The sequence below is a fragment of the Idiomarina baltica OS145 genome (assembly GCF_000152885.1).
Classification (GTDB): Bacteria; Pseudomonadota; Gammaproteobacteria; order Enterobacterales; family Alteromonadaceae; genus Idiomarina; species Idiomarina baltica.
On the sequence record NZ_AAMX01000001.1, the window covers coordinates 173015 to 230685 of the forward strand.

The window sequence follows — 57671 nt, forward strand, 5'->3', positions numbered from 1 at the left end:
ACCGTTTAACCATCCACGAGGGCTATGAGAGCTCACCAAAGTGGTCAAAAGACGGTAAAACCATCGCATTTAGTAGTGACCGATTTGGTAATGACGATGTGTTTGTGATGCCTAGTCAAGGCGGTCGTCCCGATCGTTTGACCTATCATAGTGCGCCTGATCGTGTGCTTGGGTTTGGTCACGACAACCAAGTGCTATTTAATACGCGTCGCTTATACGCTGAAGTTGAGCGTGAGTGGGAAGTTTACGGCGTTGCGCCCAGTGGCGATGCGACCGAAGCCCGCTTTATGGATGCGCTCGGTTTTGACGCGGTGGTATCGCCTGACGGCAAAAAAATTGCTTTTGTTCGAGGCACATGCCGCATTTCACGCGAAGATTATCGCGGCCCGGCAAACCGCAATATCTGGATTTACGATACCGAAACGGGTGAATACGAACAATTGACCGACTTTGATGGCAACGACTTTATGCCACAATGGTCTAGTAACAACGAGCTGTATTTTATTTCATCGCGCGCGGGCAAATACAACGTGTTTAGGCAGAAGCTGGGTTCAAACCGCGCCGAGCAAATTACTGATGAGCGCGAGTTTGGCGTCGAGCACTTCAGCATCGATAAGCAGGCCAATCACCTCGTTTATCAAGCCGCTGATAAAGTACAGTTAATAGCCGGTAGCAAGCGCCAATCACTCGACCTATCGATTCCTACAGACTTTCGTTTTGACCCGGTCACCAACAAGTCAACCACCAACGCTTTGGATGAGTACAGTGTCTCACCCAACGGTAAGTTGATTTCTTATGTTGTGCGCGGCGACGTATTTGTTAAGCGCAACGATAAAGAAGATAAGCGCTCGGTCAGACTTACCTCGGGTGCCGCACGCGATAGAGATGTTGCTTGGCTAGACGACAACACCGTGTTGTTTATTTCTGACCGCGACGGTCAAAATGATATTTTTGCTGTGACATCAGCGGATTCTGAAGAGCCAAACCTATTTAGGTCGTTAAAGCATTCCGTTAAACCGGTAACGCGCACAGATGCCGAAGAACATGAGCCTTTGGTCTCGCCAGATGGTAAAAAAGTGGCTTACCGTGAAGGCCGTGGAAAACTCATTGTCACGGATGTAGCCGATGATCAGTCACTGACCAACCCCGTGGTGCTATTAGACGGCTGGGCAACACCGAGCGGTGTCAGCTGGTCGCCAGACAGCCAGTGGTTAGCCTACGCTAAATCTGACTTATCATTTAACAGCGAAATCTTTATTCATGCGGCGGATAACTCTCAAGAACCCGTTAACGTCAGCATGCATCCAAAAGGCGATTACAGCCCAGCCTGGTCTCCGGATGGCAGCAAGTTAGGCTTTAGTTCCATGCGGAACAATGGCGATTACGACATTTGGTTTGCATGGCTAAAAGAAAGCGATTGGCAACGCTCGCAAGAGGAGTGGAAACGCGACGAGTTTGTTGAGGAAACTGCGGATGCCAAAGAATCTGAAGACGATTCGGACGCTGCGGAAGACGCCGTTGAGCCTATGCAGATTGATTTGGACGGCATCTATAAACGGCTTGTTCAAGTAACACGTTTTGCAGGTAACGAATCCGGTTTAGCGTTCGACAAAGAAGGCGAGCACGTTTATTACACCATCGGTGGTGCCGGTCGCCAGAACTTCGAGATGGACCAAGACCTGTTCAAAATTAAGTGGAATGGCGAAGACAAAGAGCACATTATTAAAGGTGACCAAAGCCCTCGCAGCTTATCGCTAAGTACCGATGGCAAAAGCCTTTTTGCACTTGTCGAACGCGGCACTTTAGTCAAGGTAGATACCAAAAAGGACGAACCAGAAACCTTATCGACGGTATCTCAACAAACCATCGAGCATATGGCCGAACGGGCGCAGATCTTTGATGAGGCGTGGCAAGCGCTGAATGCAGGTTTCTATGACCCTGAATTTCACGGTAACGACTGGCAAGCGCTGAAAGAAAAATATCGTCCACTGGCGTTAAAAGCATCAACGAAAGAAGACTTTCAGTACATCTTTAACTTGATGCTTGGCCAAGTGAACGCAAGTCACATGGGCTTATATCGTGGTGAAAATCCGAAAGACACCCAAGAAACCCGCACCGGTTTGCTCGGTGTTGAAGTCGTGCCCACTGCCGATGGCTTAAAAGTAACGTCTGTCTTGGATAAGAGCCCTGCCGCCCGTGATGAGAGCCGCCTACAAGTCGGCGATGTCATCACACAGGTCAACCAACAGTCGGTTAAAAGCGCGAACTTTTATCAGTTGCTGAACGGCTATGCCAACCAACGCGTGTTGCTCGATATTACGCGAGCCGACCAGCCAACCGAAGTGGTACTTTGGCCAACCACAAGTTTAAGTGACGAGAAGTACGACAACTGGGTCGAAACACGTCGTAAGCTAACCGAAGAGTATTCCAACGGTCGCCTGGGCTATTTGCATATTCGCGGTATGAACTGGACCAGCTTCGAACGTTTTGAGCGTGAACTAATGGCCGCCGGCTACGGCAAAGACGGTATCGTCATTGACGTACGCTACAACGGTGGTGGCTGGACAACCGACTACCTCATGGCCGTATTGAACGTAGAGCAACACGCTTACACGATCCCGCGCGGTGCGACTGACAATTTGGACAAAGACCAGAAGAAATTCAGAGATAAATACCCCTACTCTGAACGTTTACCGTTGTCAGCATGGACCAAACCATCGATTGCCATGAGCAACGAAAACAGCTACTCAAACGCTGAAATTTTCGCTCATGCGTATAAGTCATTAGATATTGGTAAACTCGTTGGCCGCCCGACCTTTGGCGCAGTTATCAGTACCGGCGCTGAGCGCTTGGTCGATGGCTCAATTATCAGAATGCCGTTTAGAGGCTGGTGGGTAAAAGAGTCCGACGCCAACATGGACTTTACCCCAGCACAACCCGATATTGAGGTCTTTAATCCACCGGCGTATAAAGCTAAGAACGTGGATCCGCAATTAGAACGTGCCGTTGAAGAGTTGTTGAAGACGCTTTAAGCCGTTTTAAGGGTGGTTTAATAAAAGGCGGGCTCTGTTAAGGGCTCGCTTTTTTTGTGGAGTCTCAAAAACTTCTAAAGAACTGTAATGCCTGCGGACATTCAACAATATCCGGCGGTTGCAATTCAGGCTCCGGTGGCGTTTGATAGAACAACTTCTGCTGTGCCATCAGCCAGTCAGTTACATCCCAACGCAATGTAAAATAAAGCCAGCGTCGAAACAGACTCACATCGTTTAAAGATCCAATCGTCGGCCCGCTTTTATACAGATATATGTATAAACTTGCTTTATTCACAATTCTGCATAAAAAACTGACATGAAAAAGTCTCTGTCGATATGCTTATCAAACTGTGTGCGGTACTCGAATTGGAGTTTAAGATCGTCAACCTGCCCAAGAATGAAGTGTCCACGCCGACTAATTGACTTGCGAAAAAATCATTGAGATTCTAATGGGACGAAAATCGCATACCCGAACGCTTTATTGCTCTATGAACGGGTTTCCGGTAGGTGAGTTGTACTTAAAAAAAGGCCGTATGGGCTTTAAGTACGCCACAGAGTGGTTAGAAGTAGATGGCGGTCGTGCTATATCCCTAAGCCTACCGATGCAAAAAGCGGAGATAACGGACGACTCTGTGGCGGTAATAATTTTTTGAGCGTTGCCGCTTTGCGCTCTTCAGAATAACGTGGCATACATGAACCTATGCCGCCCACTGCTTATTAACTAATGGCGAAATTGCCAACTGGACAACTAGGCTGACATAGTGGGTGTACGACGACATTACGTTAGGAGGAGTTGGCACGATACTCTTAAATACTCCTTTTCCTAGTTCGCAACTTGGACCATCGATTCCAGCTTGTTTTTTAGAGCATACCTCAAGTGAACTCGAGGCTTTACTAACCAGTCTTAGTTATTCATTTTTCTATCAAATTGTTTTAGTGTTAGGTTCCATAACATAGTCGCTTGGGCTAAGGTTGGTGGTTGGTACGCAGACAAGTAATGGACTAAATAGACTATTTAAACCGAATGTGTTTGATAGAAGGTTAGTATCAAGATATTTTCAGGTAGTAGTAGACTGTGAGAATTCGAAGCCCAAATTTACTCTGTCAAAACAACACAACAACTTAGCGAGTTAAAAATTCGTAAGCCAGGGAAAATTAACGATGGACATAAGCGAACTGTATAAGGCTGAAGCAACCACTCCTTTTAACAATTCAATATCGTACTCTACCAGAGCAGGCTTTAGAATCCCCGAGTATCAACGACAATACGATTGGTCAGAGGAAAACATCGAACGACTTTACACTGATACGTTGAATGGTCTGAATCGAGTGAAATCCTCACATGATTCTTCGATTTATACTTTTCTTGGTTCAATAATAATGGTCGAAGAAAAATCAGTAGATCCTGATTTTGAGGGGGTTTCCCTGTCTATCGTAGATGGGCAACAACGCTTAACAACTTTGTCGCTATTTGCATGTGCTATTTACGAAAAGCTCAAAGCAGAGAAGAGTAAAGAATATAACAGAGGCCTTAGGCCTGAAGTCTCTTCATGGCTAGAAAAAGAGCTAGAATATCTACTAGGCTGTCTATATTACTGCGTTCTTGGTGTTCAACAAATTCCCCCATCATACTCTTACCCATACCCTAGAATAGTAAGAAGCGAAGATATAAGGGGAAAAAATTTACAGACCTCTGACTATAAGTCTCCAATTGCGTGCCTTTTCTTTAAATTTAGTAATTATGTAGAAAGCAGTGATACCGAATATAGTGTATCTAAAATCAAGAAATTGAAGGGTGGAAAAAAGGTTTTCGATAAATATCAGTATATACGCAAACTTTTAAACAATTTAAATAATCCGGAGTGGTACGATGATACCGATTCGGAACTGTTTGACGTACATAATATTGAGCGGAAACAGGTACGAAGCCTTTTCTCCAAACTTGAAAGCTGCATTCCTAACCAAAGCGACCAAAATAAAGCCCTTAGTGAGTTGACGAACTCTGCTGATCATCATGATTTTATAAGGTCCCTACTTTTTGCTCGATACTTTTGTGATTACATAGTTTTTACGAAGGTAGTAACTCAAGATGAAGGTGCAGCGTTTGATATCTTTGACGCTTTAAATACAACAGGTGAGCCACTAACCGCATTGGAGACGCTCAAGCCAAGAGTATTACAGTTTGAAAACCGTCACGGTAAATTTGCAGGATCCGAGTCTGAGCAAGCTTGGATTAAACTTGACGAACTAATAGAACAAAGATTTCTGGATACAAAAATAAAGCAGGCAGAAACCAAGGAGCTAGTAGTTTTATTCGCGCTTTATCAAGAAGGAGAGAAATTAAGTAAAGAACTTGCTGGACAACGTAATTTTTTACGAAATAGCTTTGATGCTGCATCAGATAAAGATCTCGCGTCAGCTCGAGCTTACATGGCATCCTTCGCAAAGCTTGCTGAGTTTAAACGGTATTACTTCGAAAACGACGGTATTGAAGAGCTAAGCCGCTTCCACAGGGGAGACAATTTAGACTTAGCTCAACTTCTTGCCTCTTTTCTCAAAAACATGAAGACGACTATGGCGCTTCCATTGCTTTGTAGGTATTGGAGCAGTGAATTAAAGACTGACGGAGATAAAGAGTTTTTAGACGTTTTTAAAGCCACTGTTGCTTTTCTAGTTTTAAGAAGAGCCTTTACCGGCACAACAGATGGTGTAGATGGTGTTTTTCGAGATTTAATGGCCATTAAATCAGGAAACAATAAATCCCAAAAATTTGGCTTCTGCATTAGTAACACTTCAACCCGATCACTACCTTCGGTCAATGAACTCAAAACAATTTATACTAATCTCCTGACGAAAAAAATAAAGCACCTAAATAAAGAAAACTGGGTAAGCCATGTTTCAGAAAACCCATTATATAAACAGTCTAAACAACTCGTAAGATTCCTTACTTTTGCAGCAGCCGACTTCTCATCACCTTCGAGTGAAGCTGGTTTATTGAGTCGAGAGGGCCTGAAAAAAGACTACAGAAGTTCTTTTTTTAACTATAAGCTTTGGTCTTCAGACCTATATGCTACAGTTGAACATGTAGCGCCAGAATCAGAAAAGGAAGGTGACTGGGATGGGGCAATATACAGAAACCAAATAACGCGCCATACTTTAGGAAACCTGACGCTTTTACCGAGTAAAGAAAACTCGAGCATTGGAAACGCGTCGTGGGAAAAGAAACGATTATTTTACTCATGCTTAACATCAGAAACTCATGAGGAACATCTAAAAAGGCTTGATCTAGCTAGGAAACAAGGAGTAAATCTATCTAAAAGTCTATTAAGACTTTTAGAATCTGGAGAGCTTTCACCATTACTTATCCCAGTACAAGGCGTAGATAAGTGGAATAAGGAACTAATTGAAAAAAGAAGCAGAAATGTAGCTGAACTAGCGTGGGATAAGTTGTGGCCTTGGGTAAACCCCGACGACAGTTGAAACTGTTTGGATAAATAGACATCATTTTCGCGAAAAATGCAGGAGCATTAGAATTGATTTACCTTGATAGCGTGGCCTCTTATCCATCACTGCCTGAGGTTGATGAAATTTTATACTCGACCGCAAAAAATAACTTTGCTAACCCCTCATCGTCCCATTCACTCGGCGAGCAAGGAAAGGAACTAGTAGAAGGAGCACGCGAGGCTGCGGCGGATTCGATAGGGGCGCTTTCTAGTGAAGTCGTTTTCACTAGTGGCGCAACTGAAAGTAATAATTTGATTATAAAAGGCGTCATTTTACCTTTACTGCTAAAGGGTCAAAAGCCTCATTTAATTACGTCGATTCTCGAACATAAATGTGTACTATCAATAAGTCGGTACCTAGAGTCTTTAGGTTGTGAAGTGACCTATCTTCACCCAAATTCGGATGGGGAAATTCAGCCATCTATCGTTAAAAATGCATTCAGGGAAAACACAGCCTTAGTCTCAATTATGCATGTGAATAATGAGTTAGGAACCATAAACCCTATCGCGGAAATTGGTGAAGTTTGCATGTCTGAGAAGATCCCCCTACATACTGATGCCGCGCAAAGCTACCTGAAGCTTGAAACAGATGTTGATGAGCTAAACGTTGACTTTATGTCGTTATCATCCCATAAGGTGGGTGGCCCGAAGGGAGTTGGCATAGCCTACATAAGAGATTTAAAAGACCTTGATATTAGCCCAGTTGTTCATGGTGCTGGACAAGAATTCGGTTTAAGAGGCGGTACATTGCCAACCCCTTTGATCGCCGCATTCGGTGTAGCTATTCAATCATTTTCAAAATACTATACTTTAGAAAAAACTAACAAGTTAAAAAGACAGCTCCTCGAGGGGCTTGAAAAAGCGAACATAAAATACAGAATTAATGGCGGACGCAATGTTATACCGTCTTGTATCAGTCTTACGCTAAGTAGCTCTAATATCCAAGCACTCCTTAGATGCAATCACGCCTCATTAGCCTTATCTCAAGGCTCCGCATGCTCTGCTAGGTCGATCGAACCCTCTCATGTTTTAACAGCTCTTAACTTCGATCGAGAACAGGCATCTAAAACACTAAGAATTAGCTTTAGCCATAAAAATACAGGAGAAGATATAAAAATCTTATTAGACGAAATAATAAAGTTTACAGGTAACTGATTAACCCAATATATTAGCCTAATTGACTCGACTGGTAGGATCACTATTTTATAAACGCTTGACCACATGCGTTAAGCTACACTGCGTTGAGCTAATAGAGTAACCAGTTACCTATACGAGATTAGTTATTTATAGCATGTGATACAAGCTCCGCCGCCCTCAACATCGTCATAAATTTCATCGATATCGCTAGACTCATAAACCCCTTCGATATCACCTAAAAGCGCGTTCCGCCTTTTCTTTTTCTTAAATCGTTCAACTTTTTTCTCATGATTCTCAATAATCTGAGCACGTCTCTCTGGATCTTCCAGAGTCTCTAACGGCTCACCTTTTCCCATCCAGTAAAACCTTTCTCCAGTGACGTTATTACCCTCGCCTTTCTCGAATTCTTTTGCTTGTTCAAATAGATCGGGATGGTTCTCTTTCAAACGAATCCACTCTATCTTTTTTTGGTAGAAACAAAACGAGCAACCTGAACGGGAGCGCCAACTATAGTAATCGGGTAAGTCTAATCCATTTCGTTGGAGAATATTTTCAATATCCGACTTTACTATACCGTCCTCTCTAAACGGCATAACGGTAGTAATCGGTTTATCAATAGTTAAGAGCCCTGTTCTGCTTGGTTCATCAGCTCGAATACCAACATAATTTACAATCCGATACCCTTCTTTGATGAAGTTGTCAGCCCACTGCTCAAAAGGTTTTAATTTAAGCTGAACAGTACACCAGCGATCTCGCTGAGACGGAAGAAAATTCTGATGCTTCTTAAGCAATGATTTAAAGTCTAGCTCCCCTCGTCCATCTATGTCATTTAGTGAACGAGCATTCAGCCTGTGAATAAATCCTAAACGCTCCTCGAGCTTGTCAATGAAATCATTAGTTTCGGGAAGTTCATACCCGGTGTCAGTAAAGAAATAGTCGATGTCTAAGTCAGGGCGAGTTTCTTTCATGTAAAGAGCCAGAGCACTGCTATCTTTTCCCCCTGAGAGCCCAAGAACATGTTTTATTTTTTCACTCATTAGTTCCCTCCAAAGCTTCGACAGGATGCATAAGCTCACTAAGTAACTTAACTAAAACCTCTCTTTTTAGATCGTTAGAAAGTGGTGTAAGTTCCTTGCTCAAAGATTTCAGAAGCCCCTCTATTTCAGGAGCGTTTTCTGTAGTCTTAGATATGTGACCCTCAAGCTCAACCAAAGCACCAGTTTCATCAGTTGTAATTAGTCCAACAGGTTTCGCTGAGGTTTTCGACGTCAGTTTTGTGAAGGTCTCCTCTCGCCTAAACTGACGACACAAGTTATAAATTTCATGCAACCCGTTATTGATATGCTTATCCGTCCAACTCCGCTCAGCCGCTCCGAGTGCTGTTGATACAACCCACTCAAATGAGTTTTTGTTGTTTATATATCCAGTCAAACGACTTGCGAATTCCTTTATAGACGGCCTATGGGCGGCCTTTGCGACCCGCTCACTTCTTTTTGCGAGCGCCTGGTCAAAGCTCCCACTTAGCTCTTGCCTGATAATCTGTTTAAATGCATCAACCAGAAGTGTGTGCTGTGATGTTAATTCGTCTATTGCTGACTTTAAGCGTACAGACAATTCATCAATAGATTCTTCAGATCCCTGGCCCTTATTGGGAATGTTGAAAATTTCAGGAATATCTTCAAGCACAAGCTTGTATGGGTCATTTGCTCTCAGCACACTATTTCGGAGGGCCTTAGCCTCTTTAGATAGTTCGACGCTCTTGTCTTCACAGTCAAAAAGATGGCCTGAGGTTTTCTTCACCCAAGGTGGCAAAGTATGGATTAGCTTCACAATATGCTTTGCTAGTTCTAGAAGGTTCGAGTCTTCCTTTGATTGCAACTCCGCAGCTGTTGCAATGCTGCGAACCACGTTGGTTTGGATCGAATCAATCTCAAAATACCTTACTGCAACCTCGTGAGAATGCTTATGTAACTTCTCAACAATAACTTCATCGAGCTGAGGTATGAATATAAAGCTTTGAGTTGAATCCTTGTCGTAAAAAGCTACCTTTCCCTCTAGAGATTTTAGTAGAGCTAAGGCATAAATACGGCAAAGGCCAGCTGTCAAACCGAAAGGCGGACGCATCCACATTTCATAAAGCTCTGACAAAGTAACCATTTTGTCTGCCGATTTAATAAAGTTAAAGCCACTCTCCCATAGTCTATAAGCATCTTCGAATTCTGCTTTTAATTCAGGACTCCAGTCAGATACAAACGCATACCCACACGGAGTCTTCTGGTGCCAACCTTTGCTTTTCAATACGGATAGATAAATACCTTTTTCCGGCGGGAAAGTGTTCTCATCAAAACCAAGATCAGACTCATGCTCGCTATTCAGCATTGCGAGCATCAACTTGTTCGTAGCTGAATTGGCGTTACCGGATGGCTTTGAACGATTTACCAGTTCGTTAATAACTGTAGGAGAGCGGTTGTACATTGAGTCAGCAGCTAGAGAGGCCAACTGTGACAACGCAGCAATGCCTTTTGACTCGCCCTTATAGAACCATTTCGCACTGGAAAACAACGCTTCAAGCTCGTTGGAAAGACGATGACGAGCATCAGATAAGCGATTGTTTAATTCCTTTTTTGCTACGTGATCGTGCGCTAACCTATCTTCTCGTTTAAATACGTTATTAATAGCAATTGACTCAATCGCTGATGCTTTTAGCTTACTTGTACTCTTCGGAGAACCTAATAGTAAACGAGGGTATTCCTTAGATAACTTTTTCAATTCATTGTGGTTTAGTGACTCGCCGATTAGAACAAAGGTACTAAACGGCTCTCCTGCCTTCGGTTGCTCTTTCGAATCAACCTGGGAAATCGCTTCTGCGTACTCCACAAAGGTAGTCTCTGTCCACCTCATGGCACCAGTTCTGTGGTAGTGTGAGGATGCTAGTATGTGAGTTGCAGAGTTGCATTCATTCGCCCAATTTACCCCGTCCTTAATCGACTCAACTTCGCTAGCAATAAGCTCATTTACATCAACGTCACTTCCTTGGAAAACAAATAGAGCATTATGTTTTTTTCTAAAAATAAGAACCGACGATTTTTCTAGTTCATCTATTACGCCTTCAACCTCTGGCCTTTCAAAGCCGTAACCTTCGTAATATTTAACTAACAGCTCGCGAGTTGCATATAAGTGGAAAGATTGACCAAAAACTGTTAGTAAGGCAACCAGAGAAGTGAGTTTACGGTACAGCTCTCCATCTTTAGCTCCCGCTCTATAAATTGCGTCGTTTGCTTCGAGCCAAGCCTTTCCATCTGGTGAGCTATTAATGAGATGTCCTAAATTAGTCTCTAAATAGTCCCACAGAAGATCCGGCCCATAGAGGTGTAATGAATCCGGCGACCATTCATTTTCCAGAAACCAGCGGAAGCCATACCTTTCACTTGAAGCTAAAAAACCAAAAATACTTCGCTCATTTTGTGAAAATCGCCGCCTAGAAATTGGCCCCAATAGTAGGCTGACTAGTGGGTCGATGGGTAAGGCGTTGAGCAACGGAGTAGTTGCAGATATTGCGGGCGGTAACTCAGTCGAAATCGAGTCAACTAACCCTGTGTATTTATTCAGTAGCCGTTTTTCTACCTCAGGCTCGACCCTGATAGAGTCTGCTATCAGAATAAGAGACTCATCCACGGTTGGGTTATAGCTCAAATCGCGATAGCGACCTTGAACTTTTGCCCATTCTTGCTGAGTAAGTGCAGCTTTGCCTTTTGCATACTGATTAAATGCTTGGTGTAGAAAACCAATGATGATGACTGGCTTTTCGGACTTTTGTGCCAAGTCAGCGAGTTCTTGAAAGAAATACAAATCTCCATCATGACTCGACTGATAATCCAATGCCTTTCCGAGTTCATCGAGTAGAATGACCACTCCATCTAAGTTCTTCAAGGCTTCTTGAATCGAATTATTAATCGCCTTTAAACAATCGGTATCAGACATAGGAGCGTTGAGACGACTAATCTCACAGTCCAACTGATTGCAAACTGATTCTGCTATAGAGTGTGCAGGGTTATTTAAACCGCACACATGTTTTATGACGCCCCAGCCATTTTTGTAAGGAAACGCTCTTTCAATAGTTTCATCTAATGAGTCTGCATTTTTAAATTTATTTAGAGTAGATTGTCGGTGGCTGCTATTACGCCCTAACGCACCCGATATCAGAGCCGCAAGAGTTGACTTACCCGAACCGTAAGGCCCCGTAACAGTGAATGCTCTTTGTGAACTTCCGTGAATCTCGCGCGCTACAGTAGATATTGTTGATTTCAACGTCCCATGAATGATAACTGCGTTTAAAAACTCATCGAAATTATCAGCAACCGCATCGATTCGAACCGAACTCTTGTACTTATCATTAATATAGACACTAGTAGACATAGCCGTCACCGTAAAAATCATCTAAAAATTGGGCAGGGTACTTCTTCAGAAACGGGTCAACCATAATTTGTCTCAGCCCAAGAGAATCGGTCCAAGATACTTTTCCGTTTGAAATGGAAGCTAGATCATCTAGCTTATTCGATAACCCTTGCTCAGATAGGCGAAAAATTCTACCAGGGGAACACGGTTTAGAGAGCAAGGAGTCAAAATCAATGGTGTTAACACCTGACTCAGCCGTCTCATTACCAACAAAACGACAAAGAGCATAGGCGAAAATCTCTGTAGGCAAAGATGGTCGCTCTGTGAACTCGCTAACGCAAAACCCGCCAGAAACCTCCGTAATGAGCCCCAGCTCAGAAAGTGGTGATGCAAAATGGTCTTCATCAACGGCTTTTGATTGCCGTGTTTTTTTACTATAGGTATGCAAAAAGCAATCTACGTCTTTCTTCACAGTAGATTTCTTTCCTGCTTCCATATTTGTCAAACTAATAGTGCTCGACATAATTTCGTCGACCAACTTAGGTTTTTCAAAGCTTTGAAAATTACAATAGTTGAAAAAGTAGCGATATGAAGTTAGTAGATCCGTAGAAGAATTCAAGCGGTAGTGAAGCAACCAAATAGAACCGGTTTTTTCGAGATAAGGATCAGCATTACCATAACTAGCATCTTCCTTAAAAAGAAAGCTACCTAAATCCGTCACTGCTAACTGACTTCGTGAATTAACCAAAGAGGACGAAATGACATCAGTCATCTCAGCCCAATAGCGAATTGCGTTCACCATATTTTTACCGACGCCTAATGAAACAATGGCATCGCGCACAAAATCATCCGATGACTTTGCATTTTTACTATTATTTATCAGTAGGTTAACAGCTTTATATAGCCACCCATACCGTAGAGGAAACGTATCATGACCTGAAAATTTCGGTTTCATTCTCAATACCTTTTTGGAGAGTTTCTCCAAAATAGCATAGGTAGAGAAAGAGTTTAATAGCAAGGACGCCTAATTAAGCTAAAAAAATGATGTCTATATCGAAGAGGGTTAACCCGCTCGACATATAACCTAAAGTTGTAGACAAGAACTGAATATGCTATTTAAACACTTAATTTTCAAGCGGTTATCTATGAATTAGGCCTCTTAGGCTCTTACCGAATTATCTATAACATCTAAAAAGTTCCAAAGAGGCTTTTGGTCTGTGTCACTTAATATTTGTATTAACCGAGGCACTCCTGCATGAGCTCTTTGACATGCGAAATCCCAAACTTTTCGCGGGTTCGCCAGTCCATCGAGAGACTCGCTTTCAGCCAAATAGACGGCCTGTATATACGTAATTCTTTCTGAATTTGACGAGAGAATATGGGCTTGTGTCGCGTTGTAGGTTTTTGAAGGTTTCACCAAGTCTAGACCTTCAACTGTTGCAAGAACAAACGCAAAAAACCAAAAGTCGACTTGACGTTCAAACGGAGCTATTTCGCTCGAGACGTTTTTGCCCCCCGTACTGCAATAGCTTCTAATTCTCTCGGCATAAGCCTCTGGTAGTTCGACATTGTAACTTGCAAACGGATTACTACTCATTTTAAATCTCCAATAATTTTCGTTCACATATATCACAGAACTCTCGGTGGTTGCATTCGCACCTCATTACGCTAATGGAGTCTTCATGCGGCTCATTTGCCAACATAGTTGGGTAGTGCGCGGGGTTTGTTAATGTAAAAACTTTGCCTGCATATCGATCTATTAACTCCTCAACCCCTTTTATTTCATCATGTGTAAGAAATAAAATAGGCTGAGAACCTTCAATAACAATATTAGACAATACAGATTGCTTTACATATCCGGACATCATTCCTAAAGGGGTGTCAATTATATTAGGCGCCTCAACCTGGCTTACTTTTGTCAGAGCTAAAATAAACGATAACGTAATAGCTCTTCTAGAGGCTCCGTTCAAGTCTTGGTCTGGATTGAGAAGATGGTCATTCTTTCCATAAACAACGATATCAAACTCTTCAGTAAGCTCAGCACGATTGATGAGGGCTCGTTCCTCTGAAACAGCACTTCCGATCATGCCAAGAAATATGCGGTTCATTTCAGAGCTTACTTTCTTCAGTTCATCTTTTTTCAAACGCTCAACTATTAATTGAAATACCTCACGAACCTCTTTACTTAAATCCCAGTTAAGAGCTGAATTATTTGTCTTTCCAAGCTTACTTCGCAACTTATTTAGGGAGTGCTCGGCATCTGCTCGTCGTTGTTGGACATCCTCTATTTTAGTTGCTCTGCTTGAGGCATTTGACAAAGCAATTCGCAATTCGCTCTCAATCTTTTCTTTGTGCCGTGTTAAGGCTTCTATCTGAGAATCTTCAAGCGTTTGTATCTCAGCCTCAACATCTCTTAGTTCTGACTCGGTATCCGAAATAGTAATTGAGCAACGGTTAAGTTCATCGAAAAGGTTTGAGTAATTCTCAAGCAACTGTTCGCCGGAATTCTCCGTTTCTATACTTCTAACGGAATAGTAAAGTGACGTAGCAGCCTCTTGAATAGCATCAGATTCTCGACTTTCATCGATTGAACGCTTAATTTCATCCCGTCTCGAAATACCCTTTGACGTAACACCATCTAAATCACTTCCACAAAAACAAGTCGTCCGTTCTAAAAGCTCTTCAAGTATCGGTATATTAACCTTTGGGAGCTGCTTCGACTTGTTTAATCTATTTAACTTATCTTGTGCCTTTTCTATCTGCCCTTTTAGAAGAGAGCGAGCAGCTAATTCGCCATACCCTAATTGCGATAAGCGCTTTAATGCCTGCTTCTCTGCCTTTTTCTGTTCTTCTATCCTACGCTCTGCTTTACTTTTCCTTTCAATCAGTACTGATTTATTTCCCAAGCGTATCAAGTCTTCCCTTTTGGAGTTTATCTGCCTCAATTCGGCTTCGAGTTCTTTTTGTCTTTCGTGAAACTCCGTTAGTTCTTGAGACCACTCCTCAATGTCCTCTTCATACCCGGACATTTTATCATTTAGCTCTTCAATTTCTCGCGCATAGTCCGTATTGTCAATTTCTTGGCTGAATTTATTAACTACCTGCCCTAAGTGCTTGATCGTGGCATCTAAAACATTCAACCCCAATAATGACTCTATAGCAGTGGCTACCCGCTTGCGTTTTTGCCCTTGGCTTGCCGCTGCTTCAATGAAAGACATTGCGCTATCGCCATCGGTGAAATAGACATTTCTCAGACTCTCTGGAAGAGTAGCTTCAATAACATCTTTAACTTCCGAGTCTAGTATCCGCTCTGCCCCGGTCGAGGTAATCTTCCATAGTTGGACAATTTCATGGTCCCGAAATTGTCCCCCCTTAGACTCCGAATATTCTTCGCACGATCTCTCAATTTTGTATCTATTCCTGGAAACAGACGACATTCCACGCCTGTTACTTTCAGCTAGCTCAACTTCGAAGTCTATTTCAACAGCAACTTTAACTTTTTTTGAATGATTCTTTTCGTCGGATGGAAATAAGGAGTAGTGCCCCCTTTGAGGTAAGGCCTTCGAGCCATAAAAGCACCAGAGCAATGCATTTAAGCAAGTAGTTTTACCTGTCTCATTAGCAGCTCTAATCACTGTTAGTTTCTTTTCATGGTCTGTAGAAAAGTCTAAAGATAAACTCTTCAGTAAACGAAAGTTTGATATTTTCGCGGATATTAATTTCATTTCGATTCTTCCTTGAAATCAATTGCTCTACTCATTATCTCTTCTCGCATTTCCGATATTATTTTCGTAGCAGATGTAGATTCGTTTAAACTAGACTCGATTAGATAAATTTTCTCGCAGAGGCTATTAAAAGCCTGTTGTTCACGGCCACAAGCGTTTAGGTCACTAACAGCTGTCTTAATCATCTCGTTTATTTTTTTATGTGATATACTCATAAAGCTCCCAATAACTCTAGAATCTTAGTTACGGCTTTTCCTCCACCATCTTTCGCCGTATAGTTAGAACTTAACTCTGAGAAGTAGCTTACACGCTTTAATTCACCCTTCAACAATGACGATAAATCCCCATCCACATTATCGCTCGATTTTTTAGGTGTGGGTAAAACGATGAAGTCGTGCAAATGCGCTATCGATTTCTGAGTACGTTCTGATTTCCTTAAAATCCTACCTAACCTCTGAATCCATTGCCTGTAAACAGTATTGCTCGCCAATAAAAAAGCGGTCTCTATCTGTGGAACATTAAACCCCTCATCAAGCACTCTTTTGGAAGTTAAAACGTCTAAATCACCAGTAGCAAATAACCTCAGAGTGTCTTTCAAAGTTTGAGAACTAGCTGTCTCCGCTTGAGTAACCTGATGAAACTTCACCCCTGCGTCAAGTAAAATGCTATTCACGGCCTCAAGCTGGTCGGGTTTCTTATCTGTACAGAATATTAACGCTCTTTTTATAGAGTAGTCCTTAGACTTCAATATTCGATGAAGCTCTGAAACTTTAGCGGAGCAGGACTCAATCAATACACGTCGCTTTCTGCATAGTGCTTCCCATCGTTTTCTATGTACGCTTTCACTGGGCTCCTCCTGAGCAAAAGAGAGTTTGTTTATTTCATAAGTCAACGCTTCAAACTCATCTTGCTCTTCAGCATTCAAGAATACTATGTGGGGATAATAATTGTAGGGTACTAAACATTTTCCTATTGCATCTTTTAATGAAAACTCGTAAACCACTTCACCAAAGTAACTAATTAAGAAATCAGTTCCTTCTTCATCAAATTGACGCACGTGAGTTGCAGATAAGCCCATGCGATAGTCAAACTTTTGTGTCAGTCCTCGTTGACTGGCCTCACTACCTAAATTGTGAACCTCATCAGCTATTATCATTAGAGCAGTTTTCCCACTCACACTATCTATGAGTTGATTAAGGTTTCCTTTACCAATTAGATTGTGAGTAACAATTACTACTTCAGTGTCGCTAACATCCAGCCGAAGTCGGCGCAGAGCATTTTTAAAGCCTGACTTAATCTCTGAAAATGAAATTCCTGAGGTATTAAACGGAGTGATGTTAAAATCTCTAATATCTCGTTCCCACTGACTCATTAGTGTTTTAGTTGGGACTGCTACAATAATCATAAGCTTTGAAACTTCAGGACTTTTCTGTAATCGCGAAGCAGCTACGAGAGATGTATAGGTTTTTCCACCACCTGTGGCAATCGAAAGGATACCTTTGCTTGAGTTTTTCTGCCAGGCCCGGATAGCTTCTCCTTGGTGTTGGAAGTCGCCTGAATCAACTTTAACAAAGCTTGGAACTTGCAGCTGGGCGGGAGCCTTTTCGTAAGGTCGAAGTTCTTGTTCTGACATTTCTACAAGTACTGAGTCAATTTCTCTATCAGTAAGAGCTGTAGACTTTTTTCTTACAAATTTGGCAATATCGTTAAATGTATCTTCATTTATTGTCAGTGTTTGAATATCCTGTTCGTCGCCCGACCATATACTTTCAAACTTTAAGCGTAGTTCTTGACAAATTTCCGCTGACTCACTAGACATCCAACTACGGCTCAAAACCAATTGCTCGAAATTATTGAAAAGGCCGCCTTTAGTAGCGTTGCTTGAGCCGTGAATGCATGCATCTTTCCCGTTGACAGAAAATAACCAGCACTTTGTATGAAAAATACCGTTTCGCTTTAATGCAATCTTAATATTGACACGCTGTTGATAAAGTAGATATGCAAGAGCCTCTTGACTTCTACTCTTTAGGTCTTCCGCGTTGACTTCCAGGTCCGGAAATAAAATATTAAAATAGCTCTGTCCTTTTTCATTCGCTTCGATTATTTTAGCGACGTCATCGGCCTCTAAATTGGGGCTTACAACAAACCTTAATTTACTTCTATGTTTGTTTTTCAAATACGTAGATATCGTGACTGCTAGCTCGGATAGAAAGTTACTCGAAAAGTAACCAACCATACAGTCGATGACTGATGATTCAGCTGCTACAGGAAGGAAAAGTTCAGTATCTACTTTAACTTCAGATGGGAAGTAGATTGCTTTTAACTCTGAGATTTCTTCTAATGTGCTATCCATGTCACCCTACACCATATGTCATTGTCAAAATGACTCGTCAAAACACAGTAAGAGATCTGAATATATTACGCAAGGTGATAAATAAATACCTAGGCTCAAAGTTGTTAATGCAGTGCTCGTATTTCCATACATCTACTCTGATGAGTAAGTAGTATCAAGTAGGTGTCTTAACGGTGAGTCTAAGAAGTAAGCTTGTGGTCATGGTCGCTTCCTAGAAGCAATTGCAACAGCAACCTGTGGCACAAAGTTGTCACAGATTTGTCACAGCCCTGATCCACAACAAAATTAACCACAAGAGCTAACGGTCGCGCCGAAAAAGTATCAAAGAGAGAGCTTAAGAATAAATATGAAGAGAAGAAAATCGCTGCAGGCCAGGGAAATGGTCCGCCCGATAGGATTCGAACCTATGACCTCAGCAATTAAAAGAAGGCAATCTGGTCAAAGGAGCGATGGGAACATATTGTCGCGCAAAATGCGCGACCTACGAATGGCGCACCCTATACCTTTGCCTCCGGAGTGCAGACCGACGAAACTGGGCAGTTTGGGGTTAACCGTCCGAAACTGACTTTACTTGGTATATCAATAGTTTACTGAGTTTCGGCGGCAGACCATTTAGCCAGAGGTAAGAACGTAAAAGAACAATACAATGCAAAACTTGCCACAATCCAGCCACCCAAAATGGACCACTAGCCAGAAAGTTTCGAGTTTCGAAGCTGACTACGAACACCCGAACTCAGCTTCGAAATTGAACACGAAGCTCAGAACTGGAAATTTTTCACATTCGAGCTATCCTAAGCCCTTCGGGCTTAGGAGGAAAGCTGCTAGCTCTCGCGATTATTAAAAAATAATATGATTGGCAGCGAATCGCTTTGGTCTGCCATGCGCGGTAAGCTTGAGGCCGCTGTTGCCGACGGCGCTCTTAAGCAAGCCGAGACTTTGCTAATTAGAAGGCTATCTTTACCGCCTTCACAGGCTTTTTAACGACCTCAATTAACTCATATGTATCACCATCTCTATTCTTGTCGACAACTTTCACTTCGTATTCGTTGCCAGAAATAACGACTTTATCCCCATCTTCATAGACCTTACTGCTATCAAAAAGTGGCTCAGGAAGTAGTAGCTTATGTTGCATATCTGTACCTTTGGTTAATGAAAACAAATCAATTATAACTGGTCAGACCAGTTAGTCAACCTCGATATTTCCTTCCAGCGTTATGTTCGATGTATAGAGTTTTTGATTTGTGTTTACGTCAAGCTTTTCAGAGATATCAATGCCAAGAAACTTACGCCTGCTTTCATGAACTTTTATACTTCGGTCCAATGTCTGGAGCCTGAGCTTTCGGTCTTTTTGAGAGAAGTATGGAGCTATCTTCGAATACATATATTAGAGCTCTAGAGGTCTTTGGCCGATAATCTCGTCAGCAAGTTCGTGGCGATGCTCGAATGAAAGGTTCCGGAATAACGGGGTAGAAACCCATCCCGCACTCACTACGTTAAACGTAATTACGTTCGATAAACCACTCATTCTAATGTTCATGTTGTTGGCATTTTTAATCTTTTGCCTTATCAAAGCCTGCAAATCATCGCCTGCTTGAAAAAAGTATCGTTTTTTTCGTCTCAGAAAATCCTTAAAAATATAGAGAAAATATTCGCTTTTTAACTATTTCCAATTTCCGTAACTTCATCTCCGATTTTTTCGCGTTCCATCAGCTAGCATAAGTCATGTGGCTTTCAAGCCGATTTTTCTGAATTGCATTAACGAGGTAATGCTATGGACAACAACAGACGACAAATGATTGACGTACCGCTCACGAGATTAATCATCCATCCGCGTGCACAACCGGCTTACGAGTTTGAACTTGATTTGCAACACCAATGCATGCAACAGACTCAAGATTATCCATCAGACCAAGCCCTTCAGTTGGAATACCCCCAAGTCATGCCAGACAACAGCAGTTATCAAGTAATCGCTGGTTGGTCTCAACTTCTGACTGCACGCTACGATATGAATAAGCTGCTGACAGTCATTTGCGTCCCAGACATCGAATCACCGGTAGTATCGAATACTGCCTGGCGATATGTTTTATCACGGATGCTAAACCAGGTGCATCATCCAACTTACTGCGCACAACTACGTAGAGCTCTGGAAAAAAGCAATCTCTCACATTCAGATATCGAAGAGCTAACAGGCGTATCCGCAAAAACAATTGGAGCTATCGCGCGCAAACTCTCTCGGACCAGTCTCAGCACGTCGAAGCGACAATTACAAAAACTCCAGAGCGAGCGTATCGAAAAAATGGGAGAGCAGTTATGAGTGGCAGAAAACAAAAGTATCAGGGTAAGCACCAGAAAAGGAATCAGAAACGTCCTCAGTCCTCCCCTTACCGGCTAACCAGATCAACGTTGTCCGAATTGTCTTCATTTCTTCTCAGTGACCCCGACGATTTGACGCGAGGCTTGGCATTAGCCAAGTTAGCCACTGGACGCAATATGAGATCGCTTGTCGATGCGAGCTTGGACTTTGAGATTCTTAGCACAGGCGTTGGTAAACTATCCAATAGCTGGCGCTATGGAGTAGCTTCTTCACCAATATTTGATGAAGCATCAAAACTTGTGACCAAAGACGATAATTACATCCTATTGCCGCCATGTGTCGCGAAACCTACCGCCCAAGCCCGCTCACAATCAATACCAATCGATATACTCGAGAGTAGAGTCGCTCGGCTACTCGCTGGGAAACGAGGTCCATCAGGACAGCTGATAACGCCCAATGCACTCCAGCGCGTCATTGATTTCGAATTCACTACGGTAAATATGACACGCTTTGAACGTGACTTTATCGCGGATAGAAAAATGAATGACAACATGCAAAATTTTTATGCAGCATTCTCTGCAAAAACGCTTCATAAACATCACACAGATTTCATGGCTTTATTCTTACCAGAGGATGAAATCGAAGCATATAAACAGACGTCAATTCCTGACGACACACTGTTTGGTTCGAAAAAAGCCTTGTCATCTCACGGGGTTGAATATGTGTTTTCACAGCTTCAATCCGCGCTCAGGAATGCGTTGATTAAAGAGGATCGTATCGCAGCACATAACATTTACACAGCTTATGTTGTTAACTTGCTGCAATTTGCGACGATGCATCGCCCCGCTCCCGATGTATTTAGAACGATAGGTGCCTTTCTTGATGATTTTAATCAAGTGGAAATCGTCGATAAATCCGATAGCTCTGCACGACTAGTCCCTGTGTGCCAACGCGCTCGGCAGGTAATTCTTCATTACATCGATTATTTAAAGTGCTATCAAGAGCGTTTTAGATTTACTAACACCAACAATTATCAGGCGATCGACGACATGCTATCTGGCCGCTCAAACCTCTTTCGCATCCAAACAGCATCGACTTTTTTACCCAACTTCGATCACTTACGTGGCTATCTTTCTGATGCGGTTTTCAGATCGATAAACTGGCATCGCCATACAATGGCAAGCCTACTCATCCAGTCAGACGTCGACCGGGATGTCCTTGCGGCCTTTATGGGTCACCGACAGGCACTGGACTCGCCAACAAAATCGAGCTCAACATTTCGTTACCAGCAATTGCTCGATATTAGTGAACGGGTTGATCACATCATGGAAGCGCTGGCTCTACCGAAAAGCTCATTGATGAGCAAATAGGGAGATAAAAATGGACTTACTTCGAAAAGTTATCACCGAGCATGCGACACCGCAGAAGAGCAAAATTGAAAAAGCGAGTATCAACTGCGCTGACACGTTAATGCATCTGATATGCCGCGAGCCAATTGATACTCTCAACGATGCGCATAAAGAAATGGTATTTTCAACAATCTACGACTCCGTGCATGCTAAAAAGTCATTAAGCAGCAAGTTCAGACGTGCACTCATAGATGCAATTAACCAAAAACTTTATGGCCAACACTACTATTCAACGCCCCGCTTAAACGGCTTTGTTGATCCAAAAATCGTTAAAGCTAAGTCGTTACTCCACGGAGCAATAAATGAGGTTAATCTCCTAGTCTCGGTGCAAAAGTCGTTTAACAATAGTTATCCACTGTTTCTTGTCCTGTTTCACGCCGCGTTCGAAAGTGGTTTATGTTTCGAGGAAGCACTGGATGCACTGCTAACGACAGTTACAACATCAAAAGTCGTGCTCAAAAAAATTGAAGGAAACTGGGTTATTCCTCTTATTTACTCACGTCGAGGTCATGAAACCAACACAAAGGCAAATAGAAGGAAAGTCACTCAACGTAACTTTTATCCCGGCCCACTCACCCTGTTTGCAATATCCGGTTTTATAAAAAGTCGGGCAACCGCCTGCATAAGCGGAGACGCAACAACGCTGCTAAAAAATGAACTGTCTGCAATTGCCTCTCAACAAGCCATCAAAAAGCTTAATAATCGCACGTTCTTGCGTGCGGTTGCGCAGCTCGTCAGCGAGCAGCCCGGCTCAAATATGCCAAGTTTTCTACGGCATTTTGCAGGCGGAGACTTAAGTAGCGCCTCAACGTCCATCGAGTGCCTTCAGTGCATTAAAAGCCAAACTTTTCATAATACCATCGCGTCGCCGACCCAACCCAATCCAGTATCTATACCTAGGCAACCTGCTGGTGTGCTTAAAAAACGTGATCTTCCGGCTTATCATTCAGAGTTCAGCGAAGGTTTGCGAGAGTTATTCAAAGCCAGGAATGATCACCACCGCAGTGCCGCAGAGCGTAAAGCCTTCATTATTCGAAGGATTGATAGCTTCTATGAGTCGCGTAAGCGCACTATCAGCGACTCTGAGTTCATGCTCATTGATTGGCTGCGATATTGTTATCGGGAGGGTAACTTAACCAAGTTTGCAACCGGGGCTCGTTACGTAAGCTCTGTTGCGACCATCTGGCTCGACGTTTGCCAACAAACGAGCGTTTTTGTGCTCGATGAAGATGAAATGACAGAGCTCTACGAGCAGTTAATGAACAAAAAGAGCCTCTCGGACTCACAATACAGCGAATCAATCATCGAGCTAATGCACTTCTTAAATGAAGAGCACGATATTGCGTTGCCCCAACAACTTGAGCCAAGAGATAAACAAAAATCTGTTCATGTCCGCTCAAATATCCCCTCAGAAGTGCACATCAAGCAACTGTTTACTGATATCGGCGAGCTTTACGCTAACCAATCATCTCACCTTCGCGAGTCAGTTATTGCGCTACTCATCCTATGCTCCAGGCTTAACCCTAGACCAAATGAAGTACTCAACCTAGAAATAAAGGATATTGACCTGCTCCTAAAAGGTCATTTGTTCGTAAGAACCAACCGCCACTTTAGAGAAAAAACATACTCCGCCAAACGACTGATTGAGCTTGATACTTTCTTACCACCTGATGAATCCAAGTTTATCCGCTGGTTTATAAATCGCCGAATGGAGCAAGCCGGGCGTTACCTAAGTGCAGATGGAAGAGTGAGATTCACGAACCCACACATGCTCATCTTTTCCAGACTGCCGCATAACAATGTCTTTCTCAACATGCGCGAAATCAGCCAGCATGTAACTCGACTGCTATCATCATATACGGGCGTTCATACCCCAATGTATCAACTGCGCCACTTCGCAATTTCTACCGCGGTATTGGTCTGTTTTGCGTCGGACGATACCGTACGCGCCTTAACGCCATATTCACCAGAGCAAGTAGCCGTTATCAGAGATTACTTTCAACTAAGCGACTCCCTAAACGTGCTCTATAAGATATCAACCTGGGCCGGCCACCTTGAGCCAGGCATGACGTTATCAACCTACACGCACTTCACTGACTTATTGCTTTTCGAGTCCATCATGCGTTCGCACACCACAACCAACATGTCTTCGGTAAGGAACCTTTCACGCATGCAGCCGGCGCGTATGAGCAAGCTTCTACCGGAGGGCGCAAACGCTGAAGCACTCAATAAAACAGAGCTGATGTCACTTGCTGATAGATTACTAAGCAAAGAGCGAGGCGGATGGGTAGTCAAACAGCACAAAGGGATTGAAAAAGGAGATATCGACATGGATAGTTTATTCACTCAAAAAACAGAGTTCGATGCTGAGCAAGTAAGCCTTGTGTTAGAGGCCTCCGACAAAGGTCGCTCTATTGAGCAAATTTGTGACCTTTACAACCTGGAACGCAAAATGGTGGAAGCACTCATAGATGCGGCTCGCGATACTAAAGAGCGCTATAAAACGAAGCATAGAAAGTTCAGACTGTACGCTGCTGAGACATCAAAGCTTCATGTACCGCTACCGAATTCCAATGATGACATCATGGCCGCAAATATAATCATCAATAAACTTATGCCGGCTGCGATGCACTATCTTGACAACCAGGTTAGAAAAGCAAGTCATATACTTTTAAGCGCTTCGACGCATAGCCACCGTTACGTTTCCTTCAATACAAAAGAAATAGACGATGCCATCAATCTCATCACAGCTTTAAAACCAGTCGTCCCCGCTTCACGCTTGTATCTTGAGATTCACGTCGACAACTCGATTTGCGGGACTCCCGTTGAAAAATACCGGGATGATATTTTGAAAGTTGTAACAGCACATTGGAATGATGTTTTGAATGCTGTTGGTCACTTCGAGATAGTACTTAAAGATGGCGGGAAACGTCAAAATTCTATGGGCGTTGCTCGCCTTTACTTCCTAGGCCATGATATCAACGAAAATAACGCTCAATACTTAAAGAGAAATAGCGAACAATATGCCTCGAGCGCACTTCGGTATGCTTTTCACACGCTTGCGATCTATTCGGGGGCTCTGAGAAGGTATTACGACCCGGGATTTACATATGACCCGAATAATATCTATGAGCTCACTTAGACCTTTCTTACAGAGGATAATGGTTGTCTCACACCAAACTACGATCTGCTTCTTACCAAGAGCGGACGTTAACGCCTCAAACACCGGCTTGGTGAAGTTGGCGGCTTTTGTGCGTCTTTTTGCACAAAAGGTGACAGTTTTGCCATGTCCGAGTGCTTTGACTTATTAAGTGACACTGATGTCAGCCTCGATTGTGGACGTTACAAGGACCACTGATGACGGAGGGAGCGGCACGCTAGGTGACTACACCTGGCCCACCAAGATAACGCGCTCATTTTTATCCCAGGCCGCCACCATGTTGCCTTTGTTGCGGCGCTCTCTCAGTGCATCGCTGTAATAGCTATCGGGAAAAACCAGCATGTATTTCTCAGTTTTCGAGCCAATCCATAACTCAGAAGACTCGGAGGCACCACACAAGCCTGAGCACAGATGCAGCTCGGTTTCGCGAGATTCTCTGCTAAAACTGGCGATAATAGATACTTGAATGGTGCTCATTAAATTCACTTAACGCCCGCAGCACGCGCGGCTATGCAGTGAAGGCGAAGTCGCAACGGAAAAGCCGCCGCCGTGCCTGCACTTGTTAGGTTGACTATGACGGATAATATTGGCCATTTGATTTTCTTACATAGTTTGCTGGGTAGTATCGTCCGTCTGATTTCCTGACAAAGGCTGAAGGATAATAATATCCATCAGATTTTCGCACCCAAGATGGAGGGTAATACTCTCCATCTGATTTTCTCATCCAACTAGGGGGGTAGTATTTTCCATTAGACTTTCTAACCCAGTCGCCAGGGTAATAGTTCCCATCCGACTTTCTAACAGAACTGCCTGCTAAAAATGGAAAAATCTCTGCCTGAACCTCTGGGAACGTCGCAGCCAATGATTGTATTTGTTCATTGAAGCCTGTAATCAAATTCATTACACATGCACCTTATTCATTATTAAACCTAACGCCGTCGCTGTGCCTGGCTTGTTTATGCATTTTTGCGTAGCCCTCTGGGCCACACTGTTTTAACTACACCAAAAAACCGACGATCTATCTCTATCGGACCAGAATGAGGAGAGTCCAATATGGCCAAAAAGATTATCTGACACGGGTAATCGTCATGTTGAAATGGCACGCTCTTCTTGCTCAGAAAGAACTCTATATAGTTCCGATCATTCTCCACTTCAAACGGTGAATCGCAACTGGTGGTGAACTCAAAGTCATGCCTACCTATCGGCTCGGCCTCTATGCTCCAGCTTATATCTTTCAAATGACCTATGGGAAAGGGCCAGCTATCCTCGAACAGCACCACCGGATTAAAGTGCAAATTCATCGACTGGCGCCTATTTTCATGGGACGTCACCGTTGCTGTACTCAAATGGACTCTCATTTGCTACTCATATTCGACCGTATAGTGCATAACGCCACACATCAGACGACTGAAAACCGCGCAGCGGTTTTTGGGTCGGCTGAATGTGATTGTTATACCTTTTCATGACTCAGCTTTGACTTGAGGTATTTTTCAATTTCCTCGATCGCCCTAACAAGATCTTGTTTGTATTCATCGGGCTCCTCGCTCAAATTGTCGTACATAATGTCGCGAGCTTTCTTATCTATGTTTCTTATGGCCTCTTTTGACGCTTCATCGGTATCGGGGTTTATGAGTTCAACGTAATGGCGAATTCGCGTAAATAATTCATGCTCGAGACCGAATACCCCTTTAAACAGTTCTTTAAGATCCGTGCCCCAGATGGCTTCCGCTTCAAGTAGGTCAGCATATAGCGTTGTTCTTTCAGCTTGAACTTTGTCCCATCTTGCTTGATAAGCCTTCGAAGTGCCGTAGAAACGTATTTGTTCGCGGGACATTGTTTTAGCTTCTTCCTCTGGCGGAGAAGGCATTTCGTACGCCCACATTGCAGGATGACGAACACCATTAATCGCGTCTCTGTATTTGAATACAGACACCAATATTCGGCGCGAAAGCTCGTATTCAGATTGCCCCTTCAATTGGCGCTGCCAAGTACCTAGGCCTTTCACGGCCACAACCGCGCCAGTAATTGCAGCACCAGAAAGCACAAGCTCCTTTAGCAATGTGACTATTTCAGTGCAGGTCACCTGATTCTCCTTTTAGGTATAACGCCCGCAGCATGCGCGGCTTTGGAATGGAGGCGAAGCCGCAATGGAAAAGACGTCGCCGTGCCTGCGATTGTTAGGGCTACCCACCGCTTTTTGACTTGATTAAGCTGTTCATGGAATTCGCCATACCCAGACCATTCATTAGGTGATAGTAGGACTTTTTTACTCGCTCATAATGCTCTGGAGTAAAGCTCATAGTAGTCGAAGGCAACCCCTTCTCGGCTACATAATTTCGTTGATTTTCATTCCATTCACCATGAACGTATGCATTCCGGATATATTTACAGGCTAAATAATCATCGAAGCATTCCCGATCAGGATTTAACCCGCGAATTTCAAATGCCTTGTAAAGCCGTTCTAATCGCTCTTCATTGGAGCCGTTTTCGAAATATGACGCTATATCAAACATCATGGGTTCTGGGTTAGCCCATTTTTTTATGATCATCTCGATACTGCCAACCATCATGACTATCCACAAACGGCAAAAAGACGAGTACTTGATGCTATCGGGAACGTTGCTTTCAACAGGATGGTCATTTACTAACTTCTCGATCAGTTCCAGATAAATCTGGTCATCGGAGTATGCGTCAATGAACTCGTCTATCATTTGGACTCCTTCGAATATTTTACTGCCCTAACCTTTGTATATTGTGCGTACACATTTAAAAACTCGTCCAATTGATAGTTTTCGACTCTTAACTTACTGATCAAGCAGGAACTCCTGACTTGAAAGGCTCCGAGTTAGCAAAGGCAATGTGAGCATGCTCAGTTACATTCTAATGTGCGCACAATATCTAATTTTAATTTTTCGTTATGTCATTGACAGTAAACGACTTAAATACACAACACAATAACAAAACGTACACTATTGCTGAGATAAGTGTGCCGTGTCTGGTTCGCGCCATCCAGACTCATTAATAACAGCGAGGCGAGTTACTCGTTGAATTAGGCAAAAAATCCGGAGGTCCGCTCCTCGCTCGCTGCGGATCTTTCCTACCCATAAATCGCATATCGTCAAAGGGTGACCTAGTATGCTCAAATAGTTTTTACTTGTTTGAAGGCCCGCTACAGTGCGACAATATGGAACGATTACGGACTACCACTGTATGAATTGAGGGAAAAAAACGGCGTTTTAGAGTCAATTTGATACGATGATTATGTATCATTTTTGCAACCACTGTGATTACAAGTGACTTTTTCTGTGGATGCTGCCCAGGCTTCAGGGTGAGTTTGCACATTCACGCCACACCCAGTAGTTTTACCGTCTTTCGCAAGTTTGTGTACTATCCCTGTAGGCTTATGAATAACTGTTTTACACATTTCAGCTTCAAAGCCGGCACCCTTAAATTTTGCAATCTTATCGATATTAGCGAAAGCCAGACCGATAGATCCAGCGAGAATAGCTAGCCCCATTTCTGCGGCCATGTTCATAAAGCCATATGTAGAGCTAATACCTAAAAGCATTAGGTATGAAAATACTTTAAATATATTTTTGATACTAGACTCCTTCAATGTATAACGCTTTGGAAAAAACACGCTTCCCGGCTTGTCAGGCCTGAGTTTAGTCTACGTACTTGTGGAACTCAATTCGTTCTGGATAGTCTCCGTTTTTGACAATTTGCAGACCTATTCCTTCCTTTAAAACTGGCGTCACGTGAGTTTTAGTCTACGCTTTAATCAGCCAATATCGGCACACACGAAAAGGAACATTCTATGGCTGTTAGACATACCCCCGAATCAGGAGAGAGCGTTGTTCACCAAGGCCAAAAAGGTGGGAAAACTGGATGCGGCGAAGACACTAACGTTAAACCATCGCATTGGACAAACACGACCGCACCGGTAACCTGCAAAAGAAATGGCTGCAAAAATTGAAGTGAATATTAAGGGCTAGTATAAACGCTAGCCCTGTTATTGATAGTTTCGCTTAATGGGATTGATAGAGGTTTCAACTGTCCAGTGTCATACTTTCCGAAAACTCCTGATCTTTATCATCGTGCTTCGACAGATATTGAAAGTGCCAGATAATGTCCGTTGAGATTGTTCGAGATCCCGCATACTTTCGGATGAAGTCCTCAGACTTTAACGGCCATTCATCTATGTTTGGCAAATATCGTCAGCAATAAGTCACGTGACAACTTCGTAGATCAAATCTACGAGCATCACTTTCCCGATGACTTGGACAAATTACGCCGCGAGCAACTTCGCCGAGCGAGCCGATAAATACGCTGGCCCATATGGCGCGCGCCAGTGCGGTGAAGTAGGGAAAGATCTGTTCCGCCACTTCGATGGTGATGAACGAATTCTCTTCACTAGCCGTTCTAGCGACGGCATCGACACTTTCTACTTTGAGTAGTATGCCGCTTATGGCATTGCAGCGCACTTCTGCGTTCGAAGGCACTTTCTTCAAAACCGTGCTGCCGGGGTTGTAAGGGCTTTTTTATGCGCCAATTATTAGCGGCACGGCTTAGAGCTTTCCGTTTCGTTCTCTACCATCAAATACGTTGCCAATGTCTTTTAAGTAGCGATTGACCATTGTCTGATATTGAGTCAACTCCAGATCATTGAAAAACGAATACTCTTCACTGGTAAAGTCAATATAAACGGACTTTAGCGGTTTGACATCTATAGTCACATTCAGCTGGGAAAGCTCCTTCCGTAACCCGCTAACAAAGCCACGGATTGCGCCATTTATAGCCAGAGGCAGCGATGACAATGCGCTGAATTCGTACGATTCTTCATAGAGGAATTGAGTGATATGACACGATTTGTGCGACCTCAGCTTGTCCGCCAGTATTCTGTATATCTCAATGACAGAAGTTATTTGTCTGGAGACCTGTTCATTAATGGTGCGGGATGGAATTGCTTCAATTGCACCAAACTTGAGAGCCCCCGGAAATAAGATGACGTCGTCAAAATAGCCGAACTCCAAAAAGGCTCTCTCAAGTTCATAATTCAGGCGCCAGTCATCTTCAGGATCACAGACACTCAGGTGTGGAGCTTCATTATTTCTTTCTTCAGTCACACTTGCCTCTGCGAAATGTAATTCCCAAACGGCGTCGTCCGAAGGTCGAATTGTTTTCACAAACTGCTTAGCTAACAAAGTGTCACTGTTGATCAGCAAATAGGTAGACATAGTTGTTCACCAACATACTTGTTGTTTTCATTTAAAAAATGGGGTGAGCATCCATAAAACACTTTTACTGTCGAATCGCCTTCCTATGGATACTCCCCCATCTGCTTACTGCTAACCATAAGTTCAAATACGAATTACCTTAACTGGATGCCGCCACCAAAGTTCCGGTAGATATCGACTAAGCGGACAAAGCTCTGTTCTTGCAGTTGAGCCAACTGGTCGCGACTGCGCAGCAGTTCACGTTCGGCATCGAGCAAATCCAGGAACTCGTTGCTACCCGCTTCATATCGCTGACGGGCAATTTCTACGGCCTTTTTACTGGCCTGCCACTGTTGCTCTGTATTAAGTTGCTGCTCGCGGCTCAGGTTGTAACTGTTAAGCGATAACTGCATTTCGTTAATGGCGTCAAATACCTGTTGCTCAAACTGAGCCAGCGCCATTTGCGCACTGGCTTCGGCCTGCCGAATGCGCGCTTTTACCGAACTTAAATCAGCAGCCTGCCAACTTAAACTTGGTGCCACTGACCAGCTTTGAGTTTCACTACCCAGCGTTAATCCAGGCCCGGATAAAAATCCCAGAAAACCGCGTACCGACAAGTTCGGATATAAATCCGCTGTAGCCACGCCGATATTTGCTGTACGGGCCGCTAATAATCGCTCGCTACTTGCCACGTCCGCCCGGTGGCGCAGATAGTTCTCACCCTCGACTACAGCCACCGGCCGCTTCAGCCCAGGCAGTTCCGGTTCAGCACTCAACTCCAACTGACCCGGCTCTAATGCCAGCAATGCCGACAAAGTCGCATCAACGGTTAGCAGTGCCTCTCGGTAAGCAGGCACTGACGCTTTCACCCGGTGCAATTGCACGTCAATTTGCGCTAACTCCAGTTCTGAGGCCATACCGACCTCTAATCTGGCCAGCACTATGGCACGACTTTGCTGCAGGTTATCCAGGTTTTCTTCGGCAACCTTCAGGCGCAACTGTGCTCCACGGTATTCGCCGTAACTGGTTGCCACCTGACTGATCAGCTGCACTTGCGCGTCGCGCCATAAAATGTCGGCTTGCTGCGCCTGCGCCTCTGCGGCCTCACTGGCACGACGTAACTTACCGAACAAATCCAGATCCCAGCTTAAGTTGGCACCGCTGCTGTACCCGCGGGTAATAACGTCATCATCGTCTGCCGACAGAGTATTGTTTTCACTCGCCTGATAACCTGTTTCCAGCGTCCCTTTCGGCCATGAATCGTTGTCGGCATCACGAAATACCGCATAAGCCCGATCGACATTCGCCCTGGCTTGCGCCAGGGTACGGTTCTCCTCCAGAGCACGTTCAACCAACTGGTTAAGCTCGGCGTCATCAAACGCCTGCCACCAGCTCAAAGCCTGCTCGGCCTGCTGATAGGGCTGGCTTAGGTTAATGCTTTCTACCTTCTCCGGCTTTTGGTAATCCGGTCCGGCAGAGCAGGCACTTAGCGACGCCACGAGCAGGGCCAGGGTTGATATCTTCGCTGTATTACGCATGATTAGTTTCCTCCGAAGAGCTTTCTGTCGGCTCTGATAGCGCCTTTTTCTCGCCGCGTTTAGCCAGCATATAGTAGAACAGCGGGGTTAAAATCAGACCGAAAATGGTGACGCCTATCATGCCGGAGAATACGGCCACTCCCATGGCCTGACGCATTTCAGCACCGGCGCCGCTTGAGAACACCATAGGCACTACGCCCATAATAAAAGCAATAGACGTCATCAGTATGGGTCGTAAACGCAGGCGACCCGCTTCCAGAATAGCGTCCATAGTGGTCATGCCGTGATCCTGCAGCTCTTTGGCGAATTCGACTATTAGAATGGCGTTCTTCGTTGCCAGCCCCACCAGCACAATTAAACCTATCTGGGTAAGAATGTTGTTATCGCCACCATAGATAAGTACACCGCTTAGCGCCGATAACAGCGTCATCGGAATAATCAGGATAATAGCCAATGGCAAGGTTAAGCTTTCGTACTGCGCCGCCAGCACCATAAACACCAGCAGGATAACCAGCGGATAAATGAACATGCCCGCATTGCCGGCCAGAATTTGCTGGTAGGTCAGTTCTGTCCACTCGTAGGTCATGCCGTTCGGCAAGGTTTCAGCCAAGATTTTTTCAATGGCGGCCTGCGCTTCCCCAGTGCTGTAACCCGGCGCAGGACCACCGTTAATTTCAGCGGTGGTAAAGCCATTATAGTGCATTACCCTATCCGGCCCTGCCGTGTTGGTAATGTTCATAAAAGACCCCACTGGAACCATTTCGCCACTGCCGTTACGCACTTTCAGCTGACTGATCTGTTCAGGCGTCTGACGAAACTGCTCATCTGCCTGCATATTCACCTGATAGGTACGCCCGAAGCGGTTAAAGTCATTCACATACACTGAGCCCATATAAGCCTGCAAAGTCTGGAATACCTCATCCAGGCTCACATCTTGTTGCTTAGCTTTCGTACGGTCGACATCGATATCAAGCTGCGGCACATTCACCTGATAACTGGAAAATACGCCGGTCAGTTCAGGCGTCGCCCGGGCCTTTTGCATCACCTCCATATTGACCTTATACAGCTCTTCGTAACCATAGTTAGCACGGTCTTGTATTTGCAGACGGAAACCACCAATAGTCCCTAACCCTTGCACTGGCGGGGGCGGGAATATGGCACTGTAAGCTTCATCAATAGCCGCGAACTTCTGGTTCAATGCACCCGCTATTGCATTAGCCGACATTGAAGAATCCGTTCGCTCATCAAAGTCAGTTAGCGACACAAACACAATTCCGGAATTCGGACTGTTAGTTAAACCGTTAATACTCAGACCCGGAAAGGCAATTAAGTTCGCCACACCCGGATGATCCAAGGCAATACTCGACATTTCTTTAATGACCGCAGCGGTGCGATCCAGCGAAGCGGCATCCGGCAATTGTGCAAAAGCCACCAGGTATTGCTTGTCCTGACTGGGCACATAACCAGTAGGAGTCGTCGCAAACTGCAGACCGGTTAACCCTAATAAAGCCACATACAGAACGCCTACAATGACGCCATAGCGGATCACTTTTTTAACCAGCCAGCCGTAACCTTTAGACAAACGGGCAAAAAAGCGGTTAAAGGGTTCAAATAACCAACGGCCTAACAGCTTATCCATACCGCGGGTCAGTATGTCTTTTTTCTCGCCATGACCTTTTAACAGAAGCGCCGCCAATGCAGGGCTCAGCGTTAGTGAATTGATGGCTGAGATAAAGGTAGAAATGGTAATGGTTAACGCAAACTGCTTATAAAACTGACCGGTTAAGCCCGACATAAAGGCGGTTGGAATAAATACCGCTGCCAGCACCAGTGTCGTCGCGACAATAGGACCAGTCACCTCTTTCATGGCTTTTTGTGTAGCAGCAATGGGGGACAAACCTTCGCTAATATTCCGCTCTACGTTTTCCACCACCACAATGGCGTCATCCACGACGATACCAATAGCCAGCACCAGCCCAAACAGCGACAAGGCGTTTAACGAAAAGCCCAGCAAGTGCATGAAGGCAAAGGTTCCAACCAGCGACACCGGTACCGCGACCAAAGGAATAATTGAGGCGCGCCAGGTTTGCAAAAACAGCACCACAACCAGTACCACCAACAATACAGCTTCGAGCAGAGTTTTCACTACCGCATCAATAGAGCCGCGCACAAAAACGGTTGTGTCGTACACAATGTCGTACGTTAAACCGTCAGGAAAACCTTTCGACAATTCCGCCATTTTGGAGCGAACATCGTCAGAAATTTGAATGGCATTGGAGCCAGACGCCTGGAAAATAGGAAGCGCTACCGCGTCTTTATTGTTCAGTAACGAGCGCAGCGCATAAGTTGAAGCGCCAAGCTCAACACGGGCGACATCTTTTAAGCGACTGATCTCGCCGTTCTCGCCCACCTTGATAATAATGTCTTCAAACTCTTCGACGTCTGTCAGACGGCCTTTCACATTGATAAGCAACTGAAAATCAGCGTCACCGCTTGGCTGAGAACCCAAACTGCCAGCTGCCGCCTGTTGGTTTTGCTCACGAATTGCCTCGGTAATTTGCGCCGGGGACAAACCCAGTGCGGACACCTTATTAGGATCCAGCCAGACCCGCATGCTGTATTCGCCAGCGCCAAATAACCTGACCGCCCCAACGCCTTCTATACGCGCCAGTTCGTCTTTGATATTTAAGTTCGCATAATTCGACAGGTACAGCATGTCGTAGCGATCATCCGGTGAGGTTAGATTCACCACCATGATTTCATTTGGAGACGACTTCTCAGTCACTACCCCCAAGCGCTGCACCACCTGTGGCAGGCGCGGTTTGGCTCGCTCTACCCGGCTTTGCACCTGAGTTTGCGCTAAATTGACGTCGGTACCGATAGCAAAGGTAACGGTCAGTGTCATACGACCATCCGAGGTGGCCTGAGAGGACATATACAACATATCCTCCACACCATTAATTTCCTGCTCCAGTGGCGAGGCCACAGTTTCCGCTATGACTTTGGGGTTAGCACCCGGGTAGTTAGCCGTTACTACAACCGTTGGTGGCGCCACCTCCGGGTATTCGGTAATAGGCAGTTGCCATACCGCTATCGCACCGGTAATAAAGAACAACAGCGAGATAACCGCGGCGAAAATCGGCCGTCGGATGAAAAATTGAGAAAACATTCAGTACCCCTTAACCGTGGTTATCTGCTGTAGATGTTTGCGCCGTCAGCTCATTGCTGGCTTCGTCCAGCAGCTGTTGCGCCTTACGTAACCTGACCAATTGCTCACTGCTTGCCATTGGCACCAGTTGAGGATCAACTTGCATATTGGCTCTAACTCGCTGCAAACCGTTCACTACAATTTTGTCCGTTGGCGTTAAACCTTCTGTCACTATGCGCAGGCCATTAACTTTTTCACCCAGCTCAATCGCCCGATACTCCAGCTCATTATTACTATTAACCACCAATACAAACTTGTTATTCAGGTCGGTTCCAACAGCCTTTTCGTCAATCAAAATGCCTTCATAAGAGTCGCTGCCCACCAAACGAATACGGGCAAATAGACCAGGTAACAAGTCGTTGTCATCGTTAGGGAAACTGGCTCGTACACGAATAGTGCCGGTTTGCGCATCAATGCGGTTATCGACAAAATCGACCCGGCCTACGTGCTGATAATTGCTGTCGTTAGCCAGTGCCATATAAACGGGGTTCGAGGTCGAGTCGCGGGTATCAGCTCGTTTCCCTGTTTCAGCCAGACGTGCGTACTTGAGGTAGCTCTGCTCGTCTACATCGAAATACGCATACATTTTCTCGGTTGAAACCAGGCTGGTAATTTGACTTTGTCCCGCGCTCACAAAGTTACCGGCGGTAACCTGAGCATAAGATACCCGGCCGCTAATAGGCGCGGTAATGCGGGTGTAGCTTAAGTCGAGTTCAGCGCGTTCAAGTGCCGCTTCAACCGAAGCTACTGTTGCCGCTGTTTGCTGTTTACGAGCTAAACGACTGTCCAGTAGTTCAGCAGAAATTGCCCGCTGGCTACTGAGTTTTTCAGCCCGCCGGTATTCCTTTTCCGCCTGAACCGCAGCGCTTTGCGCACTTTGCAGCTCAGCTTTTAAGCGAGCAACTTCGGTAGCGAAAGGACGAGGGTCAATTTGCACCAGCAAGTCCCCTTTATCCACTAAAGCACCTTCACTGAAGTGCACCTGCTCAATATAACCAGAAACTCGCGGTATCAACTGAACCGTTTCTGGCGCTTGCAGACGACCGGTAAATTCATCCCATTCGGTGATTCGCTCGTGAACCACCTGCGCCACACTAACTTGCGGTGGAGCTGGCGCCTCAGCTTCGTCTGCCGCTTCCGGATTACTGCACGCGGCTAATACCAGCGCAGCAATACCTCCTAAAAGAACTTTTACAGTGTTTGTCGTACTCATGGCCTTGCTCTCCAAACTATTGCCAGATACTGCGAAATGAGCATCAAATAAAACTAGCTATTTATGTACCGTTCGGTAAGAATATAGAAATCGGAGTTGCTGTCAAATGAATTTTGTACTGATCGGTAAAATTGATGGTTATTTTGAACTAAATACTGAAAAACAACGTAAGAACAACTGAAGCAACCAAAAAAACAGGCCGCCTTTAATACGAGGTAAAGTATAGTTAGTGCAGGTAGAAATTAGCGTGCCGAAAACTGCTGACGACTTGCCTATTTCTATAGAGTGGATACGAACCCCTGTTTTCAATTGATGCCAGCGGTGTTGTGCCGCAGCAGAATCAGACGGAGTATCGCTGGACAGTATTCGCCCGCCTGTTTACTATGTGAGCGTGTCAGCAAGGGCACTAAAGTGTCGATGAGGAGTATAGCTATGACAACGAAAACTCAAACGGTTTGTCGCGGACGACCTTGTGCTTTTAATAAAGAAGAAGCACTGGGCAAAGCGTTAGAACTGTTTTGGCGTAATGGCTACGAAGGCACCTCATTGAGCGACCTTACAAAAGTGATGGGTATTAATAAACCCAGTCTCTACTCGGCCTTTGGTAATAAAGAACAGCTGTTTTTACAGGCTATCGACCTTTACGAAAAGCGCCCTGGCGCCTTCTTTTATTCAGCGATGGATCAGAAAACGGCTTATTTGGTCGTACAGTCAATGCTACGCGGAGCAGCCGACAGCATGGCAAATGGCGAACATCCGCAAGGCTGTGTTGTGGTTCAGGGGGCTCTGTCCTGTAGCGAAGCTTCAGCAACGGTTAAAGAAGCATTAATTAAACGCCGCCTTGAAGAGCAACAAGAACTGCAGAAACGTTTTGAACAGGCGCAACAAGATGGCGACCTGCCACAGCATATTGATGCGGCTAATCTAGCTTCTTATATTGGTACCGTGTTACAAGGTATGTGCGTACAGGCTAATAATGGCGCCTCTACCGCCGAGTTATATGCGGTTGCTGATATGGTTCTGGAAAACTTTCCTAAGGCCTGACTGTTCGGGGTTAAACAAGCGCAACATGTAAGATCCTCCGCAATACTTGCCTAATACTACAACTCTTGAGCCATTCGCTAGTCGAAACGTAATACCCGCATCTATACTGATTAATCTGATTTAAAGGGTGAATCTAGCCACAGCTCGAGGATTACAATTATGTCTGATCAGTACCTTACCCGGCGAATGGCAGACCTGACACAGCGGCTGCTTCCGTTACTTACAAAAGAAAGTCTTACGCAAACAGCCATTGATGACATTTCACTGATGCATCTCAGTAACCCGTCACAGGTTCGCCCAATTATTTATCGCCCCGCGGTTTGCTTTATGCTGCAAGGAGCAAAAGAGCTGCTGGTGGGCAATACCAAAGTCACTTACGAGCAAATGAATTATCTTTTGATTCCGGTCGTGTTTCCGGTTTCTGGTCGAGTATCACAAGCATCCCCGGATAACCCCTACGTCGGTTTAAGTTTTAATTTTGACACTGCCGAATTGCGTGAATTAATTCTGTTATTGGGCGACCGCATTCCTGCAACGGTAAAATCACAAAGTAGCCTGTGTGTTGGAAAGGTCGACAGCGAAATGATGCAGTTACTGGAGCGCGCAACTGAATTGCTGGAAAAACCCGATGACGCGAAAGTACTGTTTCCGTTAATTAGACGCGAATTGATGTATCGTTTGTTACTCGGAGAGCTGGGAGGTCTATTGCGAGATTTTAACCTTATAGACACCCAGGCAAGTCGTATTGCTCAAGCCATCGATATTATCAAACGCCGGCTACACGAGCCGCTGCGCGTTAAAGATTTAGCTAGTGCGGTACATTTAAGTGAATCTGCCTTTTATCAGGCATTTAAAAGTGTAACTGCCATGTCGCCCATTCAATTTCAGAAAAAGCTGCGACTAGATGAGGCACGGAGGATTATGTTGTTTGAAGGAAGCGATGTCAGCACCGCCTGCTATCAGGTGGGTTATGAAAGTCCATCTCAGTTTAGCCGCGAGTATAGCCGTTTGTTTGGACAGTCACCGAAAGCCGATATTAACGACTTTCGTATTAGTTCCGGAAGCGGCTATCCTCAATTAGCCGGTTAGCTCTTTGAGCATCAATAAGACGTATGCTTTTACGGCTTCTTCCTAAGTGTGTTCTTCTAGATGGAGAGCTTCCCAGTCACCTACAAGGTTCTACTCCATGTATGAGCGAACATCCCGGACCATGGTTCAGGCATTCAATATCAGCTACGTCATCAGGTTGAAGAACATAGACAATCAACTACCACGAATATGTTTCCCTTCCAGATGGCTACCTCCCACTCCTGCTTCAAAGGTAGCTATCCTCCCCCTTCTATAATTACCACATTAATGCTGGATCGACACTAAACAAAAGGAGGATAACGGATCTATATATTCGACTTTGCCAACTATCATCGTCTCCTACTGTCTGAATCCCCGGGCGATCCTCAGCTTTCTGGAAGAGTTGGCTATATATAACTCATCCGCCACTGATAGCGGCATTAATATTGAAATACCTATCGAAACCAATATTTTTAATACTCTGTTTCCCCCTAAATGATTACACGCTGCGCTCGAGCAAGGTCTGCAATTAGCTCAGATCTAGTCTGTCGCTCATTTTTCCATGCCGGATGACCCGGAGCGGTGCGCCAAGACTCACGAAGGGGGCTATTGTCAACGGTGTCAAAACCGAACTGATCGTACAACTTTGTCACGAACTCAACGGCTTCGGGAAAGTTACTTGAAGTCGTCAATGCTAAACGCCTTGGGTCATCTTTTGGTTTTGCCCAGCGAATAATTCGGGGAGCCTGAATGTGAGTAAATGCCTGAGCTACTTTTGACGTGGGAAGATGCTCTTGGCGTAGCTCTAAAACAGTCTTTTCACCCGAGTCAATAGCTGGAATGTTACCGTCACGCCAGATCATGTAGTTGTTTGTATCAAGCACAACTTTGCCCGCGAGTTCTTCCACTGGCATATCATTAACAACTTTAAGAGGAACCGCTATGACGACAAAGTCACCCGCTGCTGCGGCGCCAGCAGCAGTTTCAGCACGCGCCGATGGGCCAAGTTCGTCAATGAGCTCTATTAACGTTTCCGGTTCTCTAGAATTTGCGATGACAACATTATAGCCGCTCGCTATCGCGGCTCGCGCAACATGACTACCAACTTCACCAGCGCCTATGATTCCAAGTGTTAACATTAGTGACCCCTTCTTAAAATTTTACTGTTTACCTCAATTGCACGCTGCAGCAAGAAGCTCATCACTTACGGTCCAGAGCTCCTTAGCTTTTTTAGCATCTAGCGCGTATGACCGAACACCATCAACAAAAGGGTTAGGTGTGTCGTCGACGGCTGCAATCGTACAGTCTTCTAAGTAACGTCCACCGATTTCGTCTTTGTCAGCTACTGCCGCACCCCAAACCGATGTAGCAGCGGCCTGTGCGACGTCTTTCAGTTCTGACGGCGGCAAACCGGCCTCTGCGCGAGCGTTCCCGACAAACTCGAAAAGCCCTTGTAAGTCTTCTTGAGAGAAGTGACGTGCAAGATCGGTAAGGCTATTTCCCGGCATAACAGAGGCAGCGCGGATTCCGCGATGACGATGACGCTTATCAAACTCTACCGCAAACAGAGCATTTGCCGTTTTTGACCGCCCATAGGCGACAAAAGGATCGTATTCTTGTTGCTCAAAATTCGGATCACTCAGGTCAACGTCTGCAGCTCGATGAGCCTGGGACGATAGCACCACTAAACGTCCGTTATCTGCTATCAGTTGCTCGATTCGATTTATTAGCGCGAAATGACCTAGGTGATTAGTTCCGAACTGGATCTCGACCCCCTCAACGGTTCTACCGAAAGGTGTTGCCATGACACCAGCATTAGCAATGATTGCGTCAAACAACTGACCATTACCCAATAAGTTGTCCGCGCAAGCATGAACACTTTGTAACGATGCTAGGTCGAGCTGAACCAATTCGAAATTACCATTGCCTTGCGATGCGGCCTCCCGAATTGGTGCGCTGGTCAATTCACCTTTTTGTAACTCCCGGACAGTACCTACCACGCTAGCACCATGAGCGGCCAATGAACGAGCTGTCTCGAGTCCAATCCCCGACGACACACCGGTAATAAGAAACCGTTTCCCTCTGAGATCGACACCGGAAAGTACCTCGTCAGCTGTCGATTTTGCGTTAAATTTCTTAAACATTTACATTTCCTCTCGTTAATTTTCAAAGTAATTAGGTTAATAAACCTACCCCTATTAGATTCCCGCTCCACCGGCCATATTGATAGTTTCGCCGGTGATATAGCTAGCACTAGGGCCAGATAGGAAGCCAACAGCTTCCGCTACTTCCTCAAGAGTCGCAAAACGACGTATGGGGTGAAGATCTAGAAAACTATCAAGATCTGGATTTTCGCCTAGGACTTCTTTGTTCATGTCCGTCGGCAGAGCGCCTGGCTGTAAAACATTCACAGTGATATTGCGAGGACCAAGATCACGTGCGATTCCTTTCGCATACCCAACAAGTGCGGATTTTGTTCCGGCGTAGTCGGCAACACCTCTGAAGGGTACATACTGACCTAGCAGTGAACCGATGAAGATAATTCGCCCACCATCTGTTAGCTTCGATGCCGCTGCGCGAGTAATAGCTATTGCACCCATAACATTTACTTGCCACTGGCTATTATATTTATCTTCATCAAGTTCAGGATCATCTACCATTTGGCCTTGTGCGGTAATTCCAGCATTGTTGACAAGGATGTCGAGTTTACCGAATCCAGCTATTACTGAATCAATTAGAGGTTTAGCGGAACTAAGATCTGCTTGATCACTCTTGATTGAATTGGCTTTTACGCCTTCTTTTCTTATTTCCTCCACTACATATGTCGCTTTGTCATCCGAGGACACATAACTAATTACGACATCAGCGCCCAGTTTAGCTAGCTTTACTGCTATCGCCGCTCCAAGCCCCCTTGAACCGCCAGTAACCAATGCAACTTTACCTTTCAAAATTTTACCCATGCTCTTTCCTTACCGTGTTACATGTTTTAATGAAGCTTAAAATTAAATAACGATCATTACTATAATGGTCATTATTAAAAATACAAAACTACATTTCAAGCTTTTTTTGTAATGACCATTAATAAATTTCAGTTATCCAACTTGCAGGCTTTTCTAAGAGTTTTATAATGGTCGTTATTAATATGAGGAGGGATTTAATGGGACGTCATCGTCAATTCGATGTGGAGCAAGCTCTCGATGCGGCACTTTGCGTGTTTTGGCGCAAGGGTTACGAAGGCGCATCGTACACTGATCTAACACAGGCTACGGGTGTGGAAAGACCTGCGCTCTACTCCGTGTTTGGCAACAAAGAAGCACTGTTCCGTCGAGCACTCGAACGCTATTACGAGCACTACCTGGATTTCTTCCCCGCAGCGTTGGAGCAGCCCACTTCACGTGAAGTGGTCTCACATATTCTTCACAAGGCAGCCGAGTTACACACCCGTTATCCTGATCGTACCGGCTGCCTTGGAATTCAAGGGGCTTTAGCTGGCTCTGACGATGCAGAGCCTATTCGACGCGCTCTAGTCGATGCCCGGGCAGAAGGAGAGGAATCGCTACGTATTCGACTAGAACAAGCCATACGTGATGGCGATTTACCTAAGACAGCGGATTGTTCATCACTCGCCGCCTTCGTCTGCGCTGTGCTCCACGGCATGGCTGTGCAAGCTAAGGCTGGCGTCAGTCGTGATGTTCTGGAGGCTGTTGCTGAACAAGCCTTGGCGACTTGGCCGTCAAAACCTAAACATTCAGCAGCCTAACCGTGACGCAACGATCCCCTACCATGGAATCGTCCCGCCGGTTGTACGAAATAAGCCGGTTTGACTATCGTTGCCTTCAAGCGCGCATTCTACGGCAATCGCTGCACCTTCTTCTGGTGTCCCCGGTGCCTGCTCTCCTCCAAGATCCGTTGCTATCCACCCAGGACTTACAGAGTTTACTCTGAAACCCTCAGCGCGGAGCTCTTTGGCAAGTAAAACGGTAAACATGTTTAAAGCTGCCTTTGACGAGTTGTAAGCCAATGGGTTGGTACCATGAAAAGGCCAGGATGGGTCACCGTGCATAGCCATTGAGCCAAGGCCTGTCGAAACATTAACGATGACCTTACGCTCCCCGGCTCTCAAAAGAGAAAGCATATTTTGTGTCACCATTACGGTGCCAAAATAATTCGTCTCGAATGTTTCCCTCAGAGATTCAAGGCTCACACTGGAGGCCAGATCAAAATCATTAATCATTCCGGCGTTATTGATAAGCCCATCGAGAAGACCACTTTTTGATTTTATATGATCGGCAGCTTCTTTCTGTGAATTTACGTCGGTCAAATCAATGTAAACAAAACGTACGTCAAGGCCAGATGCTTCGAATGCTTCGGCTATATTGCGACCCTCTTCCACGTTACGGGCACCCAGGTAGACTGTATGACCATGCAAGCCCAACTGTTTAACGATCTCTTTGCCGATGCCTTTATTTCCGCCTGTTACAAGAAACACTTTACTCATAATCACCTCTCGTTTAATCCAGTTTGCTATTCGATGATTGTTTTTAGTCAAAGTGTAGAACTAAATTATTATGAGTAATATAGAGATAATATGAATGAACTATACAACAGGAGCCATGAATGTCGCTGCCACCAATGAATGAGTTACTCGCGTTTCAAAAAACCGCGAGCCGCTTGAGTTTTAAAAAAGCATCTGATGAGCTGAACTTAACGCCTTCAACGGTAAGTCACCTTGTTAGGTCATTAGAAGAACGCTTAAAAACACGTTTACTGAATCGGACTACGCGCAGTGTGTCCCTAACAGAACCTGGCCAAAAGCTGTTTGGCCAACTTAATTCAATCCTTAATAATCTTACCCAAGCAGTAGATGAATTAGATACGGATGACAAGCAGCCCAACGGCACCATCCGTATCAGCGTGAACGAAATTGCCGCACCAATTTTGCTTGATAAGTTAGGTAAGGAGTTCCGGGAGACATTTCCCAACGTCCACGTTGAGTTGATTGTCGATAATCGATTAATCGACACTGTCGCCGAGGGCTTTGACGCCGGAATTCGACTAAGAGACACCGTCCCTCAAGATATGGTTGCGGTACCAGTTATTAAAGATTTTCGCTTTGTCGTGGCTGCGGCAACCACTTACATTGAGAAGCATGGTTTGCCTACCCAACCCTCCGATCTTTTAGAACACAACTGTATTGGGTTTCGCTTTCAAAGCGGCAGACTGTATGAGTGGGAATTCAAACGGAAAGATAAACGAATGGTTATTGATGTTAAGGGAACAATGACTACAAATAATCCTGGTTTAATTATGAAGGCGGTTAAAAACGGAGTTGGTATTGGTCATATAGCTGAGCCTCTTATTAAAAAAGAGGTCGAGTCAAAGGAGCTCACAGTCCTCTTAGATGACTGGAACCCCGGATGGCCTGGCCTTTATCTGTATTTTCCAAGAAATCGCCATATGCCTTCAGGTTTGCGAGCCGTTATAGATACTCTTCGGGACAATTAAACTACTAACGTATCGATCCAACTGGGCTGGTCGCGTTCGGAAGACAACTAAGTTTTTTCTAGTAGCCAGCCTTAGGTTCTAGACAGAGTCTCGTAGCAAACCTGATGCTAATAACTGGAAGGCTTCAACGGCTTTAGGCGTCACTTGGCTAGCTGGTTTTGATTTTGAAATAAAAGTTATTGCCCGTATTCCATAATAGTGACAAATGACTGCAAAATCAGCTACCGGTAAATAAGCATGGCGCAAAAGACAACACTATGGACACTCGCGCCATCATCAACTACGTATTACTTACGTCGGTCATTGCAACCGGCACCGGCATTGACGTCGGAAGCAGGTCATCACACAGCCTGACTCTGCCCGAAGCTAATAAGCTGGTGGCCTCGCTCCTGCATTGTGTCGAAATACACCTTATGCGTACAAAACTAGAGTAATATAGGGCTGTGCTGCACTAGTCACATGCAAACGAAATGGCTGCAAGAATTAAAACATGAATTGAGGGCTAGAATCATCCTAGCCCTATCTTTGGTAGATAGCGGTTGATTCGAGTTGTGATTTTTTCAACTGTCTAGTGTCATATTCTCCGAAAACTCCTGATCTTTATCATCGTGCTTCGACAGATATTGAAAGTGCCAGATAATGTCCGTTGAGATCGTTCGAGATCCCGCATACTTTCGGATGAAGTCGTTCATCATGTACCGGTAGCGCGCAAACTCAGAGCTGTATTCAAATGCCTCAAACAGATTCGACACGCGCTCATCATATTCAAGGTTGACTCGTGCTTCCGCCGCACTAAAAGCATAATAATAGGCCAAGTCCTCGGACTTTAAAGGCCACTCATCCACGTTGTTTGGCAGCAATGAATAGGCAAGCCGATATTCAGAGCAAACACAACCAATGGATGCGAAGTACTGCAATAATCCCTGCACCTCTGCGGATGGCCTTAGTAAGTTGTAGCCCTTAAACTTAGGCTTACGGTATAAAAACAGCTCGCCATCGGTATGATGAAGCTGACTTTGTATTTCTATCTCGGCTGCTTCTAACAGTTTCTCAGGCGCTAAGCCAACAAAACTTATGGTTTTAAGTGCCATATGTGCCTCTCTTTAAATTCTGTGGTTTAAACTATTCTTTGGACGCATAGAGCTTTCCGCGAAGCTCCGCGTTCTCAATCATTAGCTTGGCATTTTGCTCCGCCAGCGAGTCCCGCTCGTTCTGTATCTCATCGAGGTCGTCTTCGAGCTTTTCAACGCAGTCAACGGCTGATTGTTCGCTCTCCTGGTAGTGAGTGATAGATGCCGCATGGTTTGCTTCGAGACTCTTGAGGCGACGCTCAAATAGGCTTTGTGCATCACCGTAGGCGGCTACTGCCATATTCTTCATCGCCTGCGACACCTTATCTATGAGCAGCTCCGCCTCGTCCGCATATGCGCTGGGTAATGCGTCAAACGACAGGTCGCTGCGGGCAGACGGATACAACGGCTCATCGCGGTTATTCTGGTAGCTTTCCCAAATCGATTTGATGCGAGCTAAACCGCCCCTATCGCCAAGCTGAACACGAATAGCGCCCGCATTCGGGCGCTTTCCTCGCTTCTCCAGAGCTAAACCGGCATCAATGATTTGCTGTTCGCTGACTTCCGGGTGGCGTGCCATAAATCATTCCTCTTTAAAGAAATTAATTAAATTAAAGAAATTAATGATCGGCCGAAATGGGCACGCCCATTTCGGCATCGGCCAGAAACGCCATGGACTGCTCGCCCTCAATACTGAAGTGCTTTGAGCGCTCTAACACATCAATCAATAGCGGCTTTCTGTCGGTACTTAGTGCGATACCCGGGATGAGTGCAACCCATGCCTCCCGGAGCCGTTCGGCCATCAGCGGCGCTCGTGCATCGAGCTTCTTCAATGCGCCAGCACAGAGCTCCAGGGTCAAATGCGGCGAATCAACACGACATCCCAGCCGGCTCGGCATCTGTTGGTTGGTCAGCGTTTGTGTTTTTCCAATATCATGTAAAAGCGCAGCAACAATGGCGGTGTCCCTCTCAATGCTCTTAAAAGTCTGTACCCCCAGAATATTCCAGGCGACATCAATGGAATGTTCAAGCAGCCCCGCCCCGTAACTGTGGTGACCGTTAAGGGTTGCGGGGCACTCAAGGTAGGCGATAGCCACGTGTTTCTGTAACAGCACGTCACAGAGGAATTCTTTCATGACCTCGGACTGGATACGGCTCTCCATCACAAGCAGCGCTTTAAAAATATCAGTGCGTGGGCACTTAGCAATTGGAAGCGCCGCAAGCGACATACCGATGGTCTCGCAGTCATCGGCGCAGGCCAGTACCTTACAAACCCGTACACTTTGTTCACCAATAAATGACTTCGCGACTTCCACGTGAACCATAGCGTCCACTAAGATAGCTTCATCGCGCAGTTGCTCATATCGGGCATAAACCTCAATAGTGCCGGAGCTGTCAGATAACGTTAATTTGCAACGCTCCTGCGCCGATGTTGTATTCACATACTCCACTTCACACAAGTAGTAACGTCCGGTAAAGCGCATGTAGTCTTTCGCGTCGACGAGCAGCGGCTGAATGGTGTCTTTGATCGTGTTGGTTGTAATGGTGTTCATAATAATTCTCCAGGGTAATTAAATCGGTAGCGCGACGGAGTGAGCTCTTAATCACTCTGCGTCGGGTTTGAAATCGTTGAAGTTGGATTTGAGCAATCGCTCGAACGCGGAGCCGTCCTGGCGGGTCAGGTTCGGTACAAAGCGTGAATAGACCCGGAACAGCATTTCGGTTGTCGAGTGACCCATCTGCCGGGCAATCCACTCAGGGCTCTCCCCCGCTGCCAGCCAGAGCGTGGCAGCCGTATGGCGCGTTTGGTAAGGGCGTCGTTTACGCAACCCCAGATGCCGTAAAAGTGGATACCAGACACGTTTGGTCACGTTGTTATGCGACAACGGCGAGCCGCTGCGGGTACAAAACACGTACTGCTGGTCACCGGTTGCTTCGTACTGATGTTTCAATGCATCGAAGACCAGCTCGCTCATGTCAATTGCGCGAAACGACCCATCGTTTTTGGTGCTTTGGATTTCGCCGTTAACGATGGTGCTGCGTACCATGATTTGCCGGCGGTCAAAATCCACCGCATCCCATTGGAGCCCATCGATTTCCGCTGTCCGCATGCCGGTAAAGAACCGCACGGTGTAGTAGTCCCGAAAATCAGGACGGACCTTTTCGATGATGAGCCGAACCTCATCTATCGTGAATGGCTCTACATCCGTGCGCGGCACCTTAAGCGATTTAATTCCCTGGTAAGGTGAGCTAAAATTGTAGCGGTTGGCTGCTTCATTCAAAATCATGCGCAAAGGCGTCATGATGTGGTTTATCCGCGACGGAGATAGCGACTTGTTGCTTCGGGGCGTAACTTTGGCGAGTGAGGCCCGAAACTCAAGTACTTCCGCTTTGGTGATGCGGCCAACTTCCCTTTCCCCAAAGGCTGGGACTAAATACTTATCCAATGTAATTCGCACCGTATCAGCATGCGATGTTCGCCACTGAATACTCATTTCAGCAAACCACGTGTTCGCAAAGTCACTGAACAGGGGCGTATCAAGATGCTGACTGCGCACCTGCATTTCCCTGAATTGCTGCGCCTTGGCGCTTCCTGGGAAATGCTTACCATAATCAAAGGTGCCTAACGTAATCTCCGCTTCAATCCGGTCGAGCAGCTTCTGCACCCTCTTACGATTTTCTCGCGTGTCTTCAAGAGAAGTTTGTTCGCGACATCTTTTGCCGCGGTAACTGAAGTCAATAACCAAACGGTTATTTTCCTTCCGTGCGTACATTCTAGCCATGAGCAAGACCTCCTCTCGCCATTGGGATAGCCAATGAGTTTGAGGAAGCCCCCATCATGTCCCGCTGAATAGCCTCCCAAATAAAGAGGAGTTTTCGGCCTCCGAAAGGACGAACGTAATGAATGCCCTCCAACAAAACAGAGTCTTTCAACTGCTCTCTGATCGTTCTGGGATCGTATTTAATACGCTCAGATAATTCTTCAGTGGTCAGGTATGTTTCGTTCATGCTATTCTCCTAGTATCTTAAGAGAGCAATAATGATGCTCTAGAGATACATTATACACCTATTGATAACTTGTCAATGCTTTTTGTTTCTCTAGAGAATTAAAATAGGTCGCTAAAATGATAAAATGCAACTTTGCAGAGTTACTAGGCGCGCGAAAACTGAAGGTCGCAGACGTCGTCAGGGATACCGGAATTAACCGCAGTACCTTGACTCGCCTGTATCACGAAACAACGTCACGAATTGACTTCGAGACGCTGGAAACACTTTGTCGATATTTGGAGTGTGATGTTGGTGAGCTACTTGAAGTAGTTGATGATTAAGTTAGGGAAGAAATTAATATCTGTTTGTTCGTTTTGAAAACGGAAGACTGAAATATGAAACTTAGTCAAATATCAAGCTCCAAAGACGCAATGTATCCTGAGGATTGACGCCACGGCAAGACCATATTCGTGAGTCTGATTTACAAAACGATGTCGTAGATGGATTCTAGGAGCTTATTAATAGGCGTGCCAGTGAAACCGTTATAGACCGATATTTAAGCTTGCATTCGGAACCACTTACCGCAGTCTTGAACATCAACAATACTAGCCACCATGCTGCGCGGGTAATACCCGAAAAATCAATTCGTGCAAAGGTATCGAACGCTCAATCAGGCTTAATTCCAGATTTTTAATTGGCGGTAAAAATTCATTCGGAACAACTGGGCATGTCGTTGAATTAAAGGGAGTCGCACGTACTTTTTTTCAGAAACAAATAATAAAATTCAGTTGAGTCATATGCGTTTACTCAAATAACTCACAGGTGCTAACCTACGTCGACATGCTTTTTTGTTCAGATACCTCACAGGTCTTACGTCATGCTTTTAAGTAGTGTCAACGGCAGTTTAAATTTGACCCCCTTTGGGGTTAATTCGGCAATCTAATTTTGACCCCCCTTGGGGTTAAATTTCACCGATTATCGGTGCAATGCCTATCTTCTTTTTGTCTTTCAACCGGTAGCTCTCACCACTGATTTGGATTACATGGCAATGGTGCAGCAGGCGGTCTAACATCGCAGCCGTTAATGTGGTGTCGTTCGCGAAGGCACCCGCCCACTGGCTAAATGGTAAGTTGCTGGTCAGTAATGTGCTGCCACGCTCATAGCGTTTTGCGACCACGTTAAAGAACAGGTTTGCTTCCTCGCGGCCAAACGGCAGGTAGCCGATTTCATCGATGATGAGTAGCTTTGGACTCATTACAACGCGCTGTAGGTAAGTTTTCAGCTTACCTTGGTTGTGTGCTGTCGCCAGTTGCAGCATCAGATCTGCTGCCGTAATAAAGCGCACTTTAGTGCTGGCCATGATGGCTTTGTAACCAAGCGCAATAGCTAGATGCGTTTTACCCACACCACTGGGACCAAGCATCACAACATTCTCGTGTCGTTCGATAAAACTCAGGCCTGACAACTCCGTCAGCTGTGCTTTGGGCACGCCGCTGGCGAAGTTAAAGTCATACTCCTCAAGCGTTTTAATGTTTGGTAAACCGGCGAACTTGAGTAGGGTCGCCTTGGTGCGCTGGGTTTTTGCTTTCAGCTCTTCAGCTAAGAGCTTCTCAATGAAGTCCGCATACGAGCCTTCCTGCGCGAGGTGATGCTCAGCAATGGATGGCCAGGCTTCAGGCAATGCGTATAAGCCAAGTTGCCGACAAGCATCGGCAATGCGTTCAGACTGTAAGTTCATGCGCACCTCGCAACATCTGGTCATAGACACTGAGTGGATGTTGCAAGCTCTCGTATGGTGTTGGCACACGACGCGATGCTTGCGGCTGGTACACGCTGCCGATCTTCATCGGCAACGGCAACAACGCCTCTTGCTCCGTTATTAAGCGCTGGTTTGGTACGTCTCCGGTCGTACCGTGCACTCGAGCATTCGCCACCTGCGTCAGCCAGCGACCGACATAGCCATTCGCAGTCTGCACATCTAAACGTAAGCCTGAGGTTCTTAGCGTTGCCTGCAGAGGCACGACGAAGCTTGATTTAAGGTAACGGTTAAAGCGTTCAACCTTGCCTTTAGTTTTAGCCCGATAGGGGCGACAAACACGAGGATGAAAGCCGAAGTCCTGTGCGGTTGATAAAAGCTTGGGGTTCCAGCGATGCTCACCATCCGCGTAGGCATCGCGCTCAATCATGATGGTCTTAGCATTGTCGAACAGTACTTCGTGTGGCACACCACCAAAGAAGTCAAAGCTGTGCTCAAGGCCGTCAATCCAGGCTTCTGTGCGCTCGTTATCGTAAAACCGCACATAACTTGCACGTGAATAACCCAGCGTCGCCACGAAGGCTTTGAGGGCATAGGTTCCACGGCGAATAATGGTGAAGTCCACCTGCAATTGCTTACCTGGCTCGGTTTCAAATCTTACGAGTGGATCGGCTGCCTGCTTAGGTTTGAACGTGGCGACGTACTCGCTGAGTATTCGGATTTTGCCTTGGTAGCCACGGGCCAAGATCTCTTCATAGAGCACGGCTGCTGGTATCCAATCTGGATGAGCCGCTTTGATGCGCGCCTGAATATAATCTTTGAAGGGGTCAAGCTTGCTCGGACGCACAACGCTGCGTTGATAAACCGGCGTACTCTCGGTTTGCTGCAAATACTTTTTAACAGTGTTCCGGGCCAGGCCTGTTTCGCGCGCTATCCCTTTGATCGATTTACCTTGGTGCTTAAGTACTTTAATGGTCACAACCATCTCCTGAGTTAACATCGAAAGCGGCCTCTTGAGAAAAACCGCTAGTTTACTTCAGGGGGTCAATTTTCAATTGCCGTTAGGGGGTCATTTTTACACTGCCGGTAACAGTAGTAACAGCCTGCCGTAACTCTAATCGTTTTACTTCGAATTAAACGATATACGTCTACTAAGATTAACAACTGCTCCAAAACGAGAAAAGCCACCCGAGGGTGGCTTTTCCGTAGAACTTTTTCGCATGAGACCTCGATTTTTCCGAGGCTACTCCGCCTTTATGTAAAACAGTCTAGACATGTTATTATCCGAAGTCAACAACTTAATAGCAGGGAAAGCAATTGAAGTACATATCATCAAGTCGGTTGTCGATTTATGAGCACCATCTTAAAGTTAAGCACGATGAAGTGCTAGCAGCTTATCATTGGAATAAAGCTCTCTGTGGTGCGCTCTTCCCTGTTATCCAATGCTTAGAAGTTACACTACGAAACGCTATTGACTGCGCAATTCGAGAAAACCCTCCCAAAGCTGCTAAAGGTCAATACAGTACTGGAACAGATTGGATCTTTTCCTTCACTGAGTACATGGGAAATAGAAAGCTTTCTAACCACACCAGATACACAAAAAGCGCGCGTTCCAGACAACCCGTGGACAAACAAGGTTATGTGCTTACTCCCAGTAAGAAACGACTGATTATTAAATATCTGTGGGAAGAAAAGAAAGTCGTAGATGCGAGTAAAAAGCTAAAAAAAGCTGGGAAGGCTGTCACACCAAACAATGTGATCTCTGTCATGGATTTTGGCTTCTGGACGAATTTTCTCTCGCCGGCATATGAAGATAACAGTTCGCACATGCTACTTTGGCCTAACCAACTGAAAACAGTATTCCCTAACGCTCCGGCCGGAATTACTAGAGCTAATATAGAAAAAAAATTTCTATCTATCAGAGAGTTGAGGAATAGACTAACGCATCACGAGGCTATCTGGAAGTTCTTCTATAACTCCCCTGTTAATGGCAAACCTGATTACTCGAAGCCTGTCTACGGTGCGAAAGCCAGTTGCTCACTATTATTAAAGCATTACGAGGATATTCTAGAGGCCATTCGATGGATGAGTAAAGAGAGATTAGCTACATTTCTTGAACACCACGGCGATGCAAGATTCAGAGTCTTATGTAGTCTGGATGGGCTTCATAGTTTCATCTCTCCAGAGAAAATCACTTGTACTCACCCTATTAATAAGGGAGGCTGGGGAGTTAAGAAGCTTCTGACTAAGCTAGAAGACGGCGGCCCAGTGAGGATCACTCATAACGGGAAAACTATTTATACATTAGCACAAGATTTTCACAGAGCATTCTGAAAGAAAGAGGCTTAAAAGTGTATTAGAGGGAATTGATAATATGAGTGAAGATAAAAAACTCGCGAAGGACTGTCTAATATTCAAACAGGGGCAGGATAGTCTGCTTGGTGATAATGAGAGTGTTGAAGATGGTATCGAGAAGATCAGAAGTAAGTTATCAGATCTAACAAATATTAAAAATCTTCACTTTTTACTGGGCGCAGGAGTTAGCTCAGATGCTATCCCAGCTATGGCCGAGCTTATCGAAATAGTGGACAAAAAAGTAAAGGATGAAACAACTGCGACTGACTTAGCATCTCAGACTAACAATCTAAAGCACGATGATGTGAAAGCACTATTCAACTCTGTTCGGGACGGCTCTCCAGACAATTTAGAAGACATACTAGGTACACTCTATTCAAAGCGAGAATATTCAAAAGGTGTTAACGAAAAAGATAGTCTGAACGATTTCCTTATCAACTTGATTGAGTCCCAAATTTACTCATCTATCAATATTGACTGCACAGATGCTAAGGCTGAAGAATCCCTGAATTTGTATAAAAAGCTCTATCAGAAATTAGCATTACGAAATAAGGATCTAGCGAGAGTCAACGTATTCACTACTAACAACGACTTACTTAGCGAAACTGCATTAGGCTATCTGAATATTAACTACAACAACGGCTTCAGTAGTGGCCTGTCTCGTACATTTAATCCAGCGCGTTTTTCCTACACATTCTCACGAAAGGTTGATCCAAGCGTCGAAAAGTATGAGCCTCTGGAAAACATGGTTTATCTTTACAAGCTTCATGGATCGGTTAGTTGGATCGAGTCAGATGACAACTCATTTTTCAACATTAAAGAGGTTGATGTAGTTCCTAATGAGCCACCCAAAGACAAGAACGTACTGATCTATCCCACGCCGCTAAAACAAAATAAGAGCTTAGGCTCCCCGTATGCTGATCTAATTAGGGAGTTTCAAAACAAGCTCTTACTGCAACATGGGGTGTTAATAATTATTGGCTATAGTTTTAGTGATGAACATATAAACAATGCCATTTATTCTGCTCTGGCATCAAATTCAAGCCTTAGCGTTGTTATTTTTGGTAACTATCATCCTTCTGAAAACCTCACAAAACTGACGGACAGACGGATTTATCAGATATCAGGAGAGGTTGATAGTTCTGATGGAACCGGTGCAGCACACTCAAAGGAAAAGGTTCATTATTTCAACTTTATTGTAAATAACTTTATTCCTGATTTAGATCGCAGCAAAGATATCGAAATTCTTGAAGAATTTATCAAATCTTTGAAGTCAATCAAGGGTGCAAAATGAAGATTGGAAAAATTGTTTCGGTAAATTTCAATCAATTCCGAGTAAAGATCTCGTCAGAGATAAGAGGTAACTCCGTTAACCTTGCTGGCACTGTGTATTATTTTGGTAATATCGGAAGCTACTTAAAGACAACCAACTCGGTGGGTGAGCAGTTAATCTGCGAAGTTATGTCAATTTTTGATAGCGATACCAAACTAGATTCAGCCGCTTATGATTTTGATAGTAATCGTGAACTACTCTTGAAGCCTATAGGTACAATCACAAGAGATGACCGGTTTAATCTTGGGGTCGGGATCTTCCCCGGAATATATAGTGAAGTAAACGTCGTTACATTCGAGGATATGGAACTAATCCTTCAAACAGGTAAAGATAAAGAGCTAAGCAAAGCAATTCATCAGAGCTTTTTTCTCGGAGAGAGTAAAAACCTGATTAACTACCCGATAGACATCTCGATCAATTCATTTTTCAATATTCACTCCGCTGTACTCGGTAACTCTGGTAGCGGCAAGTCAAATACAATAGCTCACATAATCCAAGAAATTCATAAGAAGAAAAATAACTCTGCTATTGGTTCGCGAATACTAATTTTTGACGTCAACGGCGAGTATAAAAATGCTTTTACAGGACACGAAATCAGCCCATATATAAAGGTTAGGTTATTAAAGCCAAACATTGAAGCTACTGAAGACGGCGTCGAACCTTTTTACCTTCCTCACTTCTTGATGAATATTGACGAATGGAGTTCGTTCCTAATGGCTACGGATGCCACCCAACGCCCCTTCTGGGACAAGGTACTTCAGGAAAGTTATAAGTTTTATATGATCGCGACCCACGAAGGGGATGATAGGCAAAAGCTCATCAACTACCTCAGATTTAAGATCTGTAATCTAATCCATATACTACAAGCTCAAGGTGACAGTGATACAGCAATTATTACTACCGCACAAGGCATACTTTATGGAATTTTAACACTTATAGAGATGGATGATGATCTCCAACGCGCATGTCAGCAGGAAGGTGTGTTACAGGATTTACATGACTTGAATGCAAGTTGCACCATCGATTGGGGTAGAAACGATGGCAAGTTAATGAGGGCAGTAGAGTTAGTTGAAAACAGAATTAATAAAGATACTCTACGAGAAGTTATGGACTATAGAGCGTCTGGCGAAGAGTATTTCAACTACGAGTTTTTGAAACAGGCAGCGAATCTTACATTATTAGAAGAAGATGCTAGAGGTAATGGCCGAGTAAGGGAATACACGTCTACGATGATGACACGATTGGATTTTTTCTTGGACAACCCTGATTGCGCTTTCATGCGAAAGTCACCCGTAGGAGCAACAAATATTGATCAATACCTTGATTGGTTGTGGCAGTCTGATAAAACAGTACCAGAAAAGACTAACATGGTGATTATCGACACCAGCGAGCTATCAAAGGATGCACTAGAAACATTAACCTCTGTAACCTCAAGGCTTCATTTCACGTCACGGAAAAAACTGAAAGGCTCCGCTAGAAGGGAGAAGCCTATACATCTGGTGCTAGATGAGGCTCATCGCTACATCAAGAAAGATTCTAAGTATCTGCTTCGTGAAAATATATTCGAACAGATTGCGCGAGAGGGTAGAAAATACGCATTGTATTTATTGGTGTCATCACAACGCCCCTCAGAGTTGTCTGAAACTGTTTTATCCCAATGCTCAAACTTCATAATCCACCGCATACAAAACGAGATAGATATGAAGTACGTATACGCCATACTTCCTTACTTTTCAGATGATTTTGCTAACAAGATTAAGCAATCGGTTCCCGGAGAGGCTCTAATATTTGGTAACTGTGTTTCAATGCCACTTCACGTGCGAGTGAAACAAGCCTACCCAGAACCTAATAGTGAGAATTGCAAAGTTCATGAAGAGTGGTTTAAGCCATTTCCATCTCCACCACCACAACTGCAATAGACTGTAGTGATTTGCGCATAGAAAACTCTTTTGTTTTAGTTTAGATGAATTTTCTACTAAAACTGCTCCGATTTTCCGAGAGGGTTACAACTCCAAACAGTAAGCTAAAGGTCATTTTTTGCGTTCACCGATCAAAGGCAGTAAGCGTCACATAAACCACACAACCGGCCAAGATAATTGTCGCTGAGATGATTTCGGTGCCACCCGATCACGCGTTTCGGTTTAATCCGATCATTGATTTCGGTCTATCCGAACAGTCTTTGGCGGGTCAGTTTGATTGACCGTTTTTGTCGGCGTTGATGTGCCAGGGCAGCAGTTGGTCGAGGTCATCACCGTCGTTGAGTAGCGGCAGTTGCTCGAACAACATCATGAGATAGTCGACCGGCATCAGGCCGTTGGCCTTGGCGGTTTCGACCATGCTGTACAGGATAGCGCTGGCCTGCGCGCCGCCTCGTGAGTTTGAGAACAGCCAGGCTTTGCGACCGATAACGAACGGTTTTATTGCGCGCTCGGCACGGTTGTTATCGATATTAACGTGGCCGTCATGCAGGTAAACCTGCAGTTTGTCCCATTGTTTAAGCGTGTAATGGATGGCTTTGCCGAGCAGTGACTGCGGGTTGACCTGCAGCGCCGACTTATCCAACCAGGTTTTTAGCTTGTCCATCACAGGTTGTGCTAAGGCGGTGCGTTTTTCCTGCTTTTGCACCGGGCAGGCGTCTTTGATTTTCTGCTCAACGCCGTACAGTTTCTGGATAAAGCTCAGCGCCTGGTCGGCTTTGCCGCTTTTGCCTTTACCTTGTACGGTTTTGGCTTCAATAAACTTACGACGGGCATGCGCCCAGCAACCGGCCAGCCGGGCGCCGGTTTGCTCATAGCCCTGATAGCCGTCCACCTGCAGTGGACCGCAATAGTCAGCTAAAAACGCAGCGGGGTGGGCGCCACCGCGCCCGTCCTGGTAATCATACAGCACGATATTCGGTGATTTATCCGGCCTCGGCTTATCGGTGCCACAGCCGTAAACCCACATGTAGCATTTGGATTTATCCACATCGAGCACGTTTAAGGTCGTCTCGTCAGCCCAGAGAGCCGGTTGTTTTAGCAGGATGTCGTGCATGCGCTGATAAAGCGGCCGCAGTTTGTCGCTGACGGTCAACATCCAGCGACTCATGGTCTGGCGACTCAGCTCGATGCCGTATTGTTTGAACATCGCTTCCTGACGATACAGCGGCAACCCGAACTGGAACTTGGCGCTGATGATTTGTGCCAGCAAGCTCGGCGTTGCGATGCTCTTGGGCAGTAGGCTCGGTTTAACCAGTGCGATTTTGACAGCGGTTTGTGTGCCGTGCTTTTCGCAGGCGCGGCAGCTGTATTTCGGGCGTACATGGCGCACCACCCGGCTGGTGGCCGGGATAAATTCCAGCTCTTCGCTGGTTTCCTCGCCCATACGGTGCAAGTCATGGCCACAACAGTCACAGACTTTGTCTTCGTCTGCGATATCGTGCAACACCTCTTCGCGCGGCAATGATTCATCAATACGCGGGCGGCGCGGTTTTTTACGGGTGTAGGTAACGGTTTGCTCTGCGGCTACTTCTTCCGCTGTCGGCTCAAGAGCCTCTTCAAGCTCGTTAAACAATTCACCCTGACCGGGCAGCCCTTCGCTACTGGCACCGAAGCGTTTTTGCACCAACAGTTGCCACTGCTCTCTCAGGTAATCGAGTTGATGTTGCAAACGCGACTTCTCAGCCTGCTCTGTTTGCAGCTGAGATTGCATGTCGAGAACCATCTTTTTCAGGCTCTCAACATCATCCGGGAGTGTGTTTGCATCGCTCGTTTTCATGGGGGCTATTATACCCCAAAAATACCGTCGAAGCCGTTGTTTTAGCGGGTTTACTTAGACCAATTCGTGATCGTAAAACGGTTTTTATGCAGGATCTTTATAAGCCGTTTTCGATCAGATGGTGGCACTAAAATGCAATGGCTGATGGCCTTTCATCAGGGTAATATCGAGGCCCTCGAGCAACCACTGCCATTGCTGTGCGCTTAAATTAAGGACATCGCCTTTTACCTTGCGCGGCCATTTAAACTTATTCTTTTCCAACCGCTTATACCAAAGACAAAAACCGGTTTTGTCCCAGTAAAGCGCCCGGACTTTATCGCGCCGGCGGTTGCAGAACACAAACACGGCACCGCTGAACGGCGAGCGGTCCATCTCGGCTTCGACAATAGCACTGAGGCCATTGATGCTCTTGCGAAAATCGACCGGCTGCTTATACAAATAAATCGCCGGCGGCTCGACGAACATCTTCATACGCTGAGGGCTTTGACCAGCTCAGCCACCCAGCGGGGCGATACCGACATCGGCAATACTAACTGCGCATCGCCGACGCGAACCTGCATGGCCGCTGTGGATGCCGGCGACGACTCAGTCGC

46 protein-coding genes (2 of these 46 running past the window's edge) are annotated in these 57671 nt (G+C 45.2%); 15 read left to right on the forward strand and 31 right to left on the reverse strand.

All coding sequences use genetic code 11. The features are described from left to right. Window positions 1–3032, forward strand: the 3' portion of a protein-coding gene (locus tag OS145_RS00835) for a S41 family peptidase (protein WP_006954014.1). The gene continues 175 nt to the left of window position 1, outside the view; the window shows 3032 of its 3207 coding nt (coding positions 176–3207); its start codon lies off the left edge, out of view; its stop codon occupies window positions 3030–3032. Between the two features lie 64 nt (window positions 3033–3096). Here the strand turns inward: OS145_RS00835 and OS145_RS13355 are convergent, their stop codons facing one another. Next, window positions 3097–3261 carry a hypothetical protein gene (locus OS145_RS13355; RefSeq protein ID WP_165477432.1) on the reverse strand — a complete coding sequence of 55 codons (165 nt, stop codon included), beginning with the start codon at window positions 3259–3261 and terminating at the stop codon, window positions 3097–3099. A 259-nt stretch (window positions 3262–3520) separates the two neighbouring features. Between OS145_RS13355 and OS145_RS13690 the strand changes: the two genes are divergently transcribed. From OS145_RS13690 to OS145_RS00855, 3 genes are all read left to right on the forward strand, one after another. After that, complete coding sequence (locus tag OS145_RS13690; protein ID WP_006954018.1) at window positions 3521–3685, forward strand: HipA N-terminal domain-containing protein; 165 nt, start codon at window positions 3521–3523, stop codon at window positions 3683–3685. A 508-nt stretch (window positions 3686–4193) separates the two neighbouring features. Beyond that, window positions 4194–6512, forward strand: coding sequence for a DUF262 domain-containing protein (locus OS145_RS00850; RefSeq protein ID WP_006954020.1), 2319 nt, complete (start codon window positions 4194–4196; stop codon window positions 6510–6512). A gap of 53 nt (window positions 6513–6565) precedes the next feature. Continuing rightward, the gene (locus tag OS145_RS00855; protein ID WP_006954022.1) at window positions 6566–7690 is read left to right on the forward strand and encodes a cysteine desulfurase family protein; all 1125 of its coding nucleotides are present in this window, start codon (window positions 6566–6568) and stop codon (window positions 7688–7690) included. A gap of 125 nt (window positions 7691–7815) precedes the next feature. Here OS145_RS00855 and OS145_RS00860 read toward each other — a convergent pair whose 3' ends face one another. From OS145_RS00860 to OS145_RS00895, 7 genes are all read right to left on the reverse strand, one after another. Further along, window positions 7816–8709: a phosphoadenosine phosphosulfate reductase family protein gene (locus tag OS145_RS00860; RefSeq protein ID WP_006954023.1), complete on the reverse strand. Its 894-nt coding sequence runs from the start codon at window positions 8707–8709 to the stop codon at window positions 7816–7818. After that, complete coding sequence (locus tag OS145_RS00865; protein ID WP_006954026.1) at window positions 8702–12088, reverse strand: ATP-binding protein; 3387 nt, start codon at window positions 12086–12088, stop codon at window positions 8702–8704. The genes OS145_RS00860 and OS145_RS00865 overlap by 8 nt, the downstream gene beginning before the upstream one ends. Further along, window positions 12078–13022 (reverse strand): DUF4007 family protein, encoded by a 945-nt coding sequence (locus OS145_RS00870; RefSeq protein ID WP_006954027.1) that lies wholly within the window; start codon window positions 13020–13022, stop codon window positions 12078–12080. Before OS145_RS00870 ends, OS145_RS00865 begins: the two co-directional genes overlap by 11 nt. Window positions 13023–13226: 204 nt before the next feature. Beyond that, complete coding sequence (locus OS145_RS00875) at window positions 13227–13664, reverse strand: hypothetical protein (protein ID WP_006954029.1); 438 nt, start codon at window positions 13662–13664, stop codon at window positions 13227–13229. Between the two features lies 1 nt (window position 13665). Then, a complete protein-coding gene (locus tag OS145_RS00880; protein ID WP_006954031.1) occupies window positions 13666–15792 on the reverse strand; it encodes an AAA family ATPase in 2127 nt (708 codons plus the stop codon). Between the two features lie 211 nt (window positions 15793–16003). Further along, window positions 16004–18145 carry a DEAD/DEAH box helicase family protein gene (locus OS145_RS00890; protein WP_006954035.1) on the reverse strand — a complete coding sequence of 714 codons (2142 nt, stop codon included), beginning with the start codon at window positions 18143–18145 and terminating at the stop codon, window positions 16004–16006. Between the two features lie 943 nt (window positions 18146–19088). Beyond that, a complete protein-coding gene (locus OS145_RS00895; RefSeq protein ID WP_006954039.1) occupies window positions 19089–19277 on the reverse strand; it encodes a hypothetical protein in 189 nt (62 codons plus the stop codon). A 639-nt stretch (window positions 19278–19916) separates the two neighbouring features. Here OS145_RS00895 and OS145_RS00905 point away from each other — a divergent pair. From OS145_RS00905 to OS145_RS00915, 3 genes are all read left to right on the forward strand, one after another. Continuing rightward, window positions 19917–20459, forward strand: a complete 543-nt coding sequence (locus OS145_RS00905; protein ID WP_006954044.1) for a transcriptional regulator — start codon at window positions 19917–19919, stop codon at window positions 20457–20459. Between the two features lie 176 nt (window positions 20460–20635). Next, a complete protein-coding gene (locus tag OS145_RS00910) occupies window positions 20636–21829 on the forward strand; it encodes a site-specific integrase (RefSeq protein ID WP_131382106.1) in 1194 nt (397 codons plus the stop codon). Window positions 21830–21839: 10 nt separating this feature from the next. Beyond that, window positions 21840–25010, forward strand: a complete 3171-nt coding sequence (locus OS145_RS00915) for a hypothetical protein (RefSeq protein ID WP_006954048.1) — start codon at window positions 21840–21842, stop codon at window positions 25008–25010. Between the two features lie 243 nt (window positions 25011–25253). Here the strand turns inward: OS145_RS00915 and OS145_RS00920 are convergent, their stop codons facing one another. The 9 genes from OS145_RS00920 to OS145_RS00965 form a co-directional block, all read right to left on the reverse strand. Beyond that, entirely contained in the window at window positions 25254–25505 is a 252-nt protein-coding gene (locus OS145_RS00920) for a hypothetical protein (RefSeq protein WP_006954050.1), read from the reverse strand. A gap of 94 nt (window positions 25506–25599) precedes the next feature. Next, on the reverse strand, window positions 25600–25929 hold the full coding sequence (locus tag OS145_RS13320) for a hypothetical protein (protein WP_131382108.1): 330 nt from the start codon (window positions 25927–25929) through the stop codon (window positions 25600–25602). 549 nt (window positions 25930–26478) lie between these two features. Further along, window positions 26479–27111: a hypothetical protein gene (locus OS145_RS00930; protein ID WP_006954052.1), complete on the reverse strand. Its 633-nt coding sequence runs from the start codon at window positions 27109–27111 to the stop codon at window positions 26479–26481. A 100-nt stretch (window positions 27112–27211) separates the two neighbouring features. Next, window positions 27212–27739 carry a hypothetical protein gene (locus tag OS145_RS00935; protein ID WP_006954055.1) on the reverse strand — a complete coding sequence of 176 codons (528 nt, stop codon included), beginning with the start codon at window positions 27737–27739 and terminating at the stop codon, window positions 27212–27214. Window positions 27740–28287: 548 nt separating this feature from the next. Continuing rightward, the gene (locus OS145_RS00940) at window positions 28288–28668 is read right to left on the reverse strand and encodes a hypothetical protein (RefSeq protein WP_131382110.1); all 381 of its coding nucleotides are present in this window, start codon (window positions 28666–28668) and stop codon (window positions 28288–28290) included. Between the two features lie 928 nt (window positions 28669–29596). Next, complete coding sequence (locus tag OS145_RS00950) at window positions 29597–30265, reverse strand: Rossmann-fold NAD(P)-binding domain-containing protein (protein WP_006954057.1); 669 nt, start codon at window positions 30263–30265, stop codon at window positions 29597–29599. A gap of 134 nt (window positions 30266–30399) precedes the next feature. Continuing rightward, on the reverse strand, window positions 30400–31782 hold the full coding sequence (locus OS145_RS00955; RefSeq protein WP_006954058.1) for an efflux transporter outer membrane subunit: 1383 nt from the start codon (window positions 31780–31782) through the stop codon (window positions 30400–30402). Beyond that, complete coding sequence (locus OS145_RS00960) at window positions 31775–34951, reverse strand: efflux RND transporter permease subunit (RefSeq protein ID WP_006954059.1); 3177 nt, start codon at window positions 34949–34951, stop codon at window positions 31775–31777. The genes OS145_RS00955 and OS145_RS00960 overlap by 8 nt, the downstream gene beginning before the upstream one ends. 10 nt (window positions 34952–34961) lie before the next feature. Then, complete coding sequence (locus OS145_RS00965; protein ID WP_006954060.1) at window positions 34962–36203, reverse strand: efflux RND transporter periplasmic adaptor subunit; 1242 nt, start codon at window positions 36201–36203, stop codon at window positions 34962–34964. Window positions 36204–36635: 432 nt separating this feature from the next. On the opposite strand from OS145_RS00965, the gene OS145_RS00970 reads away from it, so the two are divergent. Together OS145_RS00970 and OS145_RS00975 are read left to right on the forward strand one after the other, a co-directional pair. Next, window positions 36636–37247, forward strand: coding sequence for a TetR/AcrR family transcriptional regulator (locus OS145_RS00970; RefSeq protein WP_006954062.1), 612 nt, complete (start codon window positions 36636–36638; stop codon window positions 37245–37247). A 159-nt stretch (window positions 37248–37406) separates the two neighbouring features. Then, on the forward strand, window positions 37407–38336 hold the full coding sequence (locus OS145_RS00975) for an AraC family transcriptional regulator (protein ID WP_006954063.1): 930 nt from the start codon (window positions 37407–37409) through the stop codon (window positions 38334–38336). Between the two features lie 470 nt (window positions 38337–38806). On the opposite strand, the gene OS145_RS00980 is transcribed toward OS145_RS00975, so the two are convergent. Genes OS145_RS00980 through OS145_RS00990 form a run of 3 tightly spaced genes read right to left on the reverse strand, consistent with a single transcriptional unit; the run spans window position 38807 to window position 41275 of the window. Next, window positions 38807–39454, reverse strand: coding sequence for an NADPH-dependent F420 reductase (locus OS145_RS00980; protein ID WP_006954064.1), 648 nt, complete (start codon window positions 39452–39454; stop codon window positions 38807–38809). Between the two features lie 33 nt (window positions 39455–39487). After that, window positions 39488–40459, reverse strand: a complete 972-nt coding sequence (locus tag OS145_RS00985; protein ID WP_006954065.1) for an SDR family NAD(P)-dependent oxidoreductase — start codon at window positions 40457–40459, stop codon at window positions 39488–39490. 54 nt (window positions 40460–40513) lie between these two features. Further along, window positions 40514–41275, reverse strand: coding sequence for an SDR family NAD(P)-dependent oxidoreductase (locus OS145_RS00990; RefSeq protein WP_006954066.1), 762 nt, complete (start codon window positions 41273–41275; stop codon window positions 40514–40516). Between the two features lie 197 nt (window positions 41276–41472). Here OS145_RS00990 and OS145_RS00995 point away from each other — a divergent pair, with 197 nt between their 5' ends. Continuing rightward, a complete protein-coding gene (locus OS145_RS00995; protein ID WP_006954067.1) occupies window positions 41473–42075 on the forward strand; it encodes a TetR/AcrR family transcriptional regulator in 603 nt (200 codons plus the stop codon). 18 nt (window positions 42076–42093) lie between these two features. Here the strand turns inward: OS145_RS00995 and OS145_RS01000 are convergent, their stop codons facing one another. After that, a complete protein-coding gene (locus OS145_RS01000; RefSeq protein ID WP_006954068.1) occupies window positions 42094–42813 on the reverse strand; it encodes an SDR family oxidoreductase in 720 nt (239 codons plus the stop codon). 134 nt (window positions 42814–42947) lie between these two features. On the opposite strand from OS145_RS01000, the gene OS145_RS01005 reads away from it, so the two are divergent. Continuing rightward, window positions 42948–43820 (forward strand): LysR family transcriptional regulator, encoded by an 873-nt coding sequence (locus tag OS145_RS01005; protein ID WP_165477433.1) that lies wholly within the window; start codon window positions 42948–42950, stop codon window positions 43818–43820. Window positions 43821–44380: 560 nt separating this feature from the next. Here the strand turns inward: OS145_RS01005 and OS145_RS01010 are convergent. From OS145_RS01010 to OS145_RS01030, 5 genes are read right to left on the reverse strand one after another with little or no spacing between them, the layout of a single operon-like run. Then, on the reverse strand, window positions 44381–44911 hold the full coding sequence (locus OS145_RS01010) for a hypothetical protein (RefSeq protein ID WP_006954070.1): 531 nt from the start codon (window positions 44909–44911) through the stop codon (window positions 44381–44383). Between the two features lie 31 nt (window positions 44912–44942). Beyond that, entirely contained in the window at window positions 44943–45470 is a 528-nt protein-coding gene (locus OS145_RS01015) for a DNA-binding protein (protein WP_006954071.1), read from the reverse strand. A gap of 40 nt (window positions 45471–45510) precedes the next feature. Next, complete coding sequence (locus OS145_RS01020; RefSeq protein ID WP_006954072.1) at window positions 45511–46443, reverse strand: 3'-5' exoribonuclease YhaM family protein; 933 nt, start codon at window positions 46441–46443, stop codon at window positions 45511–45513. Window positions 46444–46494: 51 nt separating this feature from the next. Continuing rightward, complete coding sequence (locus OS145_RS01025) at window positions 46495–47673, reverse strand: Arm DNA-binding domain-containing protein (RefSeq protein ID WP_006954073.1); 1179 nt, start codon at window positions 47671–47673, stop codon at window positions 46495–46497. Then, complete coding sequence (locus tag OS145_RS01030; RefSeq protein WP_006954074.1) at window positions 47666–47899, reverse strand: glycosyltransferase family protein; 234 nt, start codon at window positions 47897–47899, stop codon at window positions 47666–47668. The genes OS145_RS01025 and OS145_RS01030 overlap by 8 nt, the downstream gene beginning before the upstream one ends. A 116-nt stretch (window positions 47900–48015) precedes the next feature. Between OS145_RS01030 and OS145_RS01035 the strand changes: the two genes are divergently transcribed. Next, window positions 48016–48219, forward strand: a complete 204-nt coding sequence (locus tag OS145_RS01035; protein ID WP_006954075.1) for a helix-turn-helix domain-containing protein — start codon at window positions 48016–48018, stop codon at window positions 48217–48219. A gap of 620 nt (window positions 48220–48839) precedes the next feature. Here OS145_RS01035 and istB read toward each other — a convergent pair. Both istB and istA read right to left on the reverse strand, forming a co-directional pair. Then, complete coding sequence (istB, locus tag OS145_RS01040) at window positions 48840–49616, reverse strand: IS21-like element helper ATPase IstB (RefSeq protein WP_006954076.1); 777 nt, start codon at window positions 49614–49616, stop codon at window positions 48840–48842. After that, entirely contained in the window at window positions 49600–50634 is a 1035-nt protein-coding gene (gene istA, locus OS145_RS01045) for an IS21 family transposase (protein ID WP_006954077.1), read from the reverse strand. Before istA ends, istB begins: the two co-directional genes overlap by 17 nt. Window positions 50635–50951: 317 nt before the next feature. Here istA and OS145_RS01050 point away from each other — a divergent pair, with 317 nt between their 5' ends. From OS145_RS01050 to OS145_RS01060, 3 genes are read left to right on the forward strand one after another with little or no spacing between them, the layout of a single operon-like run. Continuing rightward, the gene (locus OS145_RS01050) at window positions 50952–51968 is read left to right on the forward strand and encodes an Abi family protein (RefSeq protein ID WP_040487481.1); all 1017 of its coding nucleotides are present in this window, start codon (window positions 50952–50954) and stop codon (window positions 51966–51968) included. A gap of 40 nt (window positions 51969–52008) precedes the next feature. Then, window positions 52009–53283, forward strand: coding sequence for an SIR2 family protein (locus tag OS145_RS01055; protein WP_006954079.1), 1275 nt, complete (start codon window positions 52009–52011; stop codon window positions 53281–53283). Next, the gene (locus tag OS145_RS01060; protein WP_006954080.1) at window positions 53280–55241 is read left to right on the forward strand and encodes an ATP-binding protein; all 1962 of its coding nucleotides are present in this window, start codon (window positions 53280–53282) and stop codon (window positions 55239–55241) included. Before OS145_RS01055 ends, OS145_RS01060 begins: the two co-directional genes overlap by 4 nt. Before the next feature lie 268 nt (window positions 55242–55509). On the opposite strand, the gene tnpC is transcribed toward OS145_RS01060, so the two are convergent. From tnpC to tnpA, 3 genes are all read right to left on the reverse strand, one after another. Further along, the gene (gene tnpC, locus OS145_RS01065; RefSeq protein WP_006954081.1) at window positions 55510–57078 is read right to left on the reverse strand and encodes an IS66 family transposase; all 1569 of its coding nucleotides are present in this window, start codon (window positions 57076–57078) and stop codon (window positions 55510–55512) included. A 114-nt stretch (window positions 57079–57192) separates the two neighbouring features. Further along, window positions 57193–57549: an IS66 family insertion sequence element accessory protein TnpB gene (tnpB, locus tag OS145_RS01070; protein WP_006954082.1), complete on the reverse strand. Its 357-nt coding sequence runs from the start codon at window positions 57547–57549 to the stop codon at window positions 57193–57195. Next, on the reverse strand, window positions 57546–57671 hold the final stretch of the coding sequence (tnpA, locus tag OS145_RS01075; RefSeq protein ID WP_006954083.1) for an IS66 family insertion sequence element accessory protein TnpA. It continues 174 nt past the right edge of the window; only the last 126 of its 300 coding nucleotides appear in the window; its start codon lies off the right edge, out of view — the gene reads right to left on this strand; the stop codon is at window positions 57546–57548. The genes tnpB and tnpA overlap by 4 nt, the downstream gene beginning before the upstream one ends.

What these genes read in the sequence shown, in the direction of transcription:
- OS145_RS13690 (WP_006954018.1), top strand. Translation starts at nt 3,521, where the DNA reads ATGAACGGGTTTCCGGTAGGTGAGTTGTACTTAAAAAAAGGCCGTATG.
- OS145_RS00850 (WP_006954020.1), top strand. Translation starts at nt 4,194, where the DNA reads ATGGACATAAGCGAACTGTATAAGGCTGAAGCAACCACTCCTTTTAAC.
- OS145_RS00860 (WP_006954023.1), bottom strand. Translation starts at nt 8,709, where the DNA reads ATGAGTGAAAAAATAAAACATGTTCTTGGGCTCTCAGGGGGAAAAGAT.
- OS145_RS00865 (WP_006954026.1), bottom strand. Translation starts at nt 12,088, where the DNA reads ATGTCTACTAGTGTCTATATTAATGATAAGTACAAGAGTTCGGTTCGA.
- OS145_RS00870 (WP_006954027.1), bottom strand. Translation starts at nt 13,022, where the DNA reads ATGAAACCGAAATTTTCAGGTCATGATACGTTTCCTCTACGGTATGGG.
- OS145_RS00875 (WP_006954029.1), bottom strand. Translation starts at nt 13,664, where the DNA reads ATGAGTAGTAATCCGTTTGCAAGTTACAATGTCGAACTACCAGAGGCT.
- OS145_RS00880 (WP_006954031.1), bottom strand. Translation starts at nt 15,792, where the DNA reads ATGAAATTAATATCCGCGAAAATATCAAACTTTCGTTTACTGAAGAGT.
- OS145_RS00890 (WP_006954035.1), bottom strand. Translation starts at nt 18,145, where the DNA reads ATGGATAGCACATTAGAAGAAATCTCAGAGTTAAAAGCAATCTACTTC.
- OS145_RS00895 (WP_006954039.1), bottom strand. Translation starts at nt 19,277, where the DNA reads ATGCAACATAAGCTACTACTTCCTGAGCCACTTTTTGATAGCAGTAAG.
- OS145_RS00905 (WP_006954044.1), top strand. Translation starts at nt 19,917, where the DNA reads ATGGACAACAACAGACGACAAATGATTGACGTACCGCTCACGAGATTA.
- OS145_RS00910 (WP_131382106.1), top strand. Translation starts at nt 20,636, where the DNA reads ATGAGATCGCTTGTCGATGCGAGCTTGGACTTTGAGATTCTTAGCACA.
- OS145_RS00915 (WP_006954048.1), top strand. Translation starts at nt 21,840, where the DNA reads ATGGACTTACTTCGAAAAGTTATCACCGAGCATGCGACACCGCAGAAG.
- OS145_RS00920 (WP_006954050.1), bottom strand. Translation starts at nt 25,505, where the DNA reads ATGAGCACCATTCAAGTATCTATTATCGCCAGTTTTAGCAGAGAATCT.
- OS145_RS13320 (WP_131382108.1), bottom strand. Translation starts at nt 25,929, where the DNA reads ATGAATTTGATTACAGGCTTCAATGAACAAATACAATCATTGGCTGCG.
- OS145_RS00935 (WP_006954055.1), bottom strand. Translation starts at nt 27,739, where the DNA reads ATGATAGACGAGTTCATTGACGCATACTCCGATGACCAGATTTATCTG.
- OS145_RS00950 (WP_006954057.1), bottom strand. Translation starts at nt 30,265, where the DNA reads ATGTCTACCTATTTGCTGATCAACAGTGACACTTTGTTAGCTAAGCAG.
- OS145_RS00955 (WP_006954058.1), bottom strand. Translation starts at nt 31,782, where the DNA reads ATGCGTAATACAGCGAAGATATCAACCCTGGCCCTGCTCGTGGCGTCG.
- OS145_RS00960 (WP_006954059.1), bottom strand. Translation starts at nt 34,951, where the DNA reads ATGTTTTCTCAATTTTTCATCCGACGGCCGATTTTCGCCGCGGTTATC.
- OS145_RS00965 (WP_006954060.1), bottom strand. Translation starts at nt 36,203, where the DNA reads ATGAGTACGACAAACACTGTAAAAGTTCTTTTAGGAGGTATTGCTGCG.
- OS145_RS00970 (WP_006954062.1), top strand. Translation starts at nt 36,636, where the DNA reads ATGACAACGAAAACTCAAACGGTTTGTCGCGGACGACCTTGTGCTTTT.
- OS145_RS00975 (WP_006954063.1), top strand. Translation starts at nt 37,407, where the DNA reads ATGTCTGATCAGTACCTTACCCGGCGAATGGCAGACCTGACACAGCGG.
- OS145_RS00980 (WP_006954064.1), bottom strand. Translation starts at nt 39,454, where the DNA reads ATGTTAACACTTGGAATCATAGGCGCTGGTGAAGTTGGTAGTCATGTT.
- OS145_RS00985 (WP_006954065.1), bottom strand. Translation starts at nt 40,459, where the DNA reads ATGTTTAAGAAATTTAACGCAAAATCGACAGCTGACGAGGTACTTTCC.
- OS145_RS00990 (WP_006954066.1), bottom strand. Translation starts at nt 41,275, where the DNA reads ATGGGTAAAATTTTGAAAGGTAAAGTTGCATTGGTTACTGGCGGTTCA.
- OS145_RS00995 (WP_006954067.1), top strand. Translation starts at nt 41,473, where the DNA reads ATGGGACGTCATCGTCAATTCGATGTGGAGCAAGCTCTCGATGCGGCA.
- OS145_RS01000 (WP_006954068.1), bottom strand. Translation starts at nt 42,813, where the DNA reads ATGAGTAAAGTGTTTCTTGTAACAGGCGGAAATAAAGGCATCGGCAAA.
- OS145_RS01005 (WP_165477433.1), top strand. Translation starts at nt 42,948, where the DNA reads ATGAATGAGTTACTCGCGTTTCAAAAAACCGCGAGCCGCTTGAGTTTT.
- OS145_RS01010 (WP_006954070.1), bottom strand. Translation starts at nt 44,911, where the DNA reads ATGGCACTTAAAACCATAAGTTTTGTTGGCTTAGCGCCTGAGAAACTG.
- OS145_RS01015 (WP_006954071.1), bottom strand. Translation starts at nt 45,470, where the DNA reads ATGGCACGCCACCCGGAAGTCAGCGAACAGCAAATCATTGATGCCGGT.
- OS145_RS01020 (WP_006954072.1), bottom strand. Translation starts at nt 46,443, where the DNA reads ATGAACACCATTACAACCAACACGATCAAAGACACCATTCAGCCGCTG.
- OS145_RS01025 (WP_006954073.1), bottom strand. Translation starts at nt 47,673, where the DNA reads ATGGCTAGAATGTACGCACGGAAGGAAAATAACCGTTTGGTTATTGAC.
- OS145_RS01030 (WP_006954074.1), bottom strand. Translation starts at nt 47,899, where the DNA reads ATGAACGAAACATACCTGACCACTGAAGAATTATCTGAGCGTATTAAA.
- OS145_RS01035 (WP_006954075.1), top strand. Translation starts at nt 48,016, where the DNA reads ATGATAAAATGCAACTTTGCAGAGTTACTAGGCGCGCGAAAACTGAAG.
- istB (WP_006954076.1), bottom strand. Translation starts at nt 49,616, where the DNA reads ATGAACTTACAGTCTGAACGCATTGCCGATGCTTGTCGGCAACTTGGC.
- istA (WP_006954077.1), bottom strand. Translation starts at nt 50,634, where the DNA reads ATGTTAACTCAGGAGATGGTTGTGACCATTAAAGTACTTAAGCACCAA.
- OS145_RS01055 (WP_006954079.1), top strand. Translation starts at nt 52,009, where the DNA reads ATGAGTGAAGATAAAAAACTCGCGAAGGACTGTCTAATATTCAAACAG.
- OS145_RS01060 (WP_006954080.1), top strand. Translation starts at nt 53,280, where the DNA reads ATGAAGATTGGAAAAATTGTTTCGGTAAATTTCAATCAATTCCGAGTA.
- tnpC (WP_006954081.1), bottom strand. Translation starts at nt 57,078, where the DNA reads ATGAAAACGAGCGATGCAAACACACTCCCGGATGATGTTGAGAGCCTG.
- tnpB (WP_006954082.1), bottom strand. Translation starts at nt 57,549, where the DNA reads ATGAAGATGTTCGTCGAGCCGCCGGCGATTTATTTGTATAAGCAGCCG.